Source organism: Streptomyces sp. NPDC006140, assembly GCF_040628815.1.
GTDB lineage: Bacteria > Actinomycetota > Actinomycetes > Streptomycetales > Streptomycetaceae > Streptomyces.
The window spans coordinates 47756-93575 of the sequence record NZ_JBEXTS010000026.1 but is presented as its reverse complement, the minus strand read 5'-3'; the positions used below and the strand labels follow the sequence as shown (position 1 = coordinate 93575).

At 72.4% G+C, this 45820-nt stretch carries 39 protein-coding genes, 1 pseudogene and 1 riboswitch; of the genes and pseudogenes, 23 read left to right on the top strand and 17 right to left on the bottom strand.

The window, feature by feature from the left end:
* The first annotated feature begins 469 nt into the window (after positions 1-469).
* Both sucC and sucD read left to right on the top strand, forming a co-directional pair.
* Positions 470-1651, top strand: a complete 1182-nt coding sequence (sucC, locus tag ABZ386_RS40120) for an ADP-forming succinate--CoA ligase subunit beta (RefSeq protein ID WP_037757371.1) — start codon at positions 470-472, stop codon at positions 1649-1651.
* Between the two features lie 21 nt (positions 1652-1672).
* Positions 1673-2557: a succinate--CoA ligase subunit alpha gene (gene sucD, locus ABZ386_RS40115; protein WP_094054536.1), complete on the top strand. Its 885-nt coding sequence runs from the start codon at positions 1673-1675 to the stop codon at positions 2555-2557.
* Between the two features lie 186 nt (positions 2558-2743).
* On the opposite strand, the gene ABZ386_RS40110 is transcribed toward sucD, so the two are convergent.
* The gene (locus ABZ386_RS40110) at positions 2744-4189 is read right to left on the bottom strand and encodes a helix-turn-helix domain-containing protein (protein WP_358968398.1); all 1446 of its coding nucleotides are present in this window, start codon (positions 4187-4189) and stop codon (positions 2744-2746) included.
* A 96-nt stretch (positions 4190-4285) separates the two neighbouring features.
* Here ABZ386_RS40110 and ABZ386_RS40105 point away from each other — a divergent pair, with 96 nt between their 5' ends.
* The gene (locus ABZ386_RS40105; RefSeq protein WP_356501472.1) at positions 4286-6172 is read left to right on the top strand and encodes a DUF6350 family protein; all 1887 of its coding nucleotides are present in this window, start codon (positions 4286-4288) and stop codon (positions 6170-6172) included.
* A 14-nt stretch (positions 6173-6186) separates the two neighbouring features.
* Here ABZ386_RS40105 and ABZ386_RS40100 read toward each other — a convergent pair whose 3' ends face one another.
* Positions 6187-6963, bottom strand: coding sequence for a hypothetical protein (locus tag ABZ386_RS40100; RefSeq protein ID WP_351337367.1), 777 nt, complete (start codon positions 6961-6963; stop codon positions 6187-6189).
* Between the two features lie 329 nt (positions 6964-7292).
* Between ABZ386_RS40100 and purN the strand changes: the two genes are divergently transcribed.
* Together purN and purH are read left to right on the top strand one after the other, a co-directional pair.
* Entirely contained in the window at positions 7293-7931 is a 639-nt protein-coding gene (gene purN / locus ABZ386_RS40095; RefSeq protein ID WP_114254859.1) for a phosphoribosylglycinamide formyltransferase, read from the top strand.
* Positions 7928-9493 (top strand): bifunctional phosphoribosylaminoimidazolecarboxamide formyltransferase/IMP cyclohydrolase, encoded by a 1566-nt coding sequence (purH, locus tag ABZ386_RS40090; RefSeq protein ID WP_358968395.1) that lies wholly within the window; start codon positions 7928-7930, stop codon positions 9491-9493. Before purN ends, purH begins: the two co-directional genes overlap by 4 nt.
* Positions 9494-9544: 51 nt before the next feature.
* On the opposite strand, the gene ABZ386_RS40085 is transcribed toward purH, so the two are convergent.
* The 4 genes from ABZ386_RS40085 to ABZ386_RS40070 form a co-directional block, all read right to left on the bottom strand.
* Positions 9545-10147 carry an ALF repeat-containing protein gene (locus ABZ386_RS40085; protein ID WP_358968392.1) on the bottom strand — a complete coding sequence of 201 codons (603 nt, stop codon included), beginning with the start codon at positions 10145-10147 and terminating at the stop codon, positions 9545-9547.
* 93 nt (positions 10148-10240) lie between these two features.
* Positions 10241-12001: a serine/threonine-protein kinase gene (locus ABZ386_RS40080; RefSeq protein ID WP_355718826.1), complete on the bottom strand. Its 1761-nt coding sequence runs from the start codon at positions 11999-12001 to the stop codon at positions 10241-10243.
* A gap of 258 nt (positions 12002-12259) precedes the next feature.
* Positions 12260-12721, bottom strand: a complete 462-nt coding sequence (locus ABZ386_RS40075; RefSeq protein WP_351337355.1) for a peptidoglycan-binding domain-containing protein — start codon at positions 12719-12721, stop codon at positions 12260-12262.
* A 147-nt stretch (positions 12722-12868) separates the two neighbouring features.
* The gene (locus tag ABZ386_RS40070; protein WP_358968407.1) at positions 12869-14350 is read right to left on the bottom strand and encodes a serine/threonine-protein kinase; all 1482 of its coding nucleotides are present in this window, start codon (positions 14348-14350) and stop codon (positions 12869-12871) included.
* 525 nt (positions 14351-14875) lie between these two features.
* On the opposite strand from ABZ386_RS40070, the gene ABZ386_RS40065 reads away from it, so the two are divergent.
* On the top strand, positions 14876-15385 hold the full coding sequence (locus tag ABZ386_RS40065) for a Tat pathway signal protein (RefSeq protein WP_351337352.1): 510 nt from the start codon (positions 14876-14878) through the stop codon (positions 15383-15385).
* 29 nt (positions 15386-15414) lie between these two features.
* Here the strand turns inward: ABZ386_RS40065 and ABZ386_RS40060 are convergent, their stop codons facing one another.
* From ABZ386_RS40060 to ABZ386_RS40040, 5 genes are all read right to left on the bottom strand, one after another.
* The gene (locus ABZ386_RS40060; protein WP_351337349.1) at positions 15415-16764 is read right to left on the bottom strand and encodes a serine/threonine-protein kinase; all 1350 of its coding nucleotides are present in this window, start codon (positions 16762-16764) and stop codon (positions 15415-15417) included.
* Positions 16761-17501, bottom strand: coding sequence for an FHA domain-containing protein (locus ABZ386_RS40055; protein WP_351337346.1), 741 nt, complete (start codon positions 17499-17501; stop codon positions 16761-16763). The genes ABZ386_RS40060 and ABZ386_RS40055 overlap by 4 nt, the downstream gene beginning before the upstream one ends.
* Positions 17502-17848: 347 nt before the next feature.
* A complete protein-coding gene (locus tag ABZ386_RS40050) occupies positions 17849-19510 on the bottom strand; it encodes a protein kinase (RefSeq protein ID WP_356501482.1) in 1662 nt (553 codons plus the stop codon).
* Positions 19507-20253 carry an FHA domain-containing protein gene (locus ABZ386_RS40045; protein WP_351337342.1) on the bottom strand — a complete coding sequence of 249 codons (747 nt, stop codon included), beginning with the start codon at positions 20251-20253 and terminating at the stop codon, positions 19507-19509. The genes ABZ386_RS40050 and ABZ386_RS40045 overlap by 4 nt, the downstream gene beginning before the upstream one ends.
* A 132-nt stretch (positions 20254-20385) precedes the next feature.
* Positions 20386-20964, bottom strand: a complete 579-nt coding sequence (locus tag ABZ386_RS40040) for a hypothetical protein (protein ID WP_351337339.1) — start codon at positions 20962-20964, stop codon at positions 20386-20388.
* 275 nt (positions 20965-21239) lie between these two features.
* Between ABZ386_RS40040 and ABZ386_RS40035 the strand changes: the two genes are divergently transcribed.
* The 4 genes from ABZ386_RS40035 (at position 21240) to ABZ386_RS40020 (ending at position 25586) form a co-directional block, all read left to right on the top strand.
* Positions 21240-22094: a bifunctional methylenetetrahydrofolate dehydrogenase/methenyltetrahydrofolate cyclohydrolase gene (locus ABZ386_RS40035; RefSeq protein WP_356501484.1), complete on the top strand. Its 855-nt coding sequence runs from the start codon at positions 21240-21242 to the stop codon at positions 22092-22094.
* Positions 22084-22575 carry a DUF3017 domain-containing protein gene (locus ABZ386_RS40030; protein WP_351337333.1) on the top strand — a complete coding sequence of 164 codons (492 nt, stop codon included), beginning with the start codon at positions 22084-22086 and terminating at the stop codon, positions 22573-22575. The genes ABZ386_RS40035 and ABZ386_RS40030 overlap by 11 nt, the downstream gene beginning before the upstream one ends.
* Positions 22576-22962: 387 nt before the next feature.
* The gene (locus ABZ386_RS40025; RefSeq protein ID WP_356501486.1) at positions 22963-24252 is read left to right on the top strand and encodes a DUF2690 domain-containing protein; all 1290 of its coding nucleotides are present in this window, start codon (positions 22963-22965) and stop codon (positions 24250-24252) included.
* 344 nt (positions 24253-24596) lie between these two features.
* Positions 24597-25586, top strand: a complete 990-nt coding sequence (locus tag ABZ386_RS40020) for a malate dehydrogenase (RefSeq protein WP_031119905.1) — start codon at positions 24597-24599, stop codon at positions 25584-25586.
* A gap of 57 nt (positions 25587-25643) precedes the next feature.
* Here the strand turns inward: ABZ386_RS40020 and ABZ386_RS40015 are convergent, their stop codons facing one another.
* A complete protein-coding gene (locus ABZ386_RS40015; protein ID WP_356501488.1) occupies positions 25644-26540 on the bottom strand; it encodes a GNAT family N-acetyltransferase in 897 nt (298 codons plus the stop codon).
* 173 nt (positions 26541-26713) lie between these two features.
* Here ABZ386_RS40015 and ABZ386_RS40010 point away from each other — a divergent pair.
* From ABZ386_RS40010 to ABZ386_RS39985, 6 genes and pseudogenes are all read left to right on the top strand, one after another.
* Positions 26714-26896: pseudogene (locus ABZ386_RS40010) on the top strand (DUF664 domain-containing protein); the annotation flags it as partial.
* 141 nt (positions 26897-27037) lie between these two features.
* Positions 27038-28558 carry an aldehyde dehydrogenase family protein gene (locus ABZ386_RS40005; RefSeq protein ID WP_356501490.1) on the top strand — a complete coding sequence of 507 codons (1521 nt, stop codon included), beginning with the start codon at positions 27038-27040 and terminating at the stop codon, positions 28556-28558.
* Positions 28559-28622: 64 nt separating this feature from the next.
* A complete protein-coding gene (locus ABZ386_RS40000) occupies positions 28623-30155 on the top strand; it encodes a GMC oxidoreductase (RefSeq protein WP_351337320.1) in 1533 nt (510 codons plus the stop codon).
* Positions 30156-30187: 32 nt separating this feature from the next.
* Positions 30188-31258, top strand: a complete 1071-nt coding sequence (locus tag ABZ386_RS39995) for a glycine betaine/L-proline ABC transporter ATP-binding protein (protein WP_358968404.1) — start codon at positions 30188-30190, stop codon at positions 31256-31258.
* On the top strand, positions 31258-33207 hold the full coding sequence (locus tag ABZ386_RS39990) for an ABC transporter permease subunit (protein ID WP_351337318.1): 1950 nt from the start codon (positions 31258-31260) through the stop codon (positions 33205-33207). Before ABZ386_RS39995 ends, ABZ386_RS39990 begins: the two co-directional genes overlap by 1 nt.
* A gap of 1 nt (position 33208) precedes the next feature.
* Entirely contained in the window at positions 33209-34165 is a 957-nt protein-coding gene (locus tag ABZ386_RS39985; protein ID WP_358968388.1) for an ABC transporter substrate-binding protein, read from the top strand.
* A gap of 6 nt (positions 34166-34171) precedes the next feature.
* Here the strand turns inward: ABZ386_RS39985 and ABZ386_RS39980 are convergent, their stop codons facing one another.
* Genes ABZ386_RS39980 through ABZ386_RS39970 form a run of 3 tightly spaced genes read right to left on the bottom strand, consistent with a single transcriptional unit; the run spans position 34172 to position 35831 of the window.
* Positions 34172-34888: an isocitrate lyase/phosphoenolpyruvate mutase family protein gene (locus ABZ386_RS39980; RefSeq protein WP_355720954.1), complete on the bottom strand. Its 717-nt coding sequence runs from the start codon at positions 34886-34888 to the stop codon at positions 34172-34174.
* Positions 34885-35331, bottom strand: a complete 447-nt coding sequence (locus tag ABZ386_RS39975; protein WP_351337309.1) for a carboxymuconolactone decarboxylase family protein — start codon at positions 35329-35331, stop codon at positions 34885-34887. Before ABZ386_RS39975 ends, ABZ386_RS39980 begins: the two co-directional genes overlap by 4 nt.
* On the bottom strand, positions 35328-35831 hold the full coding sequence (locus tag ABZ386_RS39970; RefSeq protein WP_351337306.1) for a carboxymuconolactone decarboxylase family protein: 504 nt from the start codon (positions 35829-35831) through the stop codon (positions 35328-35330). The genes ABZ386_RS39975 and ABZ386_RS39970 overlap by 4 nt, the downstream gene beginning before the upstream one ends.
* 47 nt (positions 35832-35878) lie before the next feature.
* Between ABZ386_RS39970 and ABZ386_RS39965 the strand changes: the two genes are divergently transcribed.
* Complete coding sequence (locus ABZ386_RS39965) at positions 35879-37270, top strand: PLP-dependent aminotransferase family protein (RefSeq protein WP_351337303.1); 1392 nt, start codon at positions 35879-35881, stop codon at positions 37268-37270.
* A gap of 76 nt (positions 37271-37346) precedes the next feature.
* Here ABZ386_RS39965 and ABZ386_RS39960 read toward each other — a convergent pair whose 3' ends face one another.
* On the bottom strand, positions 37347-38192 hold the full coding sequence (locus tag ABZ386_RS39960) for a hypothetical protein (protein WP_351338046.1): 846 nt from the start codon (positions 38190-38192) through the stop codon (positions 37347-37349).
* A gap of 463 nt (positions 38193-38655) precedes the next feature.
* On the opposite strand from ABZ386_RS39960, the gene ABZ386_RS39955 reads away from it, so the two are divergent.
* From ABZ386_RS39955 to ABZ386_RS39940, 4 genes are all read left to right on the top strand, one after another.
* Positions 38656-39120, top strand: coding sequence for a hypothetical protein (locus tag ABZ386_RS39955; RefSeq protein WP_358968385.1), 465 nt, complete (start codon positions 38656-38658; stop codon positions 39118-39120).
* Between the two features lie 754 nt (positions 39121-39874).
* Complete coding sequence (locus ABZ386_RS39950; RefSeq protein ID WP_351337295.1) at positions 39875-40231, top strand: hypothetical protein; 357 nt, start codon at positions 39875-39877, stop codon at positions 40229-40231.
* Between the two features lie 15 nt (positions 40232-40246).
* Positions 40247-41428, top strand: coding sequence for a glutathionylspermidine synthase family protein (locus ABZ386_RS39945; RefSeq protein ID WP_358968383.1), 1182 nt, complete (start codon positions 40247-40249; stop codon positions 41426-41428).
* Positions 41429-41524: 96 nt separating this feature from the next.
* Positions 41525-41610: riboswitch (ZMP/ZTP riboswitch) on the top strand.
* Positions 41610-43091, top strand: coding sequence for a glycine hydroxymethyltransferase (locus ABZ386_RS39940; RefSeq protein ID WP_358968380.1), 1482 nt, complete (start codon positions 41610-41612; stop codon positions 43089-43091). (Overlaps the previous riboswitch by 1 nt.)
* A 13-nt stretch (positions 43092-43104) precedes the next feature.
* Here the strand turns inward: ABZ386_RS39940 and ABZ386_RS39935 are convergent, their stop codons facing one another.
* A complete protein-coding gene (locus tag ABZ386_RS39935; RefSeq protein WP_351338044.1) occupies positions 43105-43704 on the bottom strand; it encodes a hypothetical protein in 600 nt (199 codons plus the stop codon).
* Between the two features lie 285 nt (positions 43705-43989).
* Between ABZ386_RS39935 and trpS the strand changes: the two genes are divergently transcribed.
* On the top strand, positions 43990-45003 hold the full coding sequence (gene trpS / locus ABZ386_RS39930; RefSeq protein WP_351337287.1) for a tryptophan--tRNA ligase: 1014 nt from the start codon (positions 43990-43992) through the stop codon (positions 45001-45003).
* A 141-nt stretch (positions 45004-45144) separates the two neighbouring features.
* Positions 45145-45726, top strand: coding sequence for a 2'-5' RNA ligase family protein (locus ABZ386_RS39925; RefSeq protein WP_114254885.1), 582 nt, complete (start codon positions 45145-45147; stop codon positions 45724-45726).
* Positions 45727-45820 lie beyond the last annotated feature (94 nt).

Below are 45820 nucleotides of genomic sequence, written 5' to 3'. Positions count from 1 at the left end.
CCCCACCACCCCCCGCCCCCCCCCCCCCCGCGCCCGCCCCCGGCGGGAGGGCGCCCCCCGCCCCCGCGGGGGGGGGGGGGGCCCCCCCCCCCGGGGGGGGGCCCCCCCCCCCCACCCCGCACCCCGTAGAGCCGGGCCCTGAACAGGGTCTCTGTGCTCCCTCGGGGGTGTTCGACGGGCCTCACCGGGTCAACCCCAGCCCGGTGAGGCCCCTCACCCCCGCGCCACCCGCTCCTCACACCCGGCACGCCGTGCCAGAGAGGGCGGCATCATGTGACAGGTATCACCGCTCGGGTGTGACCCTCGATTTAGAGGCCCCCCGGAAGCAGCGATAACCTGCGAGACGGACATGCCGCGCGCTCGGACACCGTGTGCGCCTCCCTTGTGACAGACAGCGGACGTCACGTTGCCCTCGCGGCACGCCCACGCAGACAACGAACCGCGAGATCACTGATAGGGACGGAAGCGCGTGGACCTGTTCGAGTACCAGGCGAGGGACCTCTTCGCCAAGCACGATGTACCGGTGCTGGCCGGTGAAGTCATCGACACGCCTGAGGCGGCCCGCGCAGCCACCGAGCGCCTCGGTGGCAAGTCCGTCGTCAAGGCCCAGGTGAAGGTCGGCGGCCGCGGCAAGGCCGGTGGCGTCAAGCTCGCCGCCACCCCCGACGAGGCGGTCGAGCACGCGACCAACATCCTCGGCATGGACATCAAGGGCCACACGGTCCACAAGGTGATGATCGCCGAGACGGCCCCGGAGATCGTGGAGGAGTACTACGTCTCCTTCCTCCTGGACCGTGCCAACCGCACCTTCCTCTCCATCGCGTCCGTCGAGGGCGGCATGGAGATCGAGGAGGTGGCGGCCACCCGTCCGGAGGCCGTCGCCAAGACGCCGATCGACGCCAACGAGGGTGTCACCGAGGCCAAGGCCCGCGAGATCGTCGAGGCCGCCAAGTTCCCGGCCGAGGTCGCCGACAAGGTCGTCAACGTCCTCGTCAAGCTGTGGGACACCTTCATCAAGGAGGACGCCCTCCTGGTCGAGGTCAACCCGCTGGCCAAGGTCGCCTCCGGTGACGTCATCGCCCTGGACGGCAAGGTCTCGCTGGACGAGAACGCCGAGTTCCGCCAGCCGGAGCACGAGGCCCTCCAGGACAAGGACGCGGCCAACCCGCTCGAGGCCGCCGCCAAGGCCAAGAACCTCAACTACGTCAAGCTCGACGGCGAGGTCGGCATCATCGGCAACGGCGCGGGTCTCGTCATGAGCACCCTGGACGTCGTCGCCTACGCCGGTGAGAAGCACGGTGGCGTGAAGCCCGCCAACTTCCTCGACATCGGTGGCGGCGCCTCCGCCGCCGTCATGGCGAACGGCCTGGAGATCATCCTCGGCGACCCGGACGTCAAGTCCGTGTTCGTCAACGTCTTCGGCGGCATCACCGCGTGCGACGAGGTCGCCAACGGCATCGTCCAGGCGCTGCAGCTGCTCAAGGACAAGGGCGAGGACGTCACCAAGCCGCTCGTCGTCCGGCTGGACGGCAACAACGCCGAGCTGGGTCGCAAGATCCTCTCCGACGCCAACCACCCGCTGGTCCAGCGCGTGGACACCATGGACGGCGCGGCCGACAAGGCCGCCGAGCTCGCGGCTGCTGCGAAGTAAGGGACGAGGGACTACACAGCCATGGCTATCTTCCTCAACAAGGACAGCAAGGTCATCGTCCAGGGCATGACCGGTGCCACGGGCATGAAGCACACCAAGCTCATGCTGGCCGACGGCACGAACATCGTCGGTGGCGTGAACCCGCGCAAGGCGGGCACGACCGTCGACGTCGACGGCACCGAGATCCCGGTCTTCGGCACGGTCGCCGAGGCGATCGAGAAGACGGGCGCGAACGTATCCGTCCTCTTCGTCCCGCCGGCCTTCGCCAAGGCCGCCGTCGTCGAGGCCATCGACGCCGAGATCCCGCTCGCGGTCGTCATCACCGAGGGCATCGCCGTCCACGACTCGGCCGCGTTCTACGCCTACGCCGTGTCCAAGGGCAACAAGACCCGCATCATCGGCCCGAACTGCCCCGGTCTCATCACGCCGGGCCAGTCCAACGCCGGCATCATCCCGGGCGACATCACCAAGCCGGGCCGCATCGGCCTGGTGTCGAAGTCCGGCACGCTGACGTACCAGATGATGTACGAGCTGCGGGACATCGGCTTCTCGTCCGCCGTCGGCATCGGTGGCGACCCGGTCATCGGCACCACGCACATCGACGCGCTCGCCGCGTTCGAGGCCGACCCCGACACCGACCTGATCGTCATGATCGGTGAGATCGGCGGCGACGCCGAGGAGCGGGCCGCGGCCTTCATCAAGGAGAACGTGAAGAAGCCGGTCGTCGGCTACGTCGCGGGCTTCACCGCGCCCGAGGGCAAGACCATGGGCCACGCCGGTGCCATCGTCTCCGGCTCCTCCGGCACGGCCGCCGCGAAGAAGGAGGCCCTCGAGGCCGCCGGCGTCAAGGTCGGCAAGACGCCGACCGAGACGGCCAAGCTGGCGCGCGAGATCCTCGCCGGCTGAAGCCACTCGGATTGACCGTGGGCCCGTTCCCTGTCAGGGGGCGGGCCCACGGCCGTTTACACCGGCACGGCCGTTTACACCGGCACGGCCGTTTACGCCGGCACGGCCGTTTACGCCGGCACTGCCGTGTACGCCGAAGCCGCCGCTCACACCGCAACCGCCGTTCATGCCTGCCGCACCAGCCCGTCACCGTGGCTGCGGCATCAGCCGCTCCGGCCCCTTCTGCTCCGCCTCGCGCAGCTTCGCCCGCAGTTCCCGCTCCGACTCCGACAGCGGCCCGGGCGCGACCCGTGGCGGCACGCCCTGAACCGTCTCGCCCCGCGGTACGGGCGGCTCATAGCGCGTCGGGGCGGTGCGGACGGTGAGGGCCGTGGTGCCGATCAGGGCGACCGTGAACGCGATGGCGGCCCGGGTCCAGAAGCGGGCCCGGCGTTCCCCGCCCTGCCGCACCACCGGCGGTTTGGCGGCCCGCAGCCGCTCGATGGAGGCCAGTTCGACCAGCCGCCAGTGGAGCGTCTCCGGGTCCGCCAGCTCCGGCAGCCGCTCGGCGACGGCCTCGCGCGCGTGCACCAGCCGGTTCGCCGCCGCGCGGGTGCTCGCCTCGGTCTCCGCCGCTGTCTCCGGCAGGCCGAGCCCGACCCCGTCGTACAGCAGCAGCGTGCGGCGGTACGAGGGCGGGAGCTTCAGCAGGGTGTCCAGCAGCGCCCGGTCGTACGGGTCGGAAGGGGGCGGCTCGGAGTATCGGTAGCGGGGGCGGAACCGGTGCCACGGGGAGAGCGCGCACTCGTACGCCGCCGCGCGCACCCAGCCCGCCGGGTCGCGGTCACGGGCCACCTCGGGCCAGCGCTGCCAGGCGTTCTGGAACGCCCGCTCCACCGCCTCCCGGGCCAGCTCCCGGCGCCCGGTCAGCAGGTAGGTCTGCCGGACGAGCGCGGGGGCGCAGAAGGCGTACAGCGCGTCGAAGGCCTGCTCGGGCGTGAGGGCGCCGATCGCGGTATCCGGCCGCCGCGGCCCCGCTGCCCGGGCGGGAGCGGGGGTGGGGGCGGGGCTCCGGTCGAGCGTCGGGGGGCGGTCTCGGTCGAGAACGGGGACCGAGGCCGCCCGGTCAAGGGCGGGAACCGATGCCGTTCGGTCAAGTACGGGGACTGAGGCCGTTCGGTCAAGGACGGGGACTGAGGCCGCCCGATCGGGAACGGGAGTGTCCCCGTGATCGAGGACCGGGAACCGGCCGCGATCGGGGGCCGGTGGGCGCCCTCGGCCGGGGCCCGGCGTGCGCGCTCGATCGACGGCCGGTTCGCTCTCCGCCGTGGCGGCGGTCCCGCGCTGGGCACGGGCGCGGGCGCGGGCGCGGGGGCGGTGGGGCGTCACCTCGTCGGATGCCGGGTCGTAAGGGTCGGCGTCACTGGCGTGAGGCGGCGTCACATCCCCCGCCGTGCCCAGCGAGTTCAGTACCTTCGCGTACTTCTCCCCTTTCCGGCCGCGCGGCGGGACGCGGCCGGTCTCCCACCCGCGCACCGTCTCGCTGGTGACGCCCACCCGGGAGGCCAGCTGAGCCCGCGTCAGCGAGGCGGCCTCACGCAGGCGTCGGCGTTCCTTCGGCGGGGGGAGCGGCATGGCAGGGCTCTGCGTCACAGCGCGCCCCTCCGAACAGAAAAGTACATAAACGTATATTGAGCGACACAGCGGTGGTTCGCCTGTTACGACGGGAAAGCGCGTGTCGTTGGGAGCATGGCGAGCGTGATCGAGATGACCGCTCGCCGACGTCCGTCGTCACCCCTGCTCACCCGGATGCGCGACCGTACGCCCGGACTGGTCGGCGGCCTGATGGCCGGTGCGGTCGCGGCGGGCCTGGGGCTCGCGTCGTTCGCCATGCTGGTGATGATGCTGTGGATCAGCTCCCCGTATCCCGACAGCGGCCCCGGCGGCGCGCTGCACGTGGCGGCGGCGCTCTGGCTGCTGGCCCACGGAGCCGAACTGGTCCGCACCGACACGCTCTCCGGCGTCCCCGCCCCTGTCGGCCTCACCCCGCTGCTGCTGCTCGCGCTGCCCGTGTGGTTGCTGCACCGGGCGGCACGGGACGCCACGGACGGCGGGGCGGGGGACGAGAACGACGGCTTCCACGGGGATGACGGCTTCCGCGGGGACGAGGGCTTCCGCGGGGACGAGGGCTTCGGCGAGGCCGCCGCGCCGGGCGACGGGCCGCCGCTGGTCTCCGCCCGCACCGCCTGGACGGGCGTCGTCCTCGGCTACCTCGCCGTCGCCGCGCCCGCGGCCCTGTACGCCGCAGGCGGTGCGCTGCGGCCGTCGTGGGTGTGGACGGCGGTGTCCGTGCCGCTGGTCGCGGTCGTGGCCGCCGGGGCGGGTGTGTGGTCGGCGTACGGCCGTCCGGGCGGGCCGCTGCGGCGGCTGCTGGGCGTGCTGCCGGCGGGAGTACGGCCGCTGGTCCTCGGCCCGCACGGCCGCCCGGGTGTCGTAGCCCGGGCGGCGGCGGCCGGGCTGGCGGTGCTGGTCGGGGGCGGCGCGCTGCTCGTGGCGGTGTCGCTGGCGGGGCACGGTACGGCGGCCCAGGCGTCGTTGCTCCGGCTGACCGAGGCGTGGTCGGGGCGGTTCGCGGTGCTGCTGCTCTGCGCGGCCCTGCTGCCGAACGCGGCGGTGTGGGGTGCCGCCTACGCCCTCGGCCCCGGTTTCGCCCTCGGTGCCCGCCATGTCGTCAGCCCGCTGTCCTCCGCGCCGGCTCCGTTCCTGCCGCCGTTTCCGCTGCTGGCGGCGGTGCCGGAGGCGGGGGAGGGGGCGCCGGTGAACTGGGCGGCCGGGGTCGTGCCGGTGGTCGCGGGCGTCGTCGTCGGCTGGATGGTGGCGAAGGGTGCGGCCGAGGACGGCGGGGGAAAGGGGTCGGACGGCGGGCGGGCCGGGGCCTGGTCGGCGGGGCGCACCGCCCGTGCCGCCGGTCTCGCGGGGCTGTTCTGCGCGGCCGGGCTCGCGGGGCTCGCCGCGCTGGCGGGCGGGCCGCTCGGGGTCGCCGTCCTGGCCGGCTTCGGACCGGTGTGGTGGCAGGTGGGCGCCGCGACACTGGCGTGGCTCGCGCTGGTGGCGATCCCGACGGCCGTGGGGGTGCGGGCCTGGCGGTGCCGGTCGCCGCGGTCGGGGGAGCCGGCGATCGGAAGGCAGCGGGAGGAGACGGCCGAGGGCGCGCGCGGGGGCGGGCGCGAGGGCCGGCGCCGGGGCGTGCGGTTGCGGACCGGGCCGCGTCCGGGCGGGCGTTGGTTCAGGCGCCCGGGAGTCGCCGGGATCGCCGGAGTCGCGGGAGGCACCGGCGGTTCCGGCCGGGCCGGAGCCGCCGGGCATTCCGGAGTCCCTGGTCGTGCCGGGGATGACGCGTCACCGGCGGACGAGAGGACGCCGCCGCGTGGTCCGGAGCCCACGCCGGACACCCCGTACGAGCCCTACGTGCCGTACGCGCCCTTCGATCACGACGCCCTGTACGGCCTCAGCGACCAGGACGACACCGCCTTCGAGCCCTACGACTTCCTGCCGTCCGACCCGCCCCGCGAACCGCACCCCCACGGCACCACACCCCCATCCGACGCCCCCACCTCCGAGCAGGGCCGTCCATAGGCCGGCGCGAAGCGTCAGCCGTTCGTCCCCAGCACCCCTCGCAGCTCCTCGGGCAGGAGCTTGGAGCAGGACTGCTTCGCCTCGTTCGTCAGGGCGTCGTTCGTGCACGTGTAGTAGTCGCGGTAGACCAGCTGGGCCGTGAACGACGCGGCGACCAGGGCGATGGCCAGGGAGGCCGTGACCAGGCCGCTCACCGCCGCCGTCGTCTGGGGGCGGCCCTGCTGCTCGGGGGCCGGGGCGTCCGGGTCGGGCCTGCGGGGCTTGGCGCGCAGGGAGCTGATGGCCCAGTAGAGGGCCAGCGCGCCCAGCAGCAGCGCGACGTACGGCCAGCTGAAGAGGGCGAAGAAGAAGGCCCACATGCCCGACAGCAGGGCGTAGCGGGCGCGGCGCTGGGCCGGGTCCGTAGGGTCCCAGCGCATGTTCGGGCCGCCGCTCTGGGGGCCGCCCGGGCCCTCGGGGCCGCCGCGGGGGCGTTCGCCGAAGCCGCCCTGGGAGCGGCCGGGCTGGCGGTCGCTCCAGTGGCTGCCCCACGGCGAGCGGTCGCGCCCGCCCTCGCCCTCCGAGTCCTCGCCCGACGGGCGGCGCGGCTGCCAGGGCCGGTCCGGGGTGCCCTCGGGCGGCGGGGCGAACGGGTTGTCCTCCTGGGAGCCGCGCCCTCGCCCGTCCCCGCTGCCGTCCGACGGTGCGTCGGGCGGTGAGCTGGGGCGCTCCCGCAGCAGCACGGCGCCGCGCTCCCCTCCCTGTGCAGACAGCTGGGGGAACGTGAGGAGTCGCAGGCTGCGGTCCGGCATCAAGTGAGCGTCTTCCCGTAGGTGAGGAGGAATGAGTGGACAGAACTGGACGATGTCGATGTCGATGTCGGGCCCGGGTCCGACACCTCCTGAACGCACCGCGTCCGGACGGCGTTCCCGAACCGGCTCCGCCCAGACGCTACCTCCCGGCCCGGCCCCCGTCCCGTGGGGGCCGTCCGGTGTGCCGGTATCGTTGCTGACGGTCGGCCGGTTCGTAGGCTTCCCCGTATCCGGGGGCGCGAAGCATTCGTATGAATGTACAAACGCCAAGGTGATACGCCAAGGTCCGGCCGCCTGGACAGACGCTCCCCCGAGAAAGGCCCACCACCGTGGCCGCCAAGCCCGTGGCCCCGCGCGCCAAGCGCCTCGTCGTGCTGGTCTCCGGATCCGGCACCAACCTCCAGGCGCTGCTCGACGAGATCGCCGCCACCGGCGCGCAGGAGTACGGGGCCGAGGTCGTCGCCGTCGGCGCCGACCGCGAGGGCATCGAAGGGCTGGCCCGCGCCGAGCGCGCCGGGCTGCCGACCTTCGTGTGCAAGGTCAAGGACTACGGCAGCCGCGAGGAGTGGGACGCCGCCCTCGCCGAGGCCGTCGCCGCCCACGAGCCCGACCTCGTCGTCTCCGCCGGGTTCATGAAGATCGTCGGCAAGGAGTTCCTGGCCCGGTTCGGCGGGCGGTTCGTCAACACGCACCCCGCCCTGCTGCCCAGTTTCCCGGGAGCCCACGGCGTACGGGACGCGCTCGCGTACGGCGCCAAGGTCACCGGCTGCACCGTCCACTTCGTCGACGACGGCGTCGACACCGGCCCGATCATCGCGCAGGGCGTGGTGGAGGTCCGGGACGAGGACGACGAAGGCGCTCTGCACGAGCGCATCAAGGAAGTCGAGCGAAGGCTGCTCGTCGAGGTCGTGGGGCGGCTCGCCCGCAACGGCTATCGCATTGAGGGACGAAAGGTAGTTATCCAGTGACCGCCGAGAGCAACAAGCGGCCCCTTCGCCGGGCGCTCGTCAGCGTCTACGACAAGACCGGTCTCGAGGACCTCGCGCGCGGGCTCCACGAGGCCGGGGTCGAGCTCGTCTCCACCGGTTCCACCGCCGCGAAGATCGCCGCTGCCGGCGTCCCCGTCACCAAGGTCGAGGAACTCACCGGCTTCCCCGAGTGCCTGGACGGCCGCGTGAAGACGCTGCACCCGCGCGTGCACGCCGGCATCCTCGCCGACCTGCGGCTGGAGGACCACCAGCGGCAGCTCGCCGAGCTGGGTGTCGAGCCGTTCGACCTCGTCGTCGTCAACCTCTACCCGTTCCGCGAGACCGTGGCCTCCGGCGCCTCGCCCGACGAGTGCGTGGAGCAGATCGACATCGGCGGTCCGTCGATGGTCCGCGCCGCCGCCAAGAACCACCCCTCGGTCGCGGTCGTCACCAGCCCGGCCCGGTACGCCGACGTGCTCAAGGCCGTCCAGAACGGCGGCTTCGACCTCGCCACCCGCAAGCGGCTCGCCGCGGAGGCCTTCCAGCACACGGCCGCCTACGACGTCGCCGTCGCCTCCTGGTTCGCCTCCTCCTACGCCCCGGTCGACGAGTCGCGGTTCCCCGACTTCCTCGGCGCCACCTGGGAGCGTGAGCACACCCTGCGCTACGGCGAGAACCCGCACCAGCCCGCCGCGCTCTACGTCTCCCCGGAGGGCGGCGGTCTCGCCCAGGCCGAGCAGCTGCACGGCAAGGAGATGTCGTACAACAACTACACGGACACGGACGCCGCCCGCCGTGCCGCGTACGACCACGCCGAGCCCTGTGTCGCGATCATCAAGCACGCCAACCCCTGCGGCATCGCGATCGGCGCGGACGTCGCCGAGGCGCACCGCAAGGCGCACGCCTGCGACCCGCTGTCGGCGTTCGGCGGTGTGATCGCGGTCAACCGCCCGGTCAGCAAGGAGATGGCCGAGCAGGTCGCGGAGATCTTCACCGAGGTCATCGTCGCGCCCGGCTACGAGGACGGCGCCCTGGAGGCGCTCACCAAGAAGAAGAACATCCGCGTGCTGCGCTGCGCCGACGGCCCCTCCGCCCCGGTCGAGGTCAAGCCGATCGACGGGGGCGCGCTGCTCCAGGTCACCGACCGGCTCCAGGCCGACGGCGACGACCCGGCCAACTGGACGCTGGCCACCGGTGAGGCGCTGGACGAGGCCGCGCTGGCCGAGCTGGCCTTCGCCTGGAAGGCCTGCCGCGCGGTGAAGTCCAACGCGATCCTGCTCGCCAAGGACGGCGCCTCGGTCGGTGTCGGCATGGGGCAGGTCAACCGGGTGGACTCCGCGAAGCTGGCCGTCGAGCGGGCGGGCGCCGAGCGCGCGGCGGGCTCCTACGCCGCCTCCGACGCGTTCTTCCCCTTCCCGGACGGCCTGGAGATCCTCACCGAGGCCGGGGTGAAGGCCGTGGTCCAGCCCGGCGGTTCGGTCCGTGACGAGTTGGTCGTCGAGGCCGCGCGGAAGGCCGGCGTCACGATGTACTTCACCGGGACGCGGCACTTCTTCCACTGACACGGGTGTCGGAGCGGGACGGCGACGCATCGCCGTCCCGCTCCGCCCGTCTCAGCCGTCGACCTCGTACCGCCCGACCTCCAGGAAGTACCGCAGCTCCTCCGGGGTGCCGTCGATCGCGTCCTCGGCGGCCGCGCGGAGCGTCGGGCTGATGGTCGGGTCGGCCAGGATGCGGGCGATGGCGACGCGGTCGTCCTCGGCCTGGGCGAGGCGGTGGCCGGTCTCCAGGAAGGCGCGCAGGGCTTCCGGGGTGTTCGCGTCGAGGGCCTTGGTGGCCTCCCTCTTGACGCCGCGGCCGGAGTCCGGGTCGGCCAGGATGCGGGCGATGGCGACCCGGTCGTCCTCGGCCTGGGCGAGGCGGTAGCCCGTCTTCAGGAACTCCCGCATGTCCTCCACGGTGCCGTCGAGCGCCTCGTTGGCCTCGCGTACGACGCCACGGCCGCTGTCCTCGTCCGCCAGGATGCGCAGGATCGCGATGCGGAGGTCGTCCTCGGACATCTCGTCCACCGGCGTGCCGTCCGTCTGCGCGACCGCGGCCGCGGCCACCGGGACGGACGTGGAAGCCGGGACGGCGGCGGAGGCCGGGGCGGTGAGCAGCAGGGCCGGGGTCAGCGCGCCGGCGGCGACGAGCAGGGCACCGCGGGTGAGTCTCATGCGTCAACGTTCCTCTCGGTCAAGGGAATCGAGAGCATGTTCGCATGTCGCGGTCCGGGCGGTGGCTCATTTACGGCAGCGGCGAGCGGCCCCTCACTGTGAACTGCGCAGTGCCGCCCAGGTCTTGGGCCCGACCTGGCCGTCCACCTCCAGCCCCTTGTCCCGTTGGAAGGCCCGTACCGCCGCCGCTGTGTCCTTGCCGAACGAGCCGTCCACGCCCGAGCCGCCCACGCCGTAGCCGCGCTCGGTCAGCATGCACTGCACCTGCACCACACGTTGGCCGCGGTCGCCCCGCCGGGTGAGTTCGGTGCCGGAGTAGTAGGTGCAGTCGGTGAGCCACGGGGGCTCGGCCGGGGTGGTAGGCCTCTGTGAGGGTGGTGTCGAGGGGGAGGGACGGGGTTGCGTCGTCCGCGGTGCGGGAGGCGGGGTGGGACGGGCCTCGCCCCGGGGCTTCTCGTCCGGGCTGGGCGTCGTGGTGTCCGGGCGCTCGGGGGGCTTCGGCTTCCCGGTCGGGGAAGAAGTGCTCGGGACGGTGAACCCCGGCAGGCTGGTGTGGTCGTCGCCCGGGCCGGACGCACTGGCGGTCGCGGCGGCCGATCCGGTGCCGTCGGCTGCGGGCGCCGGGCGCGTGACCACGTAGGCGGCGACGGCGACGGCGCACACCGTGAGGACGGCGACGAGGGCCGCGTACGGCTTCCCGCGCCGCCGGGCCGGAGTACCGCCCGCGGGCGTGTCCGACGCGGGCCCGAAACCCGGCACTGCCGCGGGCTGACCCGCCGCCGGCCCCAAGCCCGACCCCACCGCCGGCTGACCCGCCGCCCCTCCGAGGCCCGGCCCCTGGCCCACCGCCTGCCGTGCCTCCGGCCGCGGTAACGGGCTCTCCCACAGCGTCTCGCAGGCCCGCTGCCGGGTGAGGAGGCGGGTCGCCAACGGCTCCTGCCAGACAGTGGACCGGGGCTGGGACAGGGACGCCTCGACCAGGTCCTCCGGCGTCGGGCGGTGGGACGGGTCTTTGGAGAGGCAGGCCGTCAGGAGGTCGGACAGGGCCGGGTCGGCCGCCCGGAGCCCGGCCATGACCTCCGCGTTGGGCTCCTCCGACGCGATGCGGTGCAGGACGTCCACGCCGGTGCCGTCACCGAAGGGGGCGTGCCCGGTGACCGCGTGGACGACGGTGCTCGCGCAGCAGAACACGTCCGATGCCGTGTCGCAGCGACCGTCCTTGAGGTACTCGGGGGACATGAAGGCGGGCGTGCCGACGCGGTTGCCGGTCGTGGTGATCGCGCTGGCGTCGACGGCCTGCGCGATGCCGAAGTCGACGACGTGGGCGCCCTGCCGGGTCAGCAGGACGTTCGACGGTTTGAGGTCCCGGTGCACGATGCCGGTCGCGGCCAGCGCGCCGAGCGCCCGCCCGAGATCACCGACCAGCCGCCACGCCCCGTCCGGCCGCAGCACCCCGCACTCGCGCACCGCCTCCGCGAGGTTGAGGCCGGGTAAGTAGACCGTCGCCATCCACAGCGTGTCCGTGGCGGGTTCGAATCCCGTGCCCAGCAGCTCCGGGGTGTAGGGCGCGCCCACGCGCGCGTGCACGGTGGCCTCCCGCTCGAACCGCCGCCGGAAGTCCGCGTTCTCGGCGTACTCGGGGCGGATGACCTTCACCGCCGCGAGCCCGGGCGTCCCGTCCGCATGCCGCGCCAGGTAGACCCTGCCCATGCCGCCGCTGCCGAGCAGGCCGAGGGAAAGGTAGGGCCCGATGCGGCCGGGGTCGGCGGGGCGGAGCGGGCCGACGCCGGCCTGCGGCAGCGCGGTGCCGCCGTACACCGGTGTGTACGGCGACCCGGTTGGCTGGTCTGTCATGGGTCCCCCGACCTGCTTTCCTTCGCAACGTGCTCTCATGCCACGCCAGTCGGCGGATGAGAGGCTATCGTCCCGGCCCCGGGGGTGCCTCTGGTCTTTCGTCAAGCGAGGTGTCGGGTTCTGGGTTCGTGGAAGGACCGGTACCGGAGGCCAGGTGGATGGCGGTGGGGAAGCTGGTGTCGTCGCCGACGGTGACAAGCAAGGCGGCGGCGGTCCTGACCGCGACTCCGGAATCGAGGTCAGGACCGCGGATCCTGGTCAGCCGATGAAGCTACCGGGCAGGCAGCTGCGCCCGGGGTCGCCGTTCCGGTAGAAGTACCAGTCCATCGCCTTGCGGGTGTCAGGGCCGTAGACCCCGTCCACCTTGATCCTCGCGTCCCTTTGCACCGCCTCGACGGCCTCACGTGTCTTGTCCCCGTAGACGCCGTCGATCCCGCCGGTACTCAGGTTGTGGCAGTGGACCAGGTTGAACTGCAGTTCCTTGACGGCCGAGCTCTCGTTGCCGTACTGCAGGATGCAGTTCCTGGTGCCGTTGCCCTTGTAATACGGCTGATTGACGGTGTCCGTCCCGCCGGCCTTCACCCGCGTGACGCCGTTGCACGTCGGATACGAGGCGGCGGACGTGGTCGGTGCGGCAGCGATCATGCCGCCCACGAGACTGGCCGTGAGGACTCCTGCGAAAACGGCTGCCCTGGTGCGGAGCGGGCGATTCTGGATCATGTGGCTCTCCCTATGCTGTGCGGGTTTCTTCTGACTTGTCCGCGCCGCAATCATGGTCAGGGGAAGCGGTGTGGTGAACCTGAAATGTTTCAGGGCCGTCAGGCGAGAGGCTCGCCTCGCACCACATGAGTCCCTCTGCCCGACCCTTCACCACGGCGTCAGGACATCCACCACCGCCGTGAACGACGAGCAACTGTCGATCAGCTCGTGCGAGCGCGGCGCGTACGTGCCCGCCAGGTTGCCCATGCTGTTCACCGCGCTGCACCCGGTGCGCTGCGCCAAGCGGCGGCGGTCCGCGTCCGCGGGGGAGGAGTCGGTGCCCCGGAAGTAGGCGACGGCGCTCTCTTCCCGGGTGTCGTCGATGTTGTTGAAGATCGAGCGCACCGGGGCGCCGTCGGCCCAGCCGCAGGTGTCCTTGCCCGACTGCCAGTCCCGGTCGTCACCCTGCCAGACGCACAGGTCGCCGTTGCCGTTGTGCTCACTGAAGAAGCAGACACTGTCCTCCGGGCAGCGGTGATAGCCGTAGATGACCTCGCCGCGGGAGTTCCTGGGGAACGCCAGGTCTCTGGGCAGGGCCGCGTACACCGGCGTTCCGTCGTCCGTCGTCACGTGACGGTAGGCCGAGACCGTAGACGTCGTCGTGGTGAGCAGGGCCAACGTGAGCGTCGCCGTGAGTATGGGGCGTCGCTGCCAGAAGCGGGGGCGCAGCCGGGGCAGCCGGGCCGGCGTGGCGACGTCCGCGGCCTTTGCCACACGTGGGAGCAGCGCCGCCGCGGTGGTGCGCTCGGCGTGTGTGCGGGCCAGGCAATCGGTGATGATCTCCCGCCAGCCGTCGGGGAGTTCGGGGGACAGACGCAGTTCGTCCGTGCCGCCTGCGTAGCGCGTCGCCGCGTCGATACGCCCCTCCGTCGTGCCGCCCGGCAGCGGAAACTCTCCCGTCAGGACGACATGGGCGAGAACGCCGAAGGCCCAGACGTCGGCGGTCGGGCGGATACGCGTGCCGCGCTCGTCGACCTCCGGCCACAGTAGTTCGGGCGGGGTGTAGTCGGGCGTGGCGAAGGCGGGGGCGTAGGCGTGGGTGCCTTCCAGTTCTGCGGCCATGTTGAAGTCGGCGAGCCGTACCGAACCGTCCTTCATGAGCAGGACGTTGGCCGGTTTCAGGTCACCGTGGATCCAGCCCGCGTGGTGCAGCTGGTACAGGCCCTCGCAGATCTGGGCCAGCAGGGCCGGGCCCGACTGCGGTGTCGGGTCGTGTGCCAGTACGGCGTCCAGGGAGGTCTCGGCCCGCTCCAGGACGATGACGGTGGCGCCGTCCAGCTCCGGGTGGTCCGGGTCGTCGACCGTCAGCGTCTCGTGCATGCGGATGAGGCGGGGGGTTTGCAGCCGGCCCAGCACCTCCACCTCACGTTCGGCCAGTTCGCGCAGATGACGCAGCTGGCGTGGGGTGCGGGTGCCGGTCGGCAGGAACTTCAGGGCGGCCCGGCGGGGCAGGGCCGGATCCGCCTCGCCGGTCGGCCTGCCCGCGTACACGGTCGCGAAGGCACCCGAGCCGAGAGGCTCCCGCACCTCCCAGTGGTCCACGCGGTAGCCCTGCGGTACGGGCACCGCGTGCGGCTGCTGTCCGGACACGTTGTGCACGGATCCGTCCCCTCCCCCGATCGATGAGGACCACCCTCCCCTCGCCAACGAAGGGCGGAGCGAGGGCGTTCCAGAGAGCGGCCTGGCCGTCGACCTCGTACTGCCCCACGAGGATGCGGGCGACGCGGACGCGGTCGTCCTCGGCGACGGTCAGGCGGCAACCGGTCGCCGGGAAGGCGCGCAGGACTTCCGGGGTGTCGGTGTCGAGGGCCTCGTTGGCCTCCCTGATGACCGCCTCGACGGTCTTCGGGTGGGCGGTGGCGGACGAGGGGGACGACTCGGCGGCGAGGGCCGGGCCGGCCAGCACGAGCCGGGGGGCCAGAGCGACGGGTGTCACGAGGGTCAGGGCGGTACGGGCTGGTCTCACCGTCCTTTCCGCACCCACCCTGAAACTCTTGAGGGTCACACCGTGCCTCCTCCGTGTGACTCTGCGCATGGCAAACACGACCCGAGGGGGAGCACATGGTTTTTCTCAGGAAGCGTTCACGGGCAGTAGCGGCGGTCCTGGGCGCCGCCATGGTGACCACACTGGGACTGGCGGCATCACCGGCCTCGGCGAAGGTGTCCGACGGGTGGATACGGGGGTACGGCAAGTTCTCCGACGACTGGGACGACGAGGGTGAGCTGTCCCACACGTCGCCCTGGCGAAGCTCCAACGCGACGTGCCTGTGGCAGCGCATCCTGTGGGCGGAGGGAGCCTACGCAACGAACTACGACAACAAGATCTTCGAAAAGGAGCACATCGACGGGGACTTCGGGTGGCGCACGCTCTATTCGACAATCGACCTGCAGAAGAAGCTGGGGGAAACCGCGGACGGCATCGTGGGCGAGAAGACCTTCAGCCGGGTCAATAAGCACATGTACAAGATCGGTGGGTCGACCGACAGCGAGAGGACCCTGTATCTGCGGTACGAGGGCAAGAAGCACACCTTCGATCTGCGCCGCAACACCGAGGGGAAGTACGTCTTCCCGGACCGCAAGGGCGACTCGCGTCAGGCGGGGTACAAGTACCACTCCTGCGGCTGACAGGCAGGCGCGCGGGCCGTGAGGGAAGGTCAGACCTCGTCGGCCTTCCGCAGCGCGCTCCACGTCCGCGCGCCCACCACCCCGTCCGCCTCCAGGCCCTCCCGCTTCTGGAACGTCACCACGGCTCCCTGCGTCAGCGGCCCGAAGTCGCCGTCGATCTCGCCGACTTCGACGATGCCGTGCAGGTACCGGAGCAGGCACTGGGCCTCGCGGACCTGGCTGCCGCCGTCGCCCCGCTTGATCGTGAAGTCCCAGGAATCGCTCTGTCCGGCGGTGTAGCCGCGGCCGAACTCCTCGTCTTCGTAGACCGCCGGCTTCTCACAGCTCGGCGGTGCCGCAGCGGCAGGTGGCTCGCCGCGCAGGGCGTACGTCACCGCCGTCGCGCCCAGCACCACCGCGACCGCAAGGGCCGCGACCAGCACCCGGCGGCGCCACCGACGGGGTCGTAGCCTCGGCAGCCGGGCGGAGGGGGAGGCGCCCGCGGCCTCTTCCACGCGGCGCAGAAGGGCTTCGGTGTCGGGGACTCGGGCGAGGCGTGCCGTGTGCGTGGGGGCCAGACAGTCCCGGACGATTTCCCGCCAGGCGTCCGGGAGTTCGGGCGACAGGCGCAGCTCCTCGGTGCCGCGCGCGTACCGGGTCGCCGCGTCCGTGCGGGCCTCCGTGCTGCCGCCCGGCAGCGGGAAGGAACCGGTCAGGGCGACATGGGCGAGGACGCCGAAGGCCCAGACGTCGGCGGTCTGGCGGATGCGCGTGCCGCGCTCGTCGACCTCCGGCCACAGCAGCTCCGGTGGGGTGTAGTCGGGCGTCGCGAAGGCGGGGGCGTAGGCGTGTGTGCCCTCCAGTTCGGCGGCCATGTTGAAGTCGGCCAGCCGTACTGATCCGCCTTCCAGCAGCAGCACGTTGGCGGGCTTCAGATCCCCGTGCACCCAGCCCGCGTGATGCAGCTGGTGCAGGCCCTCGCAGATCTGGGTCAGCAGCGCCGGGGCCGACTCCGGTGTCGGGTCGAGTTCCAGTACGTCGCCCAGGGAGCCCTCGGCCAGTTCCAGTACGAGCACGGTGGCGCCGTCCAGCTCCGGGTGGTCCGGGTCGTCGACCGTCAGGGTGTCGTACATCCGGATCAGGCGCGGTGCGCGCAGCCGGCCCAGCAACTCCACCTCGCGCTCGGCCAGTTCCCGCAGATGCCGTAGCTGGCGCGGGGTGCGGGTACCGGTGGGCAGGAACTTCAGGGCCGCCCGAGCGGGCAGCTGCGGGTCCCCCTCCTTGGCGAGCCGTGCCGCGTACACGGTGGCGAAGGCGCCGGAGGCAAGGGGCTCGCGTACCTCCCACGAGCCGACCCGGTAGCCCTTCGGGACGGGAACGGCGTAGGACCGGCCGGTCATCGCAGCGTCTCGGCCACGGGGGCCGCCAGCACCGTCAGATCGTCCTCGCGGACCAGGTCGAAGCGGAGCGCGAGGGAGACCAGGGACTCCTTCTTGCCGTTTACGCGCCGGCCGGGCTCGGCGGTGCCGGGGCCCGGGCGCAGCCGCAGTTTGAGGGCGAGGTAGTCGATGTTCCAGTACACGGCGGACCGGCTGACTGTCGGCCAGACGTCCCGCAGCCGCTCCACCAGTTCCTCCACCGCGGGCAGCGGCGCGTGCGGCTCGCCGCGCAGCCGGGGCTCGCACAGGGCGGCCAGTACCGCGAAGTACCTGCTGGTGCGGTCCAGGGCGAACGCCGGTGCCGTGACGGGACCGGGCAGGCCCTGGCGGTCGGCGCTGCGGAAGGCGTGGCGCGGGGCCCAGACATCGAAGGTGAGCAGATCGCCCGCGGCGGGCAGGACCACCCGCGCGAACTCGAACGGCACGGGCGCCTCAAGACGCCCCGGCGCGATCTTGAGGTGTTCTCCGGCGCCCTCGGGGTTCTCCACCACATAGGTCTGGTGCTCGCTGAGGTTGCTCAGCAGCCAGAAGGACCGGTGGGCCGTGATCTCCCCGGCGACCCGGGGCACCCCTTCGTGCGCGATGGCCAGACCGCCGTCCGGCGCGGCCCTGCCGAACGAGAGCCGCTCACCGGCGGCGATGCGTACCTGGGTGTCCACACTGCCGCAGTCCGGCGGCACGACGATGACGCTGTACATGGACCTGTCCCCCTCAAGATCCCCAGTTCAACGTTCAACAGGGGAAAGGGTAAGGGAGACCTGATTGCGCGAGCGAAGCTTTGGGACAGCATGGCGCGTCGCGGCCTCCGGCCCTCCCCCGAGGGAGCCGGAAGCCGCGACGCGGGCGAAGCCGGGCCGCGACGGCCCTGTTGCCGCGGACGCGCCCGTCGGCGTCAGGGCGACGGCGCCCGTGGCGAGTACGGCCGCCGCGCCCTGCGAGGCGAGCATGCCTTCATGGTCGAGTCCGTCCGGTCTTGCACCCCCGTTGGTGGACAGGACCACCATGGCGCCGGCCGCCCGCGCGCAGTACCTCAGAACTCTCAGGGTCACCCCGTCCGGGGCGGGGTGTACTCCTCCAGGTAGTGAGCGACACGGTCGGTGTAGTCACGGTCCTGCGGCGTGTACTCCTTGAGGAAGTGGGCGACACGGGTGGCGTAGACGCGGTTCGCCGGGGGAACACCGCCCGCTTCGTTCACCTTCCTGTACGACGTCCGGTAGGCGGCGGCGAGCAGGACCCGGCGGTCTCCGGACAGGTCGTCCCGCAACCGCGGCTCGATGAAGCACAGATAGCGGCCCACGGCCGGAATGGACTCGGAGGGGCTGAGGGGCGGACTCGGGGTCTCCTTCGCGGGGACGCCGTCGTCACGGATCCACCAGCGCAGGACGGCAGGAGTCCAGCGGGCGATGCCGTACTCGTCCTTCGCGGGATCGGAGAGATCGGGGTCGAAGTCGCTCTCGGCCTTCAGCAGCGCGGCGATCAGCGCGGGAGTGACCTCCGGCTGGACGCAGTCGTGGGCGGAGTCCACGATCAGCCGGCGGTACGCCGCCGGAATGCCCTTGTCGGTACGGAGTTCGTCGGCGCCGTAGCTCGCGGGCGTCACCTTCTCGCTCTCGCCGCCCGAGCCCCCGGCGTCCGCCCAGTTGCTGACGCCGTAGCCGAGGACGGAGGCGACGACGGCCAGCGCCGTGGCCAGGATCCCCGTACGGCGGGAACGGCGGCGCGGGAGCAGCCGCCGGGGCAGCCGGGGGGAGCGGCCGGTGCCCGCAGCCGCCTCGACCCGGCGCAGCAGGTCGTCGCTGGGGATCCGGTCGGCGTGGGTACGGGTCAGGCAGTCCCGCACGATCTCCCGCCATGTGTCCGGGAGCGCGGGCGACAGGCGCAGTTCGTCGGTGCCGCGGGCGTAGGCCGCCGCCGCGTCGCGGCGGGCCGTCGGGGTGGCGCCGGGCAGCGGGAAGGAGTCGGTGAGGACGAGGTGGGCGAGGACGCCGAAGGCCCAGACATCGGCGGACGGGCGGATGCGGCGGCCGCGTTCGCCGATCTCGGTCCACAGCAGTTCCGGCGGGGTGTAGTCGGGCGTCGAGAAGGCCGGGGTGTAGGCGTGGGTGCCCTCCAGCTCGGCGGCCATGTTGAAGTCGGCGAGGCGGACCGAACCGTCCGCCATCAGCAGCACGTTGGCCGGCTTGAGGTCGCCGTGGACCCAGCCCGCCCCGTGCAGCTGGGCCAGCCCCTCGCAGATCTGCGCGAGCAGCGCGGGACCGGCGGCGGGGCGGGGTGCGGCGGTGAGCAGCGCGGACAGGGAGCCCTGTGCCCGCTCCAGGACGAGGACGGTGGCGCCGTCCAGCTCCGGGCGGTCCGGGTCGTCGACCGTCAGCGTCTCGTACATCCGCACCAGCCGCGGATGCCGCAGCCGCCGGTACAGCTCGACCTCCCGCTCGATCAGCTCGCGCAGGTGGCTCAGCCGGCGGGGCGTCGCCGTGCCGGTGGGCAGGAACTTCAGGGCCGCCGTCCGGGGCAGCTCCGGCTCGCCCGCCCGGGGCCGGGAGCGGCCCTCCCGCCGCGCGGCGGCGTCACCGGCACTCCGGTCCGCGTCGCCGACGCGCCGGGCGGCGTACACACTGCCGAAGGCACCGGTCGCGATGGGCTCGCGCACCTCCCAGACGCCGACCCGGTAGCCCTTCGGCACGGGCACGGCGTAGGGCTCGGTCACCGGGTCACCCGGCCCGGCGGGGCGGCCAGGACGGCGAGGTCGTCCTCCCGGACCAGGTCGAAGCGGAGCGCCAGGGAGACCAGGGACTCCTTCTTGCCGTTGAGCCGCGGGCCCGTGTCCGCGCTCTCCGGGCCCGGCTTCAGGCGCAGCTTCACGGCGAGGTAGTCGATGTTCCACTGCACGGACGTGCGGGACGCGGCCGGCCAGGTGGGGCGCAGGCGGTCGGCGACCTGGTCGACGGTGGGCAGCGGCGCGTGCGGGGTGCCGCGCAGGCGCGGTTCGCACAGGGCGGCCAGGACCGCGAAGTACCGCTTGGTGCGGTCGACGGAGAAGGCCGGCGCGGTCGTGGCGCCGTCGAGGCCGCCCGTGCCGCTCAGGTAGTCGTGGCGCGGCGCCCACACCTCCAGGGGCAGCAGGTCCCCGGCGGCGGGCAGCACGATCCGCGAGAACTCGAAGGGGATGGGGGCGTCCAGCCGCCCGGGCGCGACCTTGACGTGTTCGCCCGCGCCCTCCGGGTTCTCCACGACGTACGTCTGTTCGCGGCTGAGGTTGCTCAGGATCCAGAAGGCGCCCTGCGCGGTGATCTCACCGGCCCGGCGGGAGACTCCGTCGTGGGCGATGCGCAGGTCGTTGTCGTGCGGGGACCGGCCGAAGGTGAGGCGTTCGCCGGGCGCGAGCCTGATCTGGGTGCGGTTTCGCTCGTCCTCCGTGGTCGGCGGAGGTACCACGATGATGCTGTACAAGGTGCTCTCCCCGTGCCTGACAGCTACCACCGTCAGACTAGGGCGACGCACCAGGGCCGTGCCCCCCTCGTACGGGTGAGACACGGCCCTTGGGTGTGATTGGCGCGAACCGGTCCGGTCGACCGGGTCCGCTCAGTACTTGGGGCGGTTGAACCAGGCCTTGCCGTTCGCGTTGCCGACGAACACCGCGACCAGGATGGCCAGGACGGTGTGCACCAGGCCCACGAGGATGAACGGGTAGATGCCGAGGACGGCGGTGATGATGGCGAAGACCAGGATGGTGATCCGGGCGCCGTTGCCGCCGTTCTTGAACTTCGTCGCCAGCACGGCCGCGAACACCAGCCAGGCCAGGCCGAACGCCACGTAGCCCCAGATCACGCCGGTCGACTGGCCGACCAGGTCCTGGAAGGCGGTGTTGTCCTTGAGGGACTCGTCGTCCTTCGCGGCGTTGAGGGCCGCGGCGGCGAAGGCGAAGAAGCCCACGCCGAGGACCTGCAGACCGACGATCACCCACATCATCACGCGGGCCGCGCTCACCGAGCCGGGCATCGTGGTCGGCGCCGGGGGGCCGCCGTAGGGGGAGACCGGAGGTGCCTGCGGGTAGCCGTAACCGGGCGCCTGCCCCTGCTGCTGCGGGTAGCCGTAGCCCGGCTGCTGCGGCTGCTGCCCCTGGGGAGCGCCGTAGGGATTGTTCGGGTCGCCGTAGCTCATGGCGGACTTTCCTCCGTTGTTCCGAGTGCGGGGACGACGCGTGGCATCCGCGCGGAGGAGAGTTCTTCAGCTGGTGACCGTCCCCCCGTTGAGCTGCCCGCGGCACTTGTCAGGTCATCGTTCTTCACCACTGAGTGGCTTGTCCAGCCGCATTCCCGATGTGTTGTGCAAGTGCAACATCCTTGATCATGAGCGGATACGGGCGGAGGAGCCCCGCGGTGCCCGGATTGCGGCCGGATTGGAACCACGGGCGGGTCATCCGCGAGGATGGGGCCATGACCGCCCAGATTCTCGATGGCAAGGCCACCGCAGCCGCGATCAAGTCCGATCTGACCGCCCGCGTGGCGGCGCTGAAGGAGAAGGGCGTCACGCCCGGCCTCGGCACGATCCTCGTCGGGGACGACCCCGGCAGCCAGAAGTACGTCGCCGGCAAGCACCGCGACTGCGCGCAGGTCGGCATCGCCTCCATCCAGCGGGAGCTGCCCGCCACCGCCACGCAGGAGGAGATCGAGGCGGTCGTGCGCGAGCTGAACGAGGACCCGGCCTGCACCGGGTACATCGTGCAACTGCCGCTTCCCAAGGGCATCGACGAGAACCGCATCCTGGAGCTGATGGACCCGGACAAGGACGCGGACGGCCTGCACCCGATGAACCTCGGGCGCCTCGTCCTCAACGAGCCGGCGCCGCTGCCCTGCACCCCGAACGGCGTGCTCACGCTGCTGCGCCGCTACGGCGTCGAGATCAAGGGCGCCGAGGTCGTCGTCGTCGGCCGCGGTGTCACCATCGGCCGCCCGATGCCGCTGCTGCTCACGCGCCGCAGCGAGAACGCGACCGTGACCCAGTGCCACACCGGCACCCGCGACCTGTCGGCGCACCTGAAGCGCGCGGACATCATCGTCGCCGCGGCCGGTTCCGCCCATCTGATCCGCGCCGAGGACGTCAAGCCGGGCGCGGCCGTCCTCGACGTCGGCGTCTCCCGCAGCGCCGAGGGCAAGATCGTGGGCGACGTCCACCCCGACGTGGCCGAGGTCGCCGGCTTCATCTCCCCGAACCCCGGTGGGGTCGGCCCGATGACCCGCGCCCAGCTGCTCGTCAACGTGGTCGAGGCGGCGGAGCGCAGTGTCGGCTGAGCCCCACGCCTCCCGCGGGCAGGAGACGTCCGAGGACATCACCGTCCGGGACCCCGTCAGCGCGCCCGACGCCCAGGGGCGACCGCGGCGGGTCACCCGGCGGTTCCCGCTGTTCACCAAGGACACCGCGCGGCCCGAGGGCGGTGGCCGGGCCGCCTCCGGGGACGCGCCCGCGCCGGCGCGGCAGTGGCCGGTCCTCGCCGTGCTCGGGCTGGCCGGAGCGGGCCTGCTGGTGACCGCGTTCGACCAGTTCCGGCTCGGGACGCTGCTGATCGGCATCGCCCTACTGGGCGGCGGCGCGCTGCGCTGGCTGCTGCCCGACGTGGGCATGCTCGCCGTCCGCTCCCGCTTCACGGACATCGTCACGTACGGGGTGCTGGGCCTGGTGATCGTCATGCTGGCGCTGATGGCGCAGCCGGACCCGTGGCTGCGGATCCCGTTCCTGAAGGACACGCTGCACTTCACGGTCACCAGCGAGTGACGTGAACGGCGGCCCGCCCTCTCCCCCGAGGAAGGACGGGCCGCCGCCACGACCCACCCTCGTGCACGGCGAACTGCCTGTTCAACGGCTGTCAGAGCGCTGTGGCACGGAAGTGACGGTTCCGGTACGTCCTGCTTCCGATTTCGCACGAACTGGTGCAACACCGGGGTTGGCGTGGACAATCGGGACGGTCCAGGGTGTATCGCGCGCGGGCCCTGTGCTCCTGTGCGCCCCCGGTCGGGGGAACTGAGATCCTGAGTGGGCGCATCCCTGTGGGTAGCCACAACGGGGACTCGGCCAAGGCCGCCACGCGCGGGGCGAACAGCGCGGGACATAACAGCACGAACCGGGGGGAAGAGGGGGGAAGCAATGCCTCGTTGGAGGGCCTTGCCGGATGAGCTCGATCCACAGATCAGGGAGTTCACCAGCCAGTTGCGCAGACTCGTGGACCGCAGCGGTCTGAGTATCGCGTCGGTGGCGGACCGCACGGGCTACAGCAAGACGTCGTGGGAGCGTTATCTGAACGGCCGGCTGCTCGCGCCCAAGGGCGCGATCGTCGCCCTGGCCGAGGTCACCGGGACCAACCCGGTGCACCTGACGACCATGTGGGAGCTCGCCGAGCGCGCCTGGAGCCGCTCGGAGATGCGGCACGACATGACGATGGAGGCCATCCGGATCTCCCAGGCGCGCGCCGCGCTGGGGGAGTTCGGCGGCCAGGACTTCGGCGGCTCCGCGGCCGACGGCAAGACGGCCGCCGGCGGCAGGACGGCCCGCCGGAGCGGCAGCGCCACGGTCACGCCGGGCATCGCGGGCCCGGCCGGAGTGGCCCCGACCGTGCCGCCGCAGCCGACGGCACCCGAGGTCCAGGACTCCACCACCGGCTCCGGCGTGCGGGAGGACGGCGGCCGGGGCGGCGCGAGCGACGTCAACTCGTGGGGCATCGCCGGGTACAAGGGCCCCTCGCCGACGGGCGGACGCCCCGCCGGCACCGGATCCACGCCCGGTTCGGGCCCCGGAAGCCCCGCCGGCACCGGATTCCGGCCCGGCCCGGGCTCCGGAGCCCACGCCGGATCGTCTGCCGGATCGCCCGGTGGAACCGCCCGGACGCCGGCCGTCGGGGCCGGTCCGTACGGCGAGCCCCCGCGGGACGCCGTGCCCGGCCGCGCCGGCCGTGGCGGCTCCGCCGCCGGCAAGCGGCGGACCGGGACGTTCCTCGCGGGTGTCGTCGGCGTGCTCGTGGTGATCGCCGGCGCCTTCTACCTCGCCGGCGGTGGCGACGACGAGAACAAGGGCAAGGCCAAGCCGCCCGCGCCGACCGCCAGCACCGACCCCGACCTGCCGCCCGGCGTGAAGTGCAGCGGCGACAGCTGCACCGGCAAGGACGCGGAGAGCATGGGATGCAGTGGTGACCTGGTGACCACGGCCCAGACCGCCACCGTCGGCACGACCGTCGTCGAGGTCCGCTACAGCGAGACCTGCAAGGCGGCCTGGGGCCGTATCACCCAGGCGGCGCAGGGCGACGAGGTGGAGGTCAGCGCGGGCAAGGCGAAGCAGGGCGGCAGCATCACGACGGCCGGGGACACGATCGCGTACACCCCGATGGTCGCCGTGAAGAGCGCCGTCGACGCCAAGGCCTGCGCCACGCTCGCCTCCGGACAGCAGGGCTGCACCGAGTAGCCCGCGCCACCCCACTAGCCACTCCAAGTGGGCGGCCGAAAAAGAATTTCCGAGAGGGAGGCATGCCCGCGGGAATCGCGGGCACGCGAACGGTACCCCCACGGGATTCCGGCACGATCGGTTCCCCCCAGGCGGCCGCCTCGTCCCTCTCTCCCGGACGGGCGGCCGCCTTTTGCGCGCGCGGCATCGGAGGGTGTTGTGGGGTGGGCCACACCGACCCGGCCGTCCGGGATCCCGGATGCGCGATAGCCTGACCGCTGGATCGATCTCTTGACGCCGAGAGATCGATCAAACGTCCGGGGCAGGAACCCGGCCCCACCGCCAGCTGTCATACGGAGAACGCCATGACCCGCACTCCCGTGAACGTCACCGTCACCGGCGCGGCCGGCCAGATCGGTTACGCCCTGCTCTTCCGCATCGCCTCCGGTCAGCTGCTCGGCGCGGACGTGCCGGTGAAGCTGCGCCTCCTGGAGATCACGCCGGCGCTGAAGGCGGCCGAGGGCACGGCCATGGAGCTGGACGACTGCGCGTTCCCGCTCCTGCAGGGCATCGACATCACGGACGACCCGAACGTCGCCTTCGACGGCGCCAACGTCGGTCTGCTCGTCGGCGCCCGCCCCCGCACCAAGGGCATGGAGCGCGGTGACCTGCTGGAGGCCAACGGCGGCATCTTCAAGCCGCAGGGCCAGGCCATCAACGCGCACGCCGCGGACGACATCAAGGTCCTGGTCGTCGGCAACCCGGCCAACACCAACGCCCTGATCGCCCAGGCCGCCGCGCCGGACGTACCGGCCGAGCGGTTCACGGCCATGACCCGCCTGGACCACAACCGCGCCCTGACCCAGCTGTCGAAGAAGACCGGCACCCCGGTCTCCGAGATCAAGAAGCTGACGATCTGGGGCAACCACTCCGCCACCCAGTACCCGGACATCTTCCACGCCACGGTCGCCGGCAAGAACGCCGCCGAGGTCGTCAACGACGAGAAGTGGCTGGCCGAGGACTTCATCCCGACCGTCGCCAAGCGCGGGGCCGCCATCATCGAGGCCCGTGGCGCCTCGTCGGCCGCGTCCGCCGCGAACGCCGCCATCGACCACGTCTACTCCTGGGTCAACGGCACCGCCGAGGGCGACTGGGTCTCCATGGGCATCCCGTCGGACGGCTCCTACGGCGTCCCGGAGGGCCTGATCTCCTCCTTCCCCGTCACCTGCAAGGACGGCAAGTACGAGATCGTCCAGGGCCTGGAGATCAACGAGTTCTCCCGCGCCCGGATCGACGCCTCCGTCAAGGAGCTCGAGGAGGAGCGCGAGGCGGTCCGCGGCCTCGGCCTCATCTGACAGCCGGTTCTCGCTGTCGGCCCCGTACCGGTTCCTCCGGTGCGGGGCCGCCCGCGTTCAGGGGGCCAGCCGCTTCTCGAACCAGTGCTGGCCGTAGACGTGGTCGGTGTACGCCGGGATCTCCCGGTAGCCGCCCGCCCGGTACATCGCCCGCGCCTCGGTGAGCACGGCGTGCGTGTCGAGCCGTACGACGCTCCAGCCGCGGCGCAGGGACTCCCGCTCGATCGCCGCGAGCAGCCGACGGGCGAGGCCGAGGCGGCGGGCGTCCGGGTGCACCCACACATGGCGGATCTCGCCCACGCCGGGCTCCAGCCGCCGCAGCGCCCCGCAGCCCACCGGCCGGCCCTCCTCGTACGCCACGAAGAACGCGCCCGCCTGCCCCGAGACCTGCTCGGGCCGGACCAGGTCCGCCTTGTCGAAGCCCTCGGGGAAGCGGGCGTCGAGGTCGGCGGCGTAGGCGTCGAGGCAGGCGCGGGCGTCCGGGGCGTGGCCGTCGACCGGCTCGACGGTGATGGCCGCGAGGCGCAGCAGCCGCCGGGCGGTGGCCAGCGCGTCGGTGAGCTGCTGCCGCTGGGGTGCGGTCAGGCCCGTCAGCACGTCCGAGGCGAGGGTGTCGGCGCGGCGGTTCTGCTCCGTGACCTCGACGCGGCCGGCCGGGGTCAGTTCGATCATGCGCAGCCGGTTGTCGTCCGGGTGGGTGCGCAGCCGGACCATGCCCTGGGCCTGGAGGGCCTTGGTCATCCGGCTGAGGTACCCGGCGTCCAGGCCGAGCCGGCTCCGGAGTTCGCGCAGGGAGACGCCGGCCGGGCTCTCGGCGATCTCGAACAGCAGCCGGGCCTCGCCGAGCGGGCGGTCCTGGCCGAGGTAGTGGTCGTTCAGCACACCGATCCGGCGTGTGAAGTAGCGGTTGAACCGGCGGAAGGCCGCCACCTGCTCGGTCGACACTGACTCCATAATTCTTTGACTTTAGTCAAAGGACTTCCCCGCGTCGACCGAACGCGTCGGCCGGATGTGCTGAGCTCCCGGCCCGTTGTCAGACCCGGGCTCTGGCCTTCGGGCATGACTCAGGACACGGAAGCGGTGCCGCTGGAGCCGCCGGCCGGCTCGCCGCGTTCACCGCGAGGGACGGGCGGTCCCCGAGTGTGCGGCGGCTGCTGGTCGACCTGATCGAGGAGTACGCGCGGCACGTCGGGCACGCCGACCTCATCCGCGAGGTGATCGACGGACGGGTGGGGGAGGGCCCGCCGGACGGCTTCCGGCCTTGGGTGATCTGGCGTCCCGGCCCTGATCGGCGGGTGGTTTGCCCCTGATTGTCCACATCTCCCGTGACACAGCGCACTTTCGGCCACGGATCGCGCATGCATCCGGGGGCGCAGGGCAGGCGCACTCGGTCTTGGTGACACGTGTGTGACACAGAGGCGCTGATCAGGAACGGAAGGCGAAAAGCGATCATGGCGGAAAGTACCGAGCTTCAGGCGCGCGAAACCATCCACGCGGGAGGGGAGTGGCGTGCGGCCGTCTCCGGCGCCACGCGCGAGATCCTCGACCCCGCGGACGCCCTGCCGTTCGCCGTGGTCGCGGAGGGCGACGAGAAGGACACCGATCTGGCGATCGCCGCCGCCCGCCGGGCGTTCGACGAGGGGCCGTGGCCGCACACCCCCGTCACCGAGCGGGCCGCGCTGCTGCGCCGCGTCGCCGACCTGCTCGTGCGGGACCGGGAGAAGCTGGGCCGGCTGGAGGCCCAGGACGCGGGCAAGACCGTCGAGGAGGGCCGCGTCGACATCGACTGTGTCGCCGACGCCTTCCGCTACTTCGCCGACCTGGTGGCGGGCGAGGCCCCCGGCCGGGTCGTGGACGCCGGCTCGCCCGACATCCACAGCGTCGTCGTGCACGAGCCCATCGGCGTCTGCGCGATGATCACGCCCTGGAACTACCCGCTGCTCCAGGCCAGCTGGAAGATCGCCCCGGCTCTCGCCGCCGGCAACACCTTCGTCATCAAGCCCAGCGAGATCACGCCGATGACGACGATCGCGCTGATCGACCTGCTCGTCGAGGCCGGACTGCCCGCCGGGGTCGCCAACATCGTCACCGGCCCAGGCCACTCGGTCGGCGCCCGGCTCTCCGAGCACCCCGACATCGACCTGGTCTCCTTCACCGGCGGCCTGGTCAGCGGCACCAAGGTGGCCCAGGCCGCAGCGCCCACCGTCAAGAAGGTCGCCCTCGAACTCGGCGGCAAGAACCCCAACGTCGTCTTCGCCGACGCCTGCGCCACCGAGGAGGGCTTCGACACCGCCGTCGACCAGGCCCTCAACGCCGCCTTCATCCACAGCGGCCAGGTCTGTTCGGCCGGCGCCCGCCTCATCATCGAGGAGTCGGTGCGGGACCGCTTCGTGGCCGAACTCGCCCGGCGCGCCGAGAAGATCCGCCTCGGCCGCGGCACCGAGGAGGGCGTCGAGTGCGGCCCGCTCGTTTCCGAGCAGCAGCGCGCCAAGGTCGAGATGTACGTCGAGTCCGCCCTCAAGGAGGGCGCGGTCCTGCGCTCCGGCGGCAAGCGCCCCGAGCCGTCCCCGGAGCGCCCGGAGAACGGCTACTTCTACGAGCCGACCGTCCTCGACCACTGCCACCGCGAGATGCGCGTCGTGCGGGAGGAGGTCTTCGGGCCGGTCCTCACCGTCGAGACCTTCCGCACCGAGGACGAGGCCGTCGCCCTCGCCAACGACACGGAGTACGGCCTCGCGGGCGGCGTCTGGACCGCCGACCCGGGCCGCGCCCGCCGCGTCGCCGGACGGCTGCGCCACGGCACGATCTGGATCAACGACTTCCACCCCTACCTGCCGCAGGCGGAATGGGGCGGCTTCGGCAAGAGCGGAGTGGGCCGCGAACTCGGCCCGGCCGGACTCGCCGAGTACCGAGAGACCAAGCACGTCTACCAGAACCTCGCCCCGAAGCCGGTGCGCTGGTTCGCGGGCTGACCTCCCCCCACCCTTCGAGCCCGACCACTTCCCCCCGGTCCACCCCCACTGGAGCAAGCACGCCATGTCCCACGCCAGTCATGAGTACGACTATGTCGTGATAGGCGGCGGAACCGCCGGTTCCGTCATCGCCTCCCGTCTCACCGAGAACCCCGATGTCACCGTCGCCGTCATCGAGGGCGGCCCCAGCGACGTGGGCCGCGACGACGTGCTGACCCTGCGCCGCTGGATGGGCCTGCTCGGCGGTGAACTCGACTACGACTACCCCACCACCGAACAGCCACGCGGAAACTCGCACATCCGGCACAGCCGGGCCCGCGTGCTGGGCGGCTGCTCCTCGCACAACACCCTGATCGCCTTCAAGCCGCTGCCCGCCGACTGGGACGAGTGGGAGGCCGCCGGCGCCAAGGGCTGGGGCGCGGTGCAGATGGAGGCGTACTTCGCCCGGCTGCTCAACAACATCGTCCCGGTCGACGAGAAGGACCGGAACGCCATCGCCCGCGACTTCGTCGACGCCGCCCAGGAGGCGCTCGGCGTGCCGCGCGTCGACGGCTTCAACAAGAAGCCCTTCACCGAGGGCGTCGGCTTCTTCGACCTCGCCTACCACCCCGAGAACAACAAGCGGTCCTCGGCGTCGGTGGCGTATCTGCACCCGGTGATGGACGAGCGGCCCAACCTGACGATCCTGCTGGAGACCTGGGCGTACAAGCTCCAGCTGGACGGCAACCGCGCCGAGGGCGTGCACGTGCGCACCAAGGACGGCGAGGAGATCCTCGTCAAGGCCCGCAACGAGGTCCTGCTGTGCGCCGGCGCCGTCGACTCGCCCCGGCTGCTGATGCACTCCGGCATCGGCCCCAAGGCCGACCTGGAGAAGCTCGGCATCCCCGTCACGCACGACCTGCCGGGCGTCGGCGAGAACCTCCTCGACCACCCCGAGTCGGTCATCGTCTGGGAGACCAACGGCCCCATCCCGGAGAACTCCGCGATGGACTCCGACGCGGGCCTGTTCGTGCGGCGCGACCCCGAACTGCCGCACCCCGACCTGATGTTCCACTTCTACCAGATCCCCTTCACGGACAACCCGGAGCGACTGGGCTACCGGCGGCCGGAGTTCGGCGTCTCCATGACCCCGAACATCCCCAAGCCCAAGAGCCGCGGCCGGCTCTACCTGACCAGCGCCGACCCCGAGGTCAAGCCCGCCCTGGACTTCCGCTACTTCACCGACGAGGACGACTACGACGGCAGGACCCTCGTCGACGGCATCAAGATCGCCCGCGAGATCGCCAAGACCGAGCCGCTGGCCGGCTGGCTCAAGCGCGAGGTGGCCCCCGGCCCGGACGTCACCGGTGACGAGGAGCTCAGCGAGTACGCCCGCAAGGTCGCGCACACCGTCTACCACCCGGCCGGCACCTGCAAGATGGGCGCCGCCGACGACCAGCTGGCCGTCGTCGACCCCGAGCTGCGCATCCGCGGCCTCGAAGGCATCCGCATCGCCGACGCCTCCGTGTTCCCCACCATGACCACGGTGAACCCGATGATCGGCGTGCTCATGGTCGGGGAGAAGGCCGCCGAGCTGATCGGTGGTGGTGCCAAGTGACCGCGACCCTCGAACCCCCGACGGAGCAGACCATGGACACCACCCCCGTCTTCTCGGTGGAGGGCCTGTGGAAGGTGTTCGGCCCCAAGGCCGACCGCGTCCCGGCCGACCCCGAACTCACCGCCCTCGACGCCGCCGAGCTGCGCGCCCGCACCGGCTGCACCGCAGCCGTCCGGGACGTCAGCTTCGACGTGCGCAAGGGCGAGGTCTTCGTCGTCATGGGCCTGTCCGGCTCCGGCAAGTCCACGCTCGTGCGCTGTCTGACCCGGCTGATCGAGCCGACCGCCGGCACCATCGCCATCGACGGCGAGGACGTCCGCGCCATGGACCGCTCCCGGCTGCGCGAACTGCGCCGCCACCGCGCCGCGATGGTCTTCCAGCACTTCGGCCTGCTGCCGCACCGCACGGTCCTCGACAACGTCGCCTACGGCCTGGAGATCCAGGGCATGGGCAAGGCCGAGCGGCGCGAACGGGCCGCCGAGGTCGTCGCCAAGGTCGGCCTTGAGGGCATGGAGCACCGCCGCCCCGGCCAGCTCTCCGGCGGCCAGCGCCAGCGCGTGGGCCTCGCCCGGGCCCTCGCCGTCGACCCCCAGGTCCTGCTGTTCGACGAGCCGTTCAGCGCGCTCGACCCGCTGATCCGGCGCGACATGCAGGAGGAGGTCGTCCGGCTGCACCGCGAGGAGGGCCGCACGATGGTCTTCATCACCCACGACCTCCAGGAGGCCCTCAGGCTGGGCGACCGCATCGCCCTGATGCGTGACGGCCGGGTCGTGCAGCTCGGCACGCCCGAGGAGATCGTCGGCTCGCCCGCCGACGACTACGTCCGCGAGTTCGTCCGGGACGTCCCGCGCGAGCAGGTCATGACGGTCCGCACGGCCATGCGCCGCCCCTCGGCGGAGCTGGACGGCAGCGGACCGGCGGTCCGGCCCGACGCCACGGTCTCCGAGGCCATCGAGGCCGTCGCCCGCGCCGGCGCCCCCGCCCGGGTCGTGGACAAGGGCCGGTGCGTGGGCATGGTCGACTCCGACACCCTCCTCGGCGTCGTCGCCGGCACGGAGCACCCCGCCCCGCCGGGGACGGAGCAGCCCAGGGAGGCGGTGTGATGGCGACCATCACGGCGAACCCGCCCCGCATCGGCCTGCCCGGACTGCTGAAGAACCGGGCCGTCCAGAAGCTTCTCCTGCTCGCCGTCGCGGCAGCGATCCTCGTCCCCCTGGCCAACGCCCGCTGGGCCAGCGGCACCTGGCCGAGCGCGCTGACCGTCGACTTCTCCGAGCCGCTCGCCAAGGCCAGCGACTGGATCATCGACAACCGCGACAGCCACCCGCTGTTCCTGTACTTCTTCGGCCACGTCAGCAACGTCGTCGTCATCGCCGTCCGGGCCGTCTACCTCACCCTCCTGGCCGTCGGCTGGGCCGGTGTCACCGCCCTGGGCGCCCTGGTCGCCTGGCGGGTGGCCGGAGTGAAGCTGGCGCTCGGCACGGCCGTCGCGTTCCTCGCCTGCGGCCTGCTCGGCATGTGGGTGCCGACCATGCAGACCCTCGCCCTGATGGTCGTCGCGGTCCTCGCGTCGGTCGTGGTGGGCGCCCTGCTCGGGCTCGCCGCCGGGCTGTCCGACCGCATGGACCGCGTTCTGCGACCGGTCCTGGACACCATGCAGGTGCTGCCCGCCTTCGCCTACCTGCTGCCGGTCGTCCTCGTCTTCGGCATCGGCGTCCCCGCGGCCGTCCTGGCCACCGTCATCTACGCCGCCCCGCCCATGGCACGCCTCACCGCGCTCGGCCTGCGCGGCGCCGACAAGGAAGTGCTGGAGGCCGTCGAATCGCTCGGCTCCACCGCACGCCAGCGGCTGCTGACCGCCCGCATCCCGCTGGCCCGCAAGGAACTCCTCCTCGGCGTCAACCAGACGATCATGATGGCGCTGTCCATGGCCGTCATCGCCGCCGTCATCGGCGCGGGCGGCCTCGGTGACCGCGTCTACCAGGCCCTGGCCTCGGTCGACGTCGGCGCCGCGCTCGCCGCCGGCATCCCGATCGTGCTGCTGGCCGTCGTCCTGGACCGCGTCACCGGCGCGGCGGGCGAGAAGCTCGGCGCCGCACCGGAGCCCCGCGGCCGGCTCGGCCGGCTGCTCGCCCTGGCCGGGGTCGTCGCCGTGGCGGTCGCCGGACGGCTCGCGGGCCGCCTCGACTGGCCCGACACCTGGGTCGTGGGCATCGCCGAGCCCGTCAACCGCGCCGTCGACTGGATGACCGCGCACCTGTACTCCGGCGTCCCCGTCATCGGCGGCACCGCCGACTGGGCGGGCCACTTCACCACCTGGGTCCTCGACCCGGTCCGCGACGGCCTGCAGGGGCTGCCCTGGTGGTCCCTGCTGCTCATCGTCGCCGCCCTGGCCTGGGTGATCGGCACCTGGCGCACCGCGCTCACCGCCGTCCTCGCCATGGCCGCGATCGGCGTCCTCGGCGTCTGGAAGCCGTCGCTGGACACCCTCTCCCAGGTCCTCGCGGCCGTCGCCGTCACCCTCGTCGTCGGCTTCGCCGTCGGTATCGCCGCGGCCCGCAGCGACCGCCTGGAACGGGCACTGCGCCCCGTCCTCGACGTCTTCCAGACGATGCCGCAGTTCGTGTACCTGATCCCGGTCGTCGCCCTGTTCGGCGTCGGCCGCGCCCCGGCCGTCGCGGCCGCGATCGTCTACGCGCTGCCGGCCGTCGTCCGCATCACCACCCAGGGCCTGCGCCAGGTCGACCCGGCCGCGCTGGAGGCGTCCGGCTCGCTCGGCGCGACCAGCTGGCAGCAACTGCGGCAGGTCCAGCTGCCACTGGCCCGCCCCGCCCTGCTGCTCGCCGTCAACCAGGGTCTCGTCCTGGTCCTCGCCGTCGTCGTCATCGGCGGCCTGGTCGGCGGTGGCGCGCTCGGCTACGACGTCGTCTTCGGCCTCGCCCAGGGCGACCTGGCGACCGGTCTGGTGGCCGGCGTGGCGATCGTCTGCCTCGGCCTGATGCTCGACCGGGTGACCCAGCCCACCGAACGCCGCGCGAAGAAGGGAGCGTGACATGCGAGTCCGTACGACCGCCGCGGTCGCCGCGGTGAGCTCCCTGGCGCTGCTCACCGGCTGCGGCGCCGCCGACATGACCAAGCAGGCCTCGCCCTTCGCGGGCGCCCAGGGCGCCAAGACCGTGACCCTGTCCGTGCAGTCCTGGGTGGGCGCCCAGGCCAACGTGGCCGTCGCCCAGTACCTGCTGGAGCACGAGCTGGGCTACCGCGTCGACACCGTCCAGGTCGACGAGGTGCCCGCCTGGGACGCCCTCAGCCAGGGCCGCGTCGACGCGATCCTGGAGGACTGGGGCCACCCCGAGCAGGAGAAGCGGTACGTCGACGACAAGAAGACGATCGCCCGGGGCGGCGGACTCGGCGTCACCGGCCACATCGGCTGGTTCGTGCCGACGTACCTCGCCAAGAAGTACCCCGACATCACGAATTGGAAGAACCTCAACAAGTACTCCCACCTGTTCCGCACCCCCGAGAGCGGCAGCAAGGGCCAGCTGATGGACGGTTCGCCGTCCTACGTCACCAACGACAAGGCGCTGGTGAAGAACCTGAAGCTGGACTACCAGGTGGTGTTCGCGGGCTCCGAGGCGGCGCAGATCACGCAGATCAAGCAGTTCGCCAAGGAGAAGAAGCCCTTCCTCACCTACTGGTACGCGCCGCAGTGGCTCTTCAAGAAGGTCCCGATGACCGAGGTGAAGCTGCCGCCGTACAAGGAGGGCTGCGACGCCGACCCGGAGAAGGTCGCCTGCGCCTATCCGCACACGCCGCTGCAGAAGTACCTGAACTCGGGCTTCGCGAAGAACGGCGGCAAGGCGGCGGCCTTCCTGAGGAAGTTCCAGTGGACGACCGAGGACCAGAACGAGGTCTCCCTGATGATCGCCGAGCAGAAGATGACGCCGGAGGACGCGGCGAAGAAGTGGGTGGACAGCCACAAGTCCACCTGGAAGAAGTGGCTGTCCTGACGTCCTTTAGGCCAGCCGGTCGGCGATCTCCCGCAGGGCCCGGGCGGCCCGCCGCTGGAGTCCCGGCCCGAAGGTGATCCGGGTGGCCCCTCGCGCGCCGAGTTCGGCGGGCGAGGGGCCCTCGTCGACCAGGGCCCCGACGTTGATCGGCCCCTGGATCCCGGCCCGCAGCAGCGGCAGCACGTCCGGCGGGGCGCCGATCGGGTAGACGCAGTCGGCCCCCGCGGCGACGTACAGCGCGGCCCGCTCGATGGCCCGCTCCGGGTCGACGACCCCGCGGGCGAAGGTGTCCACGCGCGCGTTGACGAAGAGCCGATCACCCGCCGCCTCCCGCACGTCGGCCAGCCATGCGGCGTGCGCGTGCGGGTCCTTGAGTACCCCGCCCGCCGAGTCCTCAAGGTTGCAGCCCACCGCCCCCGCCTCCAGCAGCCGCTCCACCAGCTCCTTCGGCGCGAGCCCGTATCCGCCCTCCACGTCCGCCGACACGGGCACGTCGACGGCCCCGGTGATCCGGGCGACCGCGGCGAACATCTCGTCGGCCGGGACCTGCCCGTCCTCGTACCCGAGACAGGCGGCGACGCCGGCGCTGGGCGTGGCGAGCGCCGGGAAGCCCGCCTCGGCGAACACCCGGGCACTGGCCGCGTCCCAGGGCCCGGGCAGGACGAGGGGATCCCCGGGCGCCCGGTGGTGGTGCAGGGCTCGGAACGTGTCGGCCTTGCTCATGGCGTGTGACCCCCCGGCGGAATACGGCGGGCGACCATCACCCGGTTCCAGTTGTTGATGGCGACGACCAGCCCGATCAGGTGCGCGAGCCGGACCTCGTCGAAGTGCTTCGCGGCCCGCTCGTACACCTCGTCCGGCACAAAGCCCTCGGTCAGCACGGTCACCGCCTCCGTCAGCGCGAGCGCCGCCCGCTCCCGCTCGTCGAAGACGTCCCCGGCCTCCTCCCAGGCCGCCAGCAGATCGAGCCGCTTCTCGCTCACGCCGTGCTCGCGGGCGATCGCGAGATGCATGTCGAGGCAGAACGCGCAGTGGTTGAGCTGCGAGGCGCGGATCACCACGAGTTCGGCCAGGGCCGGGTCGCCGAGGCCCTGCTTGGCGGTGGCGCTCAGGGCGGACATGGCCCGGGCGACCCCGGGGTCCAGCAGCCGGGTCCGGGCCGTCACTTGTACTGGCCCGGCTGGTAGTGCCCCGGCGTCATCCGGCAGGTCACGCCGAACCGGTTCCAGGCGTTGATCGTCGCGATCGCGGCGATGAGCTGCGCCAGCTCGGCCTCCTCGAAGTGCTTCGCGGCCTTCTCGTACACCTCGTCCGGCACGAAACCGTCCGTCAGGACCGTCACGGCCTCCGTCAGCTCCAGGGCCGCCAGCTCCTTCGCGGTGTAGAAGTGCCGCGACTCCTCCCAGGCGCTGAGCTGCACGATCCGCTCGACGCTCTCGCCCGCCGCGAGGGTGTCCTTGGTGTGCATGTCGATGCAGAAGGCGCAGTGGTTGAGCTGCGAGGCGCGGATCTTCACCAGCTCGTACAGCTTGTGGTCGAGGCCCTGCCGGGCGGCGATCTCCAGTCGGACCATCGCCTTGTAGACCTCGGGCGCGTGCTTGGCCCAGTCCAGGCGGGCGGGCTCCTCGGGGGCGTACTCCACGGTCTTCTCTTCGCTGATCGTCATGGACTCGACCCTAGGAAGAAAGCAGCCCAGGGGTATGGTCCATTTCCATGGCGAAACCCTGGGCCACTTTCGGTGTCGACCTGCATCTGGAACCGGCCGGCCCCGGACTGCGCCGGGGCCTGACCGACGCCCTGCGCGAAGCGGTCCGCTCCGGCCGGCTCGCCCCCGGCACCCGGCTGCCCTCCTCCCGCGCGCTCGCCGCCGACCTGGGCATCGCCCGCAACACGGTCGCCGACGCCTACGCCGACCTGGCCGCCGAGGGCTGGCTCACGGCCCGGCAGGGCTCGGGGACCCGGGTCGCCGAGCGCGAGGTCGTCCCGCCCAGCGGCACGGCACCCCACCCCCGGGCCCGCACCCGCCCCGCTTACGACCTGCGCCCCGGCAGCCCCGACCTCGCGTCCTTCCCGCGCGCCGAGTGGCTCAAGGCGGCCCGCCGCGCCCTCCACACCGCCCCCCACCACGCGCTGGACTACGGCGACGACCCCCGCGGCCGCCCCGAGCTGCGGACCGCGCTCGCCGGTTACCTCTCCCGGGCCCGGGGCGTCCGCGCCGACCCCGAACGGATCGTGGTGTGCTCCGGGTTCGCCCACGGCCTGAAGCTGCTCGGCACGGTCCTGCGGGAACGCGGGGCACGGACGGTCGCGGTCGAGTCGTACGGCCTCGGCACGCACGGCAGGCTCCTGACCGCGTCCGGCCTGGACCTCGCCCCGCTGCCCTTCGACGGGCTGGGCACGGACCCGGGCGGTCTGTCCGCCGCCGACGCGGTCCTGCTCACCCCCGCCCACCAGTTCCCCATGGGCGTGCCCCTGCACCGCGACCGCCGCGCGGCCGTCGTGGACTGGGCGCGGCGCACCGGCGGGCTGGTGCTGGAGGACGACTACGACGGCGAGTTCCGCTACGACCGGCAGCCCGTCGGCGCGCTCCAGGGCCTGGACCCCGACCGGGTGGTCTACCTGGGCACCGCGAGCAAATCCCTCGCGCCCGGGCTGCGGCTGGGCTGGATGGTGCTGCCGCCGGACCTGACCCAGCAGGTCGCCGAGGCCAAGGGCGGTGTCGACACCTGCGGGGTGCTGGACCAGCTGACCCTGGCCGAGTTCCTCACGTCCGGCGCCTACGACCGGCACGTCCGCGCGGCCCGCCTGCGCTACCGGCGCCGCCGGGACGCCCTGGTCGCCGCCGTCGCGGCCCGGGCCCCTGAGGCCCGCGTCACCGGCATCGCGGCCGGCCTGCACGTCCTGCTGCGGCTGCCGCCCGGCACCGAGGAGTCGGTGGTCCAGGCCGCCCGCTGGCAGGGCCTCGCGGTCCACGGACTCACCCGCTACCGGCGCCCGGGCGCGCTCGCCGAACCGGTCGACGCCCTGGTCGTCGGCTACGGCACACCACCGGACCACGCCTGGTCGGGGGCGCTGGACGCGCTGTGCGCGGTACTGCCCGGATAATCGCGGGACTTCGCCGCCGGAATACCGCGGCATGCCACTCCGCCCCTTGCGATGACAAGCCGGGACGGACGTCCGGTCACTTCCGCGCGACCACGCCGTCCGCCGCCTCGACCGGCGCCTCCCCGAACCGCGACAGCGCCAGCGCCCCGGCCACCGCCACCGCGAAACCGAGCAGCGCCAGCCATCCCAGCCCCGGCCGCGTCCGGTCCCCGAGCCACACCACGCCGATCAGCGCGGGCGCGACCGTCTCCCCGAGCACCAGCCCGGCGGTCGCCGTGGTGACCGCCCCGCGCTGGAGGGCGGAGGTCAGCAGCAGGAACGCGGCCCCGCCGCCGAGCAGCAGCGCGAACGCCGCCGGGTTCGTGAAGAGCACGGTCGGCGTGAGCCCGTCGATGAGCCGCACCCCCACCTCCACCACCCCGAACCCCAGCCCCGCAGCCAACCCCAGCGCGAGCGCCCGCCCCCGCTCCGGCAGCCGCCCGCCCGCGACCCCGAGCAGCAGCACCCCGGCCACCGCGCCGACCAGCGCCCACCTCAGCCAGACCGGCCCGGCCCCGTCGCCCTCCGCCCCGGACGCCGGCCCCAGCAGCGCGAGCCCGGCGCACACCACCCCCACCGCCGCCCACTCGACCCGGCTCAGCCGCACCCCCAGCAGCCGCGCCGCGACCACGGCCGTCACCGCGAGACTCGCCGCCAGCGCCGCTCCGACGGCGTAGATCGGCACGGACCGCAGCGCGAGGATCTGCCACCCGAAACCGAGCCCGTCCAGCGCGAGCCCGGCCAGATACCGCCACTGCCGCAGCGCCCGCCACAACAGCGCCACGTCCCCGACCGGCCCGGTCGCGGCCGCCACCCGCGCGGCGATCGCCTGAAGCACCGTCGCCGTACCGAAGCAGACGGCGGCACCAAGGGCGCACAGCATCCCAAAGATCATAAATCGACAGTACGGTGAGGCCGGCAGACGGGGGGTTCGTGCGCCTCCGTTCTCACCGATCTCTAGGCTCATCCGTTTCCTCAGGCCCGTGGTGATGTGTTGCCCATGGGGGTGAGCCGGAAGCTGCCGCTCGGCGAAGGCGAGACGGCCCGCACTGCTTGTGCCCCTGGCCTGCTGCGTGCCGGGGCGGAGGAGAAGACAGGGGAGGTCCTCACCGCGGGGGTGCTGGCGCAGAGGGTGGGCTGGGCCGCTGATCTGGTGTGCGGCATTGCTGACGAGTTGCTGGCCGCGCACTGGAATGCCGCCGATGTGGACCTGCTGGCCTCGGGTGCGGACGCCGGGGGCCGGGCGCGTTCTGCGGTCGGCGAAGTGGCTGGCCGACCTGACCGCTGGGGTTCTCAGGACGTGGCCTGCCGATCCTGCGGAGCGCACTCCGGTTGAGTGGCAGGCCGTGCGCGAAGCCGTGGCCGGCGGCCGGGATCTGCCCTCCGCCCTGATCACGTCCCGCTCCCGTCAGGTGACCGCCTTCGTGCGCGTGCAGGGGCGGTTGCCTGCTGGTCTGTTCGATCTGGAGGCCGTGCCCCGCGCAGCGCGGATGCTGCTGCTGTCCGCCTGTGACGGGCAGCAGGCCACGATCGTGCGCGGGGATGATCCGCGCCGGGCGCTGCTGCGGCTGCAGCTGCCCTGCCGTCAAGCCCGGCGCAGCGGGCACACGACCGCGCTCGGGGTGGACTGGGGCCTGAACACCCTCCTCAGCGCAGGCGCGGCCCGCCTGCACGGCGACGGGCGCATCACGGCTCTCGGTGCCGGGGGCATGTTCCGGACGGCCGGTGGGCTGGCCAGAGTGCACCGGCTGCGCCGCAACGGTGAGCACCTGCACGCCGAGAACGGCCACTGCCGGCAACTCATCGGCTAGCGTGATCCACGTCGAGGACCTCCGCTCGATGGAAGCCCGCGGCATGGGACGCACCCTGAACACCCGCCTCTCCCGAGCCGTGCGCGGGCAGATCGTGGACCGGATGCCGTCCCGGCCCGGGACACCTCCCGCCACTGCCCCCGCTGCCTGGTCCCGCTGCGCCACCGCAAGGCCCCTGACCGGCCCACCAGCTGGAAATGGGCCGTTTGCCCCAACCCGGAGTGCGGCTGGCAGGGCGACCGCGACACCGGGGCGTGGCTGGGGGTGCCCCTCTGGAGGAGCATCGCCGCCCGCGGCCCGGCCCACCAGGCCAGACCGCCACCGACCGCGCCACGGGCACCATGGCCATCCGCTCGGTGGCGGACAAACTCGAAGCCACAGCCCTGGTCACTCCGGCCACGAAGACCAGCCGGGCCGACCGGTCCGAGACCGCCCCCACCCGGCGCCGCACCACACGCCCCGCGCCCAGGCGACGCAGGGCACTCCCCCGCTCGAGCGGGGGGACCCCCATCACGGGCCCAGGACGGCTGCCCCGCGCAGCCCACCGGCACCAGGGCGTGCCGACGACCAGCACACCCACCCGCCGACACCAGCCGCGCGGAGCAGCACTGGGCGCAGGATTCCACCTCCACGCCCATGCCTCCCCACACGGAAAACGATCCCGGAAACTCAAGCCCACTCAGGATCACTAAGCTGATCAGAGACGCTGTCCGCTCGGCAGTGCACACGGGGACACCCAGGGGGAGACACGGACATGGCGGAAACACGGCGACGACTGCGTTCGAGCACGGTGGTGCTGGGCGGCATGGGCGTCCTCGCGGCGGCCCTGTCCGCGTGCGGCTCCGACCCGGACCGCCGCTGTGTGGACCGGGACAGCTACGACTACATCAACGGCTACAAGATCGTCGCCGACCAGAACTGCACGTCGTCCTCCGGCTCCTCCACCGGCAAGTCCCGCAAGAAGACCGGCAAGACCAGGGCCATGGACGCCGACTGGTACTACGACGCCGACGTCAGCGGCGGCTACGCCGACCACGGCACCTTCAGCCGCAGCGAGGCCGTCGACCGGGGCGGCTTCGGCTGCTCCGGCTCCGGCAGCGGCGGCGGCTGACCGGGCCGTACGCAGATGGAACGCCGCACCGCGGAACCCCGCCCCGGCTGGCAGCAGACCGTCGAGGAACAGGGCCTGATCTACCCGCTCACCCGCTACCCCGACGACTCCCTGCGCCCCTACTGGGACGAGAGCGCGTACTACGTCTTCACCCTCCCGGAGATCGAGGCCCTGGAGGAGGTGGTCGAGGAACTCCACCGCATGTGCCTGGCGGCGGCCGAGCACATCGTCACCGAGGGCCGCTTCGCCGACCTCGGCATCACCGACCCCCGGGTGGCCCGGGCGGTCGCCGAGGCCTGGCACCGCCGCGCCGAACTCCCCTCCGTCTACGGCCGCTTCGACCTCCGCTACGACGGCACCGGCCCGGCCAAGCTCCTGGAGTACAACGCCGACACCCCCACCTCACTGGTCGAGGCCGCGTCCCCCCAGTGGTTCTGGATGGAGGAGCGCTTCCCCGGCGCCGACCAGTGGAACTCCCTCCACGAACGCCTCATCGACGCCTGGAAGAAGCAGTCCGCGCTCCTCCCGCCGGGCAGCCCCCTGTACTTCGCGTACTCCTCCGCCGACGAACTCGGCGAGGACATGATGACGGTCGCCTACCTCAAGGAGACCGCCGAACAGGCGGGCCTGGCCACCGACTGGATCGCCATGGAGGAGATCGGCTGGGACCGCCTCTCCGGCCGCTTCGTCGACAACCGCCTCCGCTTCATCCGCAGCATCTTCAAGCTCTACCCCTGGGAGTGGCTCACCACCGACCGCTTCGCCGACCACGTCCTGGACACCCTCGACAACGGCGGCGGCACGGGCTCCACCCTGTGGATAGAACCGGCCTGGAAGATGCTCCTCAGCAACAAGGCCCTCCTGGCGATCCTCTGGGAGCTCTACCCCGACCACCCGAACCTCCTCCCGGCCTACCTGGACGGCCCCCGGGACCTGCCCGCGAAGGGCTGGGTGGCGAAGCCCCTGCTGGGCCGAGAGGGTGCCGGCGTGACGATCCACGAGCCCGGCACGGAACCCGTCACCCGCGACGAACCCTGCTGCTACCAGCAACTCGCCCCCCTGCCCGACTTCGACGGCAACCGCGTGGTCCTGGGCGCGTGGGTGGTGGAGAACGAGTCGGCGGGCCTGGGCATCCGGGAATCGTCGGGCCTGATCACGGACGAGTACGCACGCTTCCTGCCCCACGTGATCCTTTAGAGGGGCTTGAGGGGAGTCGCCCACAAGGGGCGCGGGGAACTGCGCGACAAGCCACCTACCACCCGCACCCGGCAACGAACGGCACCCGGTAGGCTGACCGAGGGCCGTGACTGGCGCGCTGGGATGGACGAACCATCGGGGAGCGGCCCGGGAGACGAGAGCCGTGCGCCTGGGCCGTACCGTGAACGCTGAACGCAACGTCCGGAGGTCCCACATGCCAGCCGAGCCCCTCTCCACCGCTTCCACCGCCTACCGCGCCGCCCTCGACGTGATCCGCGCCGTCGAACCCCGCGTGGCGGACGCCATCGGCCAGGAGGTCGCCGACCAGCGCGAGATGCTCAAGCTGATCGCCTCCGAGAACTACGCCTCCCCGGCCACGCTGCTGGCGATGGGAAACTGGTTCAGCGACAAGTACGCCGAGGGCACCATCGGCCGCCGCTTCTACGCCGGCTGCCGCAACGTCGACACCGTCGAGTCCCTCGCCGCCGAGCACGCCAAGGAGCTCTTCGGCGCCCGCCACGCCTACGTCCAGCCGCACTCCGGCATCGACGCCAACCTCGTCGCCTTCTGGTCGGTCCTCGCCCAGCGCGTCGAGCTGCCCGCCCTGGAGAAGGCCGGCGTTCGCCAGGTCAACGACCTCTCCGAGGCCGACTGGGCGGAGCTGCGCCGCGCCTTCGGCAACCAGCGCATGCTCGGCATGTCCTTGGACGCCGGCGGCCACCTCACCCACGGCTTCCGCCCGAACATCTCCGGCAAGATGTTCGACCAGCGCTCCTACGGCACCGACCCGGCCACGGGCCTGATCGACTACGAGGCCCTGCGCACCTCCGCCCGTGGGTTCAAGCCGCTGATCATCGTCGCCGGCTACTCCGCGTACCCCCGTCTGGTGAACTTCCGGATCATGCGCGAGATCGCCGACGAGGTCGGCGCCACGCTCATGGTCGACATGGCGCACTTCGCGGGCCTGGTCGCGGGCAAGGTCCTCACCGGCGACTTCGACCCGGTCCCGCACGCCCAGATCGTGACGACCACCACCCACAAGTCCCTGCGCGGCCCGCGCGGCGGCATGGTCCTGTGCGACGACTCCCTGAAGGACCAGGTCGACCGCGGCTGCCCGATGGTCCTCGGCGGCCCGCTCCCGCACGTCATGGCCGCCAAGGCCGTCGCCCTCGCGGAGGCCCGCCAGGAGTCCTTCCGCGACTACGCCCAGCGCATCGTCGACAACTCCCGGGCGCTGGCCGAGGGCCTGATGCGCCGCGGCGCCACGCTGGTCACGGGCGGCACGGACAACCACCTGAACCTGATCGACGTCGCCTCCTCCTACGGCCTCACCGGCCGCCAGGCCGAGGCCGCCCTGCTCGAGTCGGGCATCGTCACCAACCGCAACGCCATCCCCGCCGACCCGAACGGCGCCTGGTACACCTCGGGCATCCGCATCGGCACGCCCGCGCTCACCACCCGCGGCCTGGGCACGGCGGAGATGGACGAGGTCGCGGGCCTGATCGACCGGGTCCTCACCACCACGGAACCGGGCACGACCAAGTCGGGCGCCCCCTCCAAGGCGGCCCACGTCCTCGACGGCAAGATCGCCGACGAGATCTCCCGCCGCGCCACCGACCTCGTGGCCGGTTTCCCGCTGTACCCGGAGATCGACCTGGGCTGACGCCCCGGGCTCGTCATTCGTCCAGGTCGATCAGCACCTGACGCGGCTCCTCCCGCGGCGGTCCGGCTTCCCGCCGGGCCGCCGCGCGGTGCATCAGCAGCGTGCCGCCCGCACCGGCCGCGAGCCCCAGCGCCCCCGCCGTCACCGCCCACCGGACGTCACCCCGTACGTCACCCCGCCCCGGACCGTCCAGGTCCGCGGCGGCGGCCGTGCTCCCGGCGGGCCCGCCGTCCCCGTCACCGAGCAGCCGCGCCCTGTCCAGCCGCTCGAAGACGGACCGGGGCGCCCGGTGCCAGCGGATGTCGTCGTCCTCCACGGCGGGCGTCGGATCCGACCGCACCCACGGGGTGCCGTCCTCGGCCACCACCAGCTGGTCCTGCCGCTCGACGGCCACGTCCCCGCCCGGCGGCCGGTTCGTGCTCGGCCACCCGCCGACCCCGGACAGCCCCCACACCACCGTGAGCCGCACCCGCGGGAAGTTCCCCTCCGCCCACTCCTCCGGAACCCGCTCCGTCCCGGTGTGCGTGGGCTCCAGCAGCTGCCACAGCCGGGCGAAGGCCGGCTCGCCGGAGCGCACCGCCGTCGTCCGCCCCGTACCACCCGCGATGACCATCGCCACGTCGGGCACGTCCCGCTCCCGCGCCGGGAGAGCCACGACGGCCGGCACGGCCGCGCACCCGGCCACCGCGCCCGCCACCGCCACCACCAGCGCGCCCCGCACCACCCAGCCTCGTGCCCGCAAGGGATCCCCCTCCCCGTCCGCAGTGCCCGAGCGCGGCCAGGGGCAGCCCCCCCCCTCCCGCGCCTCACCCCTTGTTACACCGCCGGAGCCGAACGGGATCCCGTCTGTTTCCAGCCCGTTCCGGATCGCCCCCCGGGACCTGAGAGAATGGTGAGCATGGCCTCTGACCGACCCCGCGTGCTCTCCGGCATCCAGCCCACCGCCGGTTCGTTCCACCTCGGCAACTACCTCGGCGCCGTCCGCCAGTGGGTGGCCCTGCAGGAGACCCACGACGCCTTCTACATGGTCGTCGACCTGCACGCGATCACCATCCCGCAGGACCCGAAGGACCTGCGCGCGAACACGCGCCTGGCCGCCGCCCAGCTCCTCGCCGCGGGTCTCGACCCGGACCGCTGCACGCTCTTCGTCCAGAGCCACGTCCCCGAGCACGCGCAGCTCGCCTGGATCATGAACTGCCTCACCGGCTTCGGCGAGGCCGGCCGGATGACCCAGTTCAAGGACAAGTCCGCCAAGCAGGGCGCCGAGCGCGCCTCGGTCGGCCTGTTCACGTACCCGATCCTCCAGGTCGCGGACATCCTGCTCTACCAGGCCCACGAGGTCCCGGTCGGCGAGGACCAGCGCCAGCACATCGAGCTCACCCGCGACCTCGCCACGCGCTTCAACGGCCGCTTCGGCGAGACCTTCACCCTCCCGAAGCCGTACATCCTCAAGGAAACGGCGAAGATCTACGACCTCCAGGACCCGTCGATCAAGATGAGCAAGTCGGCGTCCACGCCGAAGGGCCTCATCAACCTCCTCGACGAGCCGAAGGCCACCGCGAAGAAGGTCAAGAGCGCGGTCACCGACACGGACACGGTGATCCGCTACGACGCGGAGAACAAGCCCGGCGTGTCCAACCTCCTCACCATCCACTCCACGCTCACCGGCAAGCCGATCGCCGAGCTGGAGCGGGAGTACGAGGGCAAGATGTACGGCGCGCTCAAGACGGACCTCGCCGAGATCATGGTCGAGTTCGTGACGCCGTTCCGGGAGCGCACGCAGCAGTACCTGGACGACCCCGAGACGCTCGACTCGATCCTCGCCAAGGGCGCGGAGAAGGCCCGCGCGGTCGCCGCGGAGACCCTCGCCCAGGCGTACGACAGGGTCGGTTTCCTGCCCGCCAAGCACTGAACCCGCTCCCGCGCGCAGCCGTACCACCGCACAGCGCTGTACATCACTCCGGTTGCGCCTGCCTGTAACCGGGTCGTGGCCGTACAGTCGATAACCGGGTGGTCGTATCAGCGGCCCGCTAACTGAACGACAGGAGACGATGTGGGGACCGTAACGATCGGTGTCTCGATCGCGGTCCCGGAGCCTCACGGCAGCGAGCTCCAGCAGCTGCGCGCGGGCTTCGGCGACGCCGCGGCTCACGGCATCCCCACGCACGTCACCCTGTTGCCGCCGACGGAGATCGACGACACCGCCCTGCCGGCCGTCGAGGCCCATCTGACCGAGGTCGCCGCGGCCGGCCGGCCGTTCCCCATGCGGCTGTCCGGCACCGGCACGTTCCGGCCCCTGTCGCCGGTGGTGTTCGTCCGGGTCGTCGCGGGCGCGGAGGCCTGCACCGAGCTGCAGCAGCAGGTCCGCGACCCCGCCGGTCCGGTCCCGCGCGAACTGCAGTTCCCCTACCACCCGCACGTCACCGTCGCGCACGGCATCGACGAGGCGGCGATGGACCGCGCCTTCGAGGAACTCGCCGGCTACGAGGCCGAGTGGCCCTGCACCGGCTTCGCCCTCTACGAACAGGGCGCCGACGGCGTCTGGCGCAAGCTGCGCGAGTTCACCTTCGGCGGCGGCTCGGTGGTCCCGCCCCAGGCCGGCCGCGTGGAACGAGGCTCGGTCCCCACCCGCTGACCGCGGACCAGCGCCGGCCCCCGGAACACTCCGGCGGGCCCGGACGACAGCCGCCGGGTACTCTGCCGGGCCCTGCCGCGGTCGCCGGGGGCCC

Excerpts from the sequence above, each read along its gene's own strand:
- sucD (WP_094054536.1), top strand. The coding sequence starts at position 1,673 with ATGGCTATCTTCCTCAACAAGGACAGCAAGGTCATCGTCCAGGGCATG.
- ABZ386_RS40105 (WP_356501472.1), top strand. The coding sequence starts at position 4,286 with ATGGCGAGCGTGATCGAGATGACCGCTCGCCGACGTCCGTCGTCACCC.
- ABZ386_RS40100 (WP_351337367.1), bottom strand. The coding sequence starts at position 6,963 with ATGCCGGACCGCAGCCTGCGACTCCTCACGTTCCCCCAGCTGTCTGCA.
- ABZ386_RS40085 (WP_358968392.1), bottom strand. The coding sequence starts at position 10,147 with ATGAGACTCACCCGCGGTGCCCTGCTCGTCGCCGCCGGCGCGCTGACC.
- ABZ386_RS40080 (WP_355718826.1), bottom strand. The coding sequence starts at position 12,001 with ATGACAGACCAGCCAACCGGGTCGCCGTACACACCGGTGTACGGCGGC.
- ABZ386_RS40075 (WP_351337355.1), bottom strand. The coding sequence starts at position 12,721 with ATGATCCAGAATCGCCCGCTCCGCACCAGGGCAGCCGTTTTCGCAGGA.
- ABZ386_RS40065 (WP_351337352.1), top strand. The coding sequence starts at position 14,876 with ATGGTGACCACACTGGGACTGGCGGCATCACCGGCCTCGGCGAAGGTG.
- ABZ386_RS40060 (WP_351337349.1), bottom strand. The coding sequence starts at position 16,764 with ATGACCGGCCGGTCCTACGCCGTTCCCGTCCCGAAGGGCTACCGGGTC.
- ABZ386_RS40055 (WP_351337346.1), bottom strand. The coding sequence starts at position 17,501 with ATGTACAGCGTCATCGTCGTGCCGCCGGACTGCGGCAGTGTGGACACC.
- ABZ386_RS40040 (WP_351337339.1), bottom strand. The coding sequence starts at position 20,964 with ATGAGCTACGGCGACCCGAACAATCCCTACGGCGCTCCCCAGGGGCAG.
- ABZ386_RS40035 (WP_356501484.1), top strand. The coding sequence starts at position 21,240 with ATGACCGCCCAGATTCTCGATGGCAAGGCCACCGCAGCCGCGATCAAG.
- ABZ386_RS40020 (WP_031119905.1), top strand. The coding sequence starts at position 24,597 with ATGACCCGCACTCCCGTGAACGTCACCGTCACCGGCGCGGCCGGCCAG.
- ABZ386_RS40015 (WP_356501488.1), bottom strand. The coding sequence starts at position 26,540 with ATGGAGTCAGTGTCGACCGAGCAGGTGGCGGCCTTCCGCCGGTTCAAC.
- ABZ386_RS40005 (WP_356501490.1), top strand. The coding sequence starts at position 27,038 with ATGGCGGAAAGTACCGAGCTTCAGGCGCGCGAAACCATCCACGCGGGA.
- ABZ386_RS40000 (WP_351337320.1), top strand. The coding sequence starts at position 28,623 with ATGTCCCACGCCAGTCATGAGTACGACTATGTCGTGATAGGCGGCGGA.
- ABZ386_RS39995 (WP_358968404.1), top strand. The coding sequence starts at position 30,188 with ATGGACACCACCCCCGTCTTCTCGGTGGAGGGCCTGTGGAAGGTGTTC.
- ABZ386_RS39990 (WP_351337318.1), top strand. The coding sequence starts at position 31,258 with ATGGCGACCATCACGGCGAACCCGCCCCGCATCGGCCTGCCCGGACTG.
- ABZ386_RS39985 (WP_358968388.1), top strand. The coding sequence starts at position 33,209 with ATGCGAGTCCGTACGACCGCCGCGGTCGCCGCGGTGAGCTCCCTGGCG.
- ABZ386_RS39980 (WP_355720954.1), bottom strand. The coding sequence starts at position 34,888 with ATGAGCAAGGCCGACACGTTCCGAGCCCTGCACCACCACCGGGCGCCC.
- ABZ386_RS39970 (WP_351337306.1), bottom strand. The coding sequence starts at position 35,831 with ATGACGATCAGCGAAGAGAAGACCGTGGAGTACGCCCCCGAGGAGCCC.
- ABZ386_RS39965 (WP_351337303.1), top strand. The coding sequence starts at position 35,879 with ATGGCGAAACCCTGGGCCACTTTCGGTGTCGACCTGCATCTGGAACCG.
- ABZ386_RS39960 (WP_351338046.1), bottom strand. The coding sequence starts at position 38,192 with ATGCTGTGCGCCCTTGGTGCCGCCGTCTGCTTCGGTACGGCGACGGTG.
- ABZ386_RS39950 (WP_351337295.1), top strand. The coding sequence starts at position 39,875 with ATGGCGGAAACACGGCGACGACTGCGTTCGAGCACGGTGGTGCTGGGC.
- ABZ386_RS39945 (WP_358968383.1), top strand. The coding sequence starts at position 40,247 with ATGGAACGCCGCACCGCGGAACCCCGCCCCGGCTGGCAGCAGACCGTC.
- ABZ386_RS39935 (WP_351338044.1), bottom strand. The coding sequence starts at position 43,704 with ATGGTCATCGCGGGTGGTACGGGGCGGACGACGGCGGTGCGCTCCGGC.
- trpS (WP_351337287.1), top strand. The coding sequence starts at position 43,990 with ATGGCCTCTGACCGACCCCGCGTGCTCTCCGGCATCCAGCCCACCGCC.